Source organism: Ruegeria sp. EL01 (genome assembly GCF_900313035.1).
GTDB lineage: Bacteria > Pseudomonadota > Alphaproteobacteria > Rhodobacterales > Rhodobacteraceae > Ruegeria.
Map to the genome: position 1 here is coordinate 1 of NZ_OMPS01000014.1, position 57,671 is coordinate 57,671.

At 55.2% G+C, this 57,671-nt stretch carries 44 protein-coding genes (1 of these 44 running past the window's edge); 18 read left to right on the plus strand and 26 right to left on the minus strand.

Going from position 1 to position 57,671, the window contains the following annotated elements; genetic code table 11:
* The 4 genes from D9K61_RS07625 to D9K61_RS07640 form a co-directional block, all read right to left on the minus strand.
* Positions 1–494, minus strand: a 494-nt coding sequence (locus tag D9K61_RS07625) for a phage integrase N-terminal SAM-like domain-containing protein (RefSeq protein ID WP_162946798.1), incomplete at its 3' end; no start/stop codon positions are given.
* A gap of 547 nt (positions 495–1,041) precedes the next feature.
* Positions 1,042–2,121: a tricarballylate utilization 4Fe-4S protein TcuB gene (gene tcuB, locus D9K61_RS07630; RefSeq protein ID WP_120632661.1), complete on the minus strand. Its 1,080-nt coding sequence runs from the start codon at positions 2,119–2,121 to the stop codon at positions 1,042–1,044.
* Entirely contained in the window at positions 2,111–3,505 is a 1,395-nt protein-coding gene (gene tcuA, locus D9K61_RS07635; protein WP_174235084.1) for an FAD-dependent tricarballylate dehydrogenase TcuA, read from the minus strand. The genes tcuB and tcuA overlap by 11 nt, the downstream gene beginning before the upstream one ends.
* A gap of 11 nt (positions 3,506–3,516) precedes the next feature.
* Positions 3,517–4,197, minus strand: coding sequence for a GntR family transcriptional regulator (locus D9K61_RS07640; protein ID WP_120632774.1), 681 nt, complete (start codon positions 4,195–4,197; stop codon positions 3,517–3,519).
* A 123-nt stretch (positions 4,198–4,320) separates the two neighbouring features.
* On the opposite strand from D9K61_RS07640, the gene D9K61_RS07645 reads away from it, so the two are divergent.
* Positions 4,321–5,340, plus strand: coding sequence for an AbrB family transcriptional regulator (locus D9K61_RS07645; RefSeq protein ID WP_254055716.1), 1,020 nt, complete (start codon positions 4,321–4,323; stop codon positions 5,338–5,340).
* On the opposite strand, the gene D9K61_RS07650 is transcribed toward D9K61_RS07645, so the two are convergent.
* From D9K61_RS07650 to D9K61_RS07670, 5 genes are all read right to left on the minus strand, one after another.
* The gene (locus tag D9K61_RS07650; protein ID WP_120632663.1) at positions 5,309–6,289 is read right to left on the minus strand and encodes a D-2-hydroxyacid dehydrogenase family protein; all 981 of its coding nucleotides are present in this window, start codon (positions 6,287–6,289) and stop codon (positions 5,309–5,311) included. The two genes, D9K61_RS07645 and D9K61_RS07650, sit on opposite strands and share 32 nt — an antisense overlap.
* Positions 6,286–6,522, minus strand: coding sequence for a hypothetical protein (locus D9K61_RS07655; RefSeq protein WP_120632664.1), 237 nt, complete (start codon positions 6,520–6,522; stop codon positions 6,286–6,288). The genes D9K61_RS07650 and D9K61_RS07655 overlap by 4 nt, the downstream gene beginning before the upstream one ends.
* Positions 6,523–6,575: 53 nt before the next feature.
* On the minus strand, positions 6,576–7,664 hold the full coding sequence (locus tag D9K61_RS07660; protein ID WP_120632775.1) for a 4-oxalomesaconate tautomerase: 1,089 nt from the start codon (positions 7,662–7,664) through the stop codon (positions 6,576–6,578).
* Positions 7,665–7,708: 44 nt separating this feature from the next.
* Positions 7,709–9,739 (minus strand): tripartite tricarboxylate transporter permease, encoded by a 2,031-nt coding sequence (locus D9K61_RS07665; protein ID WP_120632665.1) that lies wholly within the window; start codon positions 9,737–9,739, stop codon positions 7,709–7,711.
* Between the two features lie 81 nt (positions 9,740–9,820).
* Positions 9,821–10,909, minus strand: coding sequence for a tricarboxylate transporter (locus D9K61_RS07670; RefSeq protein WP_120632666.1), 1,089 nt, complete (start codon positions 10,907–10,909; stop codon positions 9,821–9,823).
* A gap of 139 nt (positions 10,910–11,048) precedes the next feature.
* Here D9K61_RS07670 and D9K61_RS07675 point away from each other — a divergent pair, with 139 nt between their 5' ends.
* Positions 11,049–11,717 (plus strand): response regulator transcription factor, encoded by a 669-nt coding sequence (locus D9K61_RS07675; RefSeq protein ID WP_058283521.1) that lies wholly within the window; start codon positions 11,049–11,051, stop codon positions 11,715–11,717.
* Positions 11,714–13,081: a sensor histidine kinase gene (locus D9K61_RS07680; RefSeq protein ID WP_254055717.1), complete on the plus strand. Its 1,368-nt coding sequence runs from the start codon at positions 11,714–11,716 to the stop codon at positions 13,079–13,081. The genes D9K61_RS07675 and D9K61_RS07680 overlap by 4 nt, the downstream gene beginning before the upstream one ends.
* A 184-nt stretch (positions 13,082–13,265) precedes the next feature.
* Here D9K61_RS07680 and D9K61_RS07685 read toward each other — a convergent pair whose 3' ends face one another.
* Entirely contained in the window at positions 13,266–13,493 is a 228-nt protein-coding gene (locus tag D9K61_RS07685) for a hypothetical protein (RefSeq protein ID WP_120632667.1), read from the minus strand.
* A 262-nt stretch (positions 13,494–13,755) separates the two neighbouring features.
* Positions 13,756–14,655: a LysR family transcriptional regulator gene (locus D9K61_RS07690; RefSeq protein ID WP_120632668.1), complete on the minus strand. Its 900-nt coding sequence runs from the start codon at positions 14,653–14,655 to the stop codon at positions 13,756–13,758.
* Positions 14,656–14,754: 99 nt separating this feature from the next.
* On the opposite strand from D9K61_RS07690, the gene nhaC reads away from it, so the two are divergent.
* Together nhaC and D9K61_RS07700 are read left to right on the plus strand one after the other, a co-directional pair.
* The gene (gene nhaC / locus D9K61_RS07695; RefSeq protein ID WP_120632669.1) at positions 14,755–16,185 is read left to right on the plus strand and encodes a Na+/H+ antiporter NhaC; all 1,431 of its coding nucleotides are present in this window, start codon (positions 14,755–14,757) and stop codon (positions 16,183–16,185) included.
* 64 nt (positions 16,186–16,249) lie between these two features.
* Complete coding sequence (locus D9K61_RS07700; RefSeq protein ID WP_120632670.1) at positions 16,250–17,068, plus strand: hypothetical protein; 819 nt, start codon at positions 16,250–16,252, stop codon at positions 17,066–17,068.
* Positions 17,069–17,842: 774 nt separating this feature from the next.
* Here D9K61_RS07700 and D9K61_RS07705 read toward each other — a convergent pair.
* Entirely contained in the window at positions 17,843–18,814 is a 972-nt protein-coding gene (locus tag D9K61_RS07705) for an arginase family protein (RefSeq protein WP_120632777.1), read from the minus strand.
* 626 nt (positions 18,815–19,440) lie between these two features.
* Between D9K61_RS07705 and D9K61_RS07710 the strand changes: the two genes are divergently transcribed.
* From D9K61_RS07710 to D9K61_RS07725, 4 genes are all read left to right on the plus strand, one after another.
* Positions 19,441–20,241 (plus strand): hypothetical protein, encoded by an 801-nt coding sequence (locus D9K61_RS07710; protein ID WP_162946799.1) that lies wholly within the window; start codon positions 19,441–19,443, stop codon positions 20,239–20,241.
* Between the two features lie 973 nt (positions 20,242–21,214).
* Positions 21,215–22,174, plus strand: coding sequence for a Fe-Mn family superoxide dismutase (locus D9K61_RS07715; RefSeq protein ID WP_162946800.1), 960 nt, complete (start codon positions 21,215–21,217; stop codon positions 22,172–22,174).
* 108 nt (positions 22,175–22,282) lie between these two features.
* Positions 22,283–23,206 (plus strand): glutathione S-transferase C-terminal domain-containing protein, encoded by a 924-nt coding sequence (locus D9K61_RS07720; RefSeq protein ID WP_120632673.1) that lies wholly within the window; start codon positions 22,283–22,285, stop codon positions 23,204–23,206.
* A 608-nt stretch (positions 23,207–23,814) separates the two neighbouring features.
* Complete coding sequence (locus tag D9K61_RS07725) at positions 23,815–24,699, plus strand: sterol desaturase family protein (protein ID WP_120632674.1); 885 nt, start codon at positions 23,815–23,817, stop codon at positions 24,697–24,699.
* Between the two features lie 474 nt (positions 24,700–25,173).
* Here the strand turns inward: D9K61_RS07725 and D9K61_RS07730 are convergent, their stop codons facing one another.
* The 13 genes from D9K61_RS07730 to D9K61_RS07805 form a co-directional block, all read right to left on the minus strand.
* Positions 25,174–28,059 (minus strand): M10 family metallopeptidase C-terminal domain-containing protein, encoded by a 2,886-nt coding sequence (locus tag D9K61_RS07730; RefSeq protein WP_120632675.1) that lies wholly within the window; start codon positions 28,057–28,059, stop codon positions 25,174–25,176.
* Positions 28,060–28,734: 675 nt separating this feature from the next.
* The gene (locus D9K61_RS07735; RefSeq protein WP_162946801.1) at positions 28,735–29,352 is read right to left on the minus strand and encodes a hypothetical protein; all 618 of its coding nucleotides are present in this window, start codon (positions 29,350–29,352) and stop codon (positions 28,735–28,737) included.
* A 19-nt stretch (positions 29,353–29,371) separates the two neighbouring features.
* Positions 29,372–35,227 carry an RHS repeat-associated core domain-containing protein gene (locus D9K61_RS07740; protein ID WP_120632677.1) on the minus strand — a complete coding sequence of 1,952 codons (5,856 nt, stop codon included), beginning with the start codon at positions 35,225–35,227 and terminating at the stop codon, positions 29,372–29,374.
* Positions 35,224–36,513: a hypothetical protein gene (locus D9K61_RS07745; protein WP_120632678.1), complete on the minus strand. Its 1,290-nt coding sequence runs from the start codon at positions 36,511–36,513 to the stop codon at positions 35,224–35,226. The genes D9K61_RS07740 and D9K61_RS07745 overlap by 4 nt, the downstream gene beginning before the upstream one ends.
* 5 nt (positions 36,514–36,518) lie before the next feature.
* Positions 36,519–37,730, minus strand: a complete 1,212-nt coding sequence (locus tag D9K61_RS27750; RefSeq protein ID WP_162946797.1) for a hypothetical protein — start codon at positions 37,728–37,730, stop codon at positions 36,519–36,521.
* Positions 37,731–37,785: 55 nt separating this feature from the next.
* Entirely contained in the window at positions 37,786–39,447 is a 1,662-nt protein-coding gene (locus D9K61_RS07765) for a D-arabinono-1,4-lactone oxidase (protein WP_120632682.1), read from the minus strand.
* A gap of 33 nt (positions 39,448–39,480) precedes the next feature.
* Positions 39,481–39,759, minus strand: a complete 279-nt coding sequence (locus tag D9K61_RS07770) for a hypothetical protein (RefSeq protein WP_120632683.1) — start codon at positions 39,757–39,759, stop codon at positions 39,481–39,483.
* Positions 39,760–40,203: 444 nt separating this feature from the next.
* The gene (locus D9K61_RS07780; protein ID WP_120632685.1) at positions 40,204–40,860 is read right to left on the minus strand and encodes an XRE family transcriptional regulator; all 657 of its coding nucleotides are present in this window, start codon (positions 40,858–40,860) and stop codon (positions 40,204–40,206) included.
* A gap of 475 nt (positions 40,861–41,335) precedes the next feature.
* Positions 41,336–41,710, minus strand: coding sequence for a nuclear transport factor 2 family protein (locus tag D9K61_RS07785; protein ID WP_120632686.1), 375 nt, complete (start codon positions 41,708–41,710; stop codon positions 41,336–41,338).
* Entirely contained in the window at positions 41,707–42,603 is an 897-nt protein-coding gene (locus tag D9K61_RS07790; RefSeq protein ID WP_120632687.1) for an alpha/beta hydrolase, read from the minus strand. The genes D9K61_RS07785 and D9K61_RS07790 overlap by 4 nt, the downstream gene beginning before the upstream one ends.
* A gap of 11 nt (positions 42,604–42,614) precedes the next feature.
* Positions 42,615–43,082, minus strand: a complete 468-nt coding sequence (locus D9K61_RS07795; RefSeq protein ID WP_120632688.1) for a flavin reductase family protein — start codon at positions 43,080–43,082, stop codon at positions 42,615–42,617.
* Positions 43,082–43,759, minus strand: coding sequence for a glutathione S-transferase family protein (locus D9K61_RS07800; RefSeq protein WP_120632689.1), 678 nt, complete (start codon positions 43,757–43,759; stop codon positions 43,082–43,084). Before D9K61_RS07800 ends, D9K61_RS07795 begins: the two co-directional genes overlap by 1 nt.
* On the minus strand, positions 43,752–44,942 hold the full coding sequence (locus D9K61_RS07805; RefSeq protein WP_120632690.1) for an LLM class flavin-dependent oxidoreductase: 1,191 nt from the start codon (positions 44,940–44,942) through the stop codon (positions 43,752–43,754). Before D9K61_RS07805 ends, D9K61_RS07800 begins: the two co-directional genes overlap by 8 nt.
* Positions 44,943–45,043: 101 nt before the next feature.
* Between D9K61_RS07805 and D9K61_RS07810 the strand changes: the two genes are divergently transcribed.
* The 9 genes from D9K61_RS07810 (at position 45,044) to D9K61_RS27285 (ending at position 57,407) form a co-directional block, all read left to right on the plus strand.
* Positions 45,044–45,661 (plus strand): helix-turn-helix domain-containing protein, encoded by a 618-nt coding sequence (locus D9K61_RS07810; protein WP_120632691.1) that lies wholly within the window; start codon positions 45,044–45,046, stop codon positions 45,659–45,661.
* Positions 45,662–46,002: 341 nt separating this feature from the next.
* A complete protein-coding gene (locus D9K61_RS07815; RefSeq protein WP_120632692.1) occupies positions 46,003–47,583 on the plus strand; it encodes an ABC transporter substrate-binding protein in 1,581 nt (526 codons plus the stop codon).
* Between the two features lie 115 nt (positions 47,584–47,698).
* Positions 47,699–48,679, plus strand: a complete 981-nt coding sequence (locus D9K61_RS07820) for an ABC transporter permease (protein ID WP_120632693.1) — start codon at positions 47,699–47,701, stop codon at positions 48,677–48,679.
* Positions 48,679–49,593, plus strand: a complete 915-nt coding sequence (locus D9K61_RS07825; RefSeq protein WP_120632694.1) for an ABC transporter permease — start codon at positions 48,679–48,681, stop codon at positions 49,591–49,593. The genes D9K61_RS07820 and D9K61_RS07825 overlap by 1 nt, the downstream gene beginning before the upstream one ends.
* The gene (locus D9K61_RS07830; protein WP_120632695.1) at positions 49,593–50,573 is read left to right on the plus strand and encodes an ABC transporter ATP-binding protein; all 981 of its coding nucleotides are present in this window, start codon (positions 49,593–49,595) and stop codon (positions 50,571–50,573) included. Before D9K61_RS07825 ends, D9K61_RS07830 begins: the two co-directional genes overlap by 1 nt.
* Positions 50,570–51,535, plus strand: a complete 966-nt coding sequence (locus tag D9K61_RS07835; RefSeq protein ID WP_120632696.1) for an ABC transporter ATP-binding protein — start codon at positions 50,570–50,572, stop codon at positions 51,533–51,535. Before D9K61_RS07830 ends, D9K61_RS07835 begins: the two co-directional genes overlap by 4 nt.
* 592 nt (positions 51,536–52,127) lie before the next feature.
* A complete protein-coding gene (locus D9K61_RS07840) occupies positions 52,128–53,699 on the plus strand; it encodes a phosphate ABC transporter substrate-binding/OmpA family protein (RefSeq protein WP_120632697.1) in 1,572 nt (523 codons plus the stop codon).
* Between the two features lie 76 nt (positions 53,700–53,775).
* Positions 53,776–54,816 (plus strand): hypothetical protein, encoded by a 1,041-nt coding sequence (locus D9K61_RS07845; protein WP_162946802.1) that lies wholly within the window; start codon positions 53,776–53,778, stop codon positions 54,814–54,816.
* Between the two features lie 305 nt (positions 54,817–55,121).
* Positions 55,122–57,407, plus strand: coding sequence for a serine/threonine-protein kinase (locus D9K61_RS27285; protein WP_216825769.1), 2,286 nt, complete (start codon positions 55,122–55,124; stop codon positions 57,405–57,407).
* Positions 57,408–57,517: 110 nt separating this feature from the next.
* Here D9K61_RS27285 and D9K61_RS07855 read toward each other — a convergent pair whose 3' ends face one another.
* Positions 57,518–57,671, minus strand: the 3' portion of a protein-coding gene (locus D9K61_RS07855) for an NAD(P)-dependent oxidoreductase (protein ID WP_120632699.1). Its footprint extends 797 nt past the window's final position; the window shows 154 of its 951 coding nt (coding positions 798–951); the start codon falls outside the window, past its right edge; it ends in the stop codon at positions 57,518–57,520.

Consider the following 57,671-nt stretch of genomic DNA (forward strand, 5'->3'; position numbering starts at 1 on the left):
CCCTTACCCTGGTCGACCCGGATCAGCATCCGGTCGCTGTCGATATCGCCGACCTTGAGGTGCGTGACTTCACTCGCCCTCAACCCGCCGCCATAGGCCACGCTGAAGGCAGCTCGGTACCGCAAACCCGGCCCGGGTGCCGTTTCGAGGATACGCGCAACCTCCTCGGCGCTCAGCACAACGGGGATCTTCTTGGCCGCCCGCTGGTAGCGCATATGCCGCTTCATCTCCGGGCGCGGGCATGTCGTCGCAAAGAAGAAGCTCAGCACCGTCAGCCGGTTGTTGAACGTGGGCGCTCCCACACTCCGCTCCTTCATGTCAAGTTGGAACGCCCTGAGCTCTTCCGGTGTCGCTGTGTCCGGCGAGTGCCCGAGAAACCGCGTGAAGTCGCGCATCGCCCGCAGGTACATCGTCTGCGTCTTGGGCTGCAGCCCCTTGATCCGCATGTCTTCGAGAAAACGCTGGCGCAGCGCAGGCACATACTGGTCCGTCATCGGAACCTCCTGTCATCAGATTGAGAAGGTCCCAATCGTCAGACAGGCGCGCCCATCTACAAAATCGTAGCGTCCATTTAGTGTGCATCACTCGCCACAAGCGCCAATACCGCGAGAGCGGTTTCGTCCAAGTCCCGCATAGCAGTCGTCGTCGCTCCTAATTGTAACCTGTACTTCCTGGTTTGTTTTATTACGCTCCAAAACAACTCGTGCCACCAAACCAGATATGACCACGACAATGACCACGCCATTCACATGGACCCGAAGAAAATAGTAGATCGCCACAAGTGCCAGGTAACCGATAAGTTTGTACACCACTGGAGACGCCTCCTTACTGTTGAGCTACAAATGTCAGCTTTGAGCCCAGAGTGCCAAATGCTGCGGTTGGTCCAAATACGTGCGAAGCGTGCGTCGCTGCCGTCGGTCGTGCAAGGGACGGCCCATTCCGGACGTTGACCGCCACTCGAAATGCTGTAACGCAGAGTTCTTCAAAATCATAATTGATCCTATTGCATGTTCTTTCTGCTCACACAGGCGCGACGGGCTGCTAACGGACCAGGAACACATCTCTTTTCCGTTGCGCTTCCCTTACAAGAGCAGCAAGCCGATAGAAGCCGTGTGCCATCTTTGTGTAGGGCATCAGCAGGAAGAATGTCAGTACCGAACCAAGATGGATGGCAAGCAGTGCAGGCATCAATGCTGTTGAACTGAGGGCGTATAGAACAAGTCCACTCAGCCCCACAAACCCGAGCAACAGGATAAATCCGATATCCGCGCCCCATGCCGACGGATCGCCAAGTTCACGGTCTGACTTTAGCTTGAGCAGCGCCATCGCACCGCACCCTACTGTCAGCAAAATACCTCCGGAGATTCCGAACACTTTCGGCAACGACCAGAACCCGTACGGCGCGTGCATTCCGAATACATAGTGCATGACGGTCGCCACCGAGGTCGACGCAAAGCACAACAGAAAGCCATACATGATGGCGTGGTGGATTTGGCGTCGGCCCTGACTGAAACGGTCTTCGTCCTCGAAGTTACAGCCCTCGCCATGGCCTGCGGCCAGATCCTGCATCTTGCCCGCGTGTTTGAACGCAGCCATCAGATCAGACATCTGGATCGGTTCGCCGTCAACCTTGGCCCAATAGTGCCGAAGGCTGATGGCTATACTGAACAGAGGCAGCAGGAACGCGGGCGCGAAGATCACAACCATCGCGTTGTGCGACAGGACGGCGTAGAACCCCTCGCCTCCACTGGAACCGATGGCGCGGATGGCCCCGAGCAACAGGGCAAATCCGATCACAAGCGCCAGGGCTATGGCCCCGCCATGCGTGTGGAACCGGCGCGCCAGCGGCTGCGGCCATGCGAAGCTTTCCCAGTTATCGCGCCGCACCTCGGCCAGTGCCTTGGGCAGGTTCAGGTCAAACTCGTGCGGGGCGGTGTACTGACAGGCGTAATAACAGCCTCGGCAGTTGTGGCAGAGGTTGGCCAGTTGCGTGATGTCTCCATCCGAGAACGCGCGCTCTGCATGAAGCGATGGGAAGACCGAGCAATAGCCTTCGCAATAGCGGCAGGCGTTGCAGATTTCGGCCTGACGGCGGGCTTCCCGGATCAATTCAGTTTGCATAGGCGGCGGCCTCACGTCCTGCGATGCGTCCAAAAACGGTTCCGATGGTCATGCCGAAGCCCGCCAGATAGCCCTGCCCAAGGATCGATCCGGCCATGGTTTCTCCGGCAGCCCAAAGATTCTTGATCTTACCGTCACGGGTCGAACATTGGGCCGCGTCGTCGACTTTCAAGCCCAGATAAGTAAACGTCACACCAGTGCGTAGCGAGTACCCGTAGAAAGGCGGTTCCGTAATCGGGCGGGCCCAGTTGGTCTTGGGCGGGGTCAGACCAGAAGTCGTTACTCCATCCAATTCGGTCGGGTGAAACCCGCTGGTATCACCGCACGTAGCATTGAAGTCTGCGACGGTCGTCGTCAGCTTGTCGGCTGGTAGATCCATCATCCAGGCCAGTTCCTCCAACGTGTCCGCCTTGAGCGGTGGAAACACTGACGGCATGAACAGATTCAGCGATTTTGCGTCGATGATCACATATCCCACCTGATCCGGTTGCGCAGCCACAAGTCGACCCCAGATCGCATAGCGCTTAGGCCAGACGTCTTCGCCTTCATCATAGAACCGTTCTGCGTTCTTGTTCACGACGATTGAAAACGGAACGCAGTCCAGACGAGTGACAATCCCGCCATCGAATTTCGGCGCACGCCCGTCGATGGCAACTGCGTGGCATTGGGTTGGATCACCGACACGCTCAATGCCTTGATCCAGAAGGTTGGCCAACACCACACCTCGGTTGTAAGGCGTACCTCGGATCAGGAAGTTCTTTGCAGGTTCGCCCCACGCGCGGGTGAGCCAATCAGTGTCGGCCTGAAACCCGCCCGAGGCGACAATCACGGCTTTGGGAGTAATGCGATGTTCTTGACCTTCATAAGTGAAATCCACCCATTCGATCTGATCACCATTCAGCTCCAGATGCGTGACTGCGGCTTCGTACCGGGCGTCGATCCCCAAACCGGCGGCTGTCCGGTAATAGGCATTCACCAGAGATTTGCCGCCCCCCATGAAAAATGCATTGGTCCGGGCAAGGGACAAGGTTCCGGAAAGAGACGGTTGGAAGCGGACCCCGTGCTCTTCCATCCAAGGCAAGCACTCTTCCGAGGTTCGGATCGCCAAACGCGCCAGATGTTCGTCAGTCTTGCCGCCAGTGACTTTCAACAGGTCGGACAGGTATTCATCCTCGCTGTATTCCTCGACCAACGGGCCCAGAGGGCCGGTGTGCATACAGCGAAAGTTGCGTGTGTGGCGTGAGTTTCCACCGCGATACGGTTTTGGCGCGGTTTCCAGGATCAGGACCCTCGCACCCGCTTCGGCAGCTGTCATTGCCGCACATAGGGCCGCATTACCCCCTCCGATCACCGCGATATCATAAGCTTCCATCTGGGTGGTCATGTGCCGTGTTCCTACTGGCATTGATCGCTTATGCGGTCACGTTCCTGAAGCGCGCGGATGCGCATGCGTTGCGCTGCTTGGATATGCGCGCGCATTTCGGTTTCTGCGGCGGCACCGTCGCGCGATTTCAGGGCAGCCATGATGTGCCGGTGCTCGGCCACTGCAGTTTCTGCCCGACCACTATCCAACAGCTGTGACGGTCCAAGGATCAGCAGCGCCTTTTGCAGGGAAAGCATGGACTTTGCCAGAAACCGGTTCTTGGCTGCATCCAGCAAAGTGGCGTGAAAAATCCGGTTGATCCGGGCTGCGTCCGGACCTGTGCCCGCCTCGGCCAGCCGATCATTCAGAACCTCCAACTCATCAAGTTCAACATCCGAGGCTGCCCGTGCTGCCAATCTGGCGGCAGTGCCTTCAAGCACGGCGCGCATCTCATAAAGCTCCATCACTTCGGCATAGTCGAGGCTGCGGACGGTTGCGCCCAGCCTTGGCACATGAGTAACGAGCCCGTCCGCTTCGAGCTGTCGGATCGCTTCACGGATAGGTGTGCGGCTCACACCCAAGCGTTCAGACAGCTCAATCTCGCGCAAGCGATCGCCGGGCAAAAGCGTGCCGTCGCGAATCTCTTCCAGCAAGCGCTGATACGCGGAATTGCCTTGTGGGCCGGGCTGTATTGGGTCGTCCTGGATGGTCATCGCGTGCTCACTTGCCTTGGTGCGTCCAATTGTATACATTTGGATACACATCTAGTCAATAACCCCGGAATCCAAGTTTTGCCCAGCTCGGAAAACCAACCAGCTATGCTGATGAAAAGGTCAATGACACTTGGCCTTGCGACGCTTGGCACGTTGATCTTCTGGGCGTTGAATCTGCCACTGCCGTTTTTATTCGGCCCCATGACAGCATGCCTGATTGCTGCTCTGGCTCATGCACCAATGTCAGGGTTCGGACAGATTTCGGTCGCGGCCAGAACCATTCTGGGCGTCGCAGTTGGCGCATCGATCACACCCAGCCTGTTTGCCGAACTGCCAAAAATGGCAGCGTCGATCATGCTGATCCCGTTTTTCATCATCCTAATCGCGTTGGTCGGCGTGCCGTTCTTTCGTAAAGTCTGGGGGTTTGACGACAAGACAGCGTTTTACGCTGCGATGCCGGGTGGCCTGCAAGACATGATCATATTTGGCACCGAGGCCGGGGCTGATCCGAGAACACTGTCGCTGATCCACGGAACACGCGTGTTGATTATCGTGACGCTGGCACCGCTGTTTCTAACGGTTTTCTACGATGCCGAACTCACCAACCCCATTGGACAGCCCGTTAGCGATTTGCCGGTTAACGAGCTTCTACTCATGGTTCTAGCAGCCTTTGTCGGATGGAAAGGCGGCGAAAGAATTGGACTGTTCGGTGCGTCCATCCTTGGGCCGATGATCTTGACGGCTGCTTTGTCTCTGGGGGATTTCATCCATACCCGGCCGCCTCGCGAAACAATTCTGGCTGCGCAGTTCTTCATTGGGTGCGGGATCGGTGTGCAATTTATTGGCGTGACATGGGCTGAACTACGTCGGGTCGTTGCTGCTGGCGTCGCCTACGTTGTTATTCTCGCCATTCTGGCTGCCGGGTTCACGGCAGTTGTGACCACACTTGGCTTGGGTCAACCGCTCGAAGCGTTTCTAGCGTTTGCGCCCGGAGGTCAGGCCGAGATGACCGTTCTTGCCATCGTTTCGGGCGCTGATTTGGGGTTTGTGATCACCCACCACCTGACGCGGATCGTGCTGGTGATCATCGGCGCACCTATTGCGGCGGGTCTTATTTTGCGTTGGTCCAAACCTCGGGATTGATCATATGGATCGGAGCGCCATCGGCATAGGCGTTTACCTGATCGAAGATGTCCGCGAATTGCAGGTCGAACTCGTCCTCTGTTACAAAGCCAATATGCGGCGTCGCGATCAGATTGGGATGCGACAGGAGCGGGTCACTTGGGTCGGTCAGAGGTTCGGTATCGAAAACATCAATGGCCGCCTTTCCTGGTCGACTTTGGTTGAGCCCTTCAAGCAGAGCGCCGGCTGCAATAAGCCCCGCCCGCGACGTGTTCACAAACAATGACCCCGGCTGCATCGCCTCAAAGTCTGCCGCCTCAATAACTCCGCGTGTGCCCGGTTTCAGGCGGATATGAACCGACACCACATCACTGTCGGCAAAGAACGCTTCCCGACTGGACGCGACATCAACACCGTCCGCCATCGCCCGCGCACGACCTTCTTCGGACGACCACCAGATGACGTTCATACCAAAGGCCTCGGCATAGCCTGCGACAGCCTGGGCGATACGCCCGTAGCCATACAAGCCAAGTCGACGCCCGCGCAGCGTCTTACCCACCCCGGCTTGCCAGCGACCGGCCTTGACTGATGCCATCTGTGCCGGAAGATCGCGCATTCCGGCCATGATCAAGGCCCAGGTCAATTCGGCTGCGGCATAAGACGGAGTTCCGCTATGCATGTTCGAACATAAAAGCACGTTGTGATCGGAGCATGCCTGCAGATCGACGTGGGGATAGACACTGCGCTGACTGATCAGCCGCAGGTTCGGCAGCTGCTCAAGCAACGCTCGGGAGATCTTGGTGCGTTCCCGGAACAGAACCACGGCATCGGCATCTTGTAACCGTGATGCCAGAACACCGATATCTTCAAGGTGATCCGTCCAAACCGTCACGTCATGATCCGCAAGCTTTGCGAAGCAAGGCAGGCCGCGCAGCGTGTCAAACCAATCATCCAGAATGTGTACTTTCATCGGCTTTCAATGCCTTCGCCGGTTTCCAGTTTTCTTGGTGTCGGAACAAAATGCGAGGCCTCAAGCGCCGCGAGCGCATTGCGGACACGTTGGCTCTGATCCAGCAAATGATTGAATTGCTCATCGCAACCAGCGATTGGCGTCGGATAATCCGCCATATCCTGCCGCAATGCAGCTTGCGCCAGTTTGAGTTCCTGCCGGGCAATATCGAGGCATTCAGAGTAGTCGTTCATCGTGACACCTCCCTTCAATGTATACCACAGTATACCAAATGATTAATGCCCGTTCAACTCCCATCCCACACAGATTGCGGCACATAGATTTTGCCATCCGCCAGCTTGCGCGCTGTTCGTACCAAACCCGCCGATTTGAGAGTGAAACCATCTTCGCTGGAAAAATCCACCAGAACGTCGATTTTGCCCGAAGCGTGCTCAAGCACGACTTCAGCAGGCCCGGATGCGGCTCGTTCCAATAACCCATCCGCAACAGTTCCCGGCGTCAATGCGCAGGAGGCCATGCATTGTGCCCCTGTTACCGCCATTGTCGGATGTGTATTCCACGGCATGAAATACCTGACCGCAAGTGTGCCCCCGTCCCGAGCAGGTGCAAGTATGCCGAATTTCGGGGTTACGGATTGGGATACATCGCCCATTCCCATCAACAATCCCGCTTCTATCCGAACGGCCTCCATCCGGTCAAAGAACGAGCGGTTACTGTCCAGTTCCTCTGCGCTTTCGTATCCGGTAAGGCCAAAATCAGAAGCGCGGGCAATGGCCATCGGCATCGCGACGTCCATGCAGGTTAGCTCGATACCTTGCACAATGTCGCGCAAGTGACCAGTGGGCAGGAACGCGCCGGTTGATGACCCCACAACACCCATAAAGCTTAGCTGTATCGACGCGGCACGCCCCGGCACGCCCGCAATTTCCACATCTCCCTGATAGGTCAGTTCACCGCCAGGTGTAGGCACCTTCGCCACCACCTGCGCTCCGGTGTTGACGGCGCGGATACGGATTTCGGTTTCATCGCCCCGCGGCTCGATCAAACCCATTTCGATTGCCGCAGACCCGACACCGGACAGGATGTTTCCGCAGGTGGGTTTGAAATCGACCAACTTTTCCTCAACCGAAACCTGGGCGAAGAAGTAATCGATATCTGCCCAGTTCTCGTTACTGGCCGACAGCATCGCGACCTTGGTCGTGACGGCCGCGCTGCCGCCTATCCCGTCGATATTCAGCGGGTGTCCAGCGCCAATCGAAGCGATCAGAACGTCTGCCAGAGTCTCCAGATCCTCTGGCAAGTCAGAGCGTCGGAAGTAGGGGCCGCGAGACGTGCCGCCCCGCATGAATATGAACGGTATTCCGGTTTGGGTCATGTCGCGCCCTTTCGGGTTTTGCGCGTGTCCGCGAAGGCCCCGGCTCATTTCAGCGGCCATGGCAGATCAACCATGTCCTGCAGCAAACCCGGCGGGAAATCGCGGTTCAACGCACCTGCCATGACGCACATGAAACCGATGCCACAGGCCGTCAGGACCAGTGTCATCTGCCAGCTGGACCCAGCCCGGACGCGCAGGAACGCAATCAGGAACCCGATCAGCGCAAGGATAAAGCCTACAACCCAGGTCGCCGCGATCAGGCTGGCGAACCATGCGAGCGTGGACCACAATCCATGAGGCGCGCTGGCGTCCTCACCGGCAACTTCCTTGTCGGCAAAGATCGCATCGCCCTCGGGTCGGCGCATCATCTGGATCAGCAGAACGACACAGCAGAACAACGACACATACCCAATCACCAGAGGGATGATCTTGTCGGTCATATTGTAGTCCGGGATAATGTTGGCGTTGATCAAAGCAACAACCAGATAGGCCATGATCGCCAGCAGGAAGACCAGCGGCGCGCGTTTACTGCCGGACTGAACATCGCCCTCGGCCATGATCATCTTGGCCTGACGGATACCCAGAATGATTGAGACGATCGTGACCACGATCAGAATGATCACAATAGGGCTGAAAACATATTCCATGCCCTCGCCAAAGCTTTTGCGGAAGCGGAACGATGCGATCTGAAATGCCTGGTTGGTGAACTTTTCAACCGGGTTCGACAGCACAAAGCCAATCAGGAACGCAGGGCGCGACCAGTCGAAGCGGCGCAGAAAAATACCGATCAGGCCGATCACGAACAGGGCCAACAGGTCTTCGAAATTCTGACCCGATTGGAACGCCGCAAAGCTGATTAGCATAAACAGGAATGGTGCCAGATAGGTAAACCGGATCGTGGTCAGCTTGGCGATGCCGCCTGAAGCCGCGATACACAGGATGGCGCCCACGACATTGGCCAGAGCCAGCAACCAGACGATCGAATACGTGATATCCAGATTGTCCTGCAACATGCTGGGACCAACCTCGATATCACCTGATCCCAGCAAAGCCACGGCTCCGATGAAAATCGCCATCGAACCCGATCCGGGGATGCCGAACAGCAGGGTCGGCACCAGACCGCCGCCCTCTTTTGCATTGTTCGAGCTTTCCGGTCCGATCACGCCACGCACTTCGCCTTTGCCGAAGTTGCTCTTGTCCTTGGTTGTTTGCACGGAATGGCCGTAGGCGATCCAGTCGACAACCGAGCCCCCAAGTCCGGGGATAACGCCTACGATCACACCGATGATTGAGCAGCGAACAGACAGCCAAATATTGGCGAACCAGTCCTTGACCCCATCCAGCCATCCGGCCCCCAAAGAAGCCCCCTTGGCAATCGACCGATCCTGACGCAGCAGGGAAACGATTTCAGGGACGGCAAAAATACCCAAACCGACAATGACCAGCTTCAGGCCATCGGTCAGATAGGGAATGTCATAGGTGGCCATACGCAGCGAGCCACCAGCATCCGCCTCGCCGATGGTGCCGACCATCAGGCCCAGCCCGGCGGCGGCAACACCTTTCAATGGGATGCGCCCGGCCAGAATAGCAACCATCGAAAGACCGAGAATGGTGATCATCAGCATCTCGGGAAGGCCGAAGGCCAAGACGATTGGCCGCGCGATCAGAATGAACATGGTCAGGAATGTCGCGCCGACCAAACCCCCGAACAGGGATGAGGCAAAGGCGGCGGACAAGGCTCGCGCGGCTTCGCCCTTTTTTGCCATCGGGAAGCCGTCAAGAACGGTCGCCTGCGAAGCCGAACTGCCTGGTATCCCCATCAAAACCGAGGCAAATGTGTCAGAAGTCGGAACGACGGCGACCATTCCGATCATCAGCGCCAGACCCAGGATAGGGTCCATGCCGAACATGAAAGGCAGCAATAGGGACAGGCCAGCAATGCCGCCGAGTCCGGGAAAGACGCCCACGGCTAGCCCCATGACAACGCCGAGCACAAGATAGCCCAAGACAATAGGTTGCAGGATCAGAGCCCACGCATCACCAAGCGCAGGAAGAGCGGTGGCGAAAACCTCCATAGCGGCCGCCTTTCATTCGATTTTTCAGAATTCAGATGGCACGGCCCTCGTGTGGGAGGGCACGCGCTGTGAAAGGCAGGCTTAGTTCAGCTCAACGCCGTAGGAATCTTTAAGCCAGTTCAGGACATACTGCTTGGCGTTGTCATCCACACTCGTTGCAGTTTGCAGGGCGGCTTTGGAGCCGTCTCCGACAAACACCGGGTACTTGCCAACTCGCTTGGAGGAGATATCGGCAAAATCCGCACGCTCAGTGACTGCCTGGAAGGCTGCCGTGTACGTGTCGACGACATCCTGCGGGGTATCACCCGGCAAGAAGGCCAGTTTCTGAACCGGGAAACCCGCAACAAAGAAGGCTTTCCACGCATCCCACGCCTCACCGCTGGTTTCACAGCCATCGGTGGCTTCGCAAACCTCTTTGAAGGTCGGGATATCCGGGAACGTCGGGTCGCGCACGATGTTGCCATCCGCGTCCAGCGCACCCCAGGTCATCATCGGAACAGCCTGACCGGCCTCGACCAATGGGGCAGAACCGCCCAGAAAACCCGATGAGGTCTGATAATCGATGTTGGCCTCACCACGTTCGAACATAAGACGGCCATCACCGCGACCCTTAATGCCGAAGACCGGTTCAACATCCATGCCCAGCATCTGCCACGCCAGTAGCGGTACTAGGTCCAGCCGGGTTGCGCCTTGCGACCCATAGATAAAGCTGGTGTCCTTCAGCGCATTTGCCGATCCGTCGAATTTCGCACCATCTTCCGCGTTCAGGTAGGCCACGCCCCCGGTGCCCGACGCCATGACAGGAATCCAGTCGTTGTATTCATAACGCACGCGCGGATCGCTCAGAAGATACGGAAACTGGGTTGAACCGGAAGTTCCGAACAAAAGCGTGCCATCGTCGTGCTCTTGTTCTTGAAACCAGTTTGCTCCTTTGGTTGAGCCTGCGCCCGGCATGAACTTCACCACAACGGTTGGCTGGCCGGGCAGCGCCTCGGACAGAAGCGGCGCAAAGAAGTTGGCCCATTTGGCCGAACCGCCCGTTTCCGAGAACGGGATGACCCACTCAATGGTCTTGCCCGAGAAATCGACTTCAGCAGCGGCAGGCGCGGCCAACCCAGCGGCAGCGATCAGCCCCACGACGGCGCGACGGGTAAAGTTGGAAATGGTCATTGGTTCCTCCCTATTGACCAGACAACCACGAAGGCACGCTTGGCACCACCGTGATCGCAAATAGAACTGTGGGGTTGATTCCCCCTTCCATCTGGCAATCATGAAGGGCCAACCTTGCGCGAAACTTGCAGGAGCCCTGATGCGGATTGTCATCGTCGAGGATAACGAGCCACTTGCCAACGCCATTGCGTATCGCCTGCGTGATCGTGGTCATGCGGCTGACGTGCTGACCGATGGCGACGAGGCTGACACTTATCTGGAACAGGAAGGCGCAGACCTGATCGTTCTGGATATCAACTTGCCAGGCCGGTCCGGGCTTGAAATCCTGCAATCCTTGCGCAGTCGCGGAGATGGTGCGCCGGTGATCCTGCTGACCGCCAGGTCAGAGACAAGCGACCGTGTGCTGGGTCTGGATATGGGCGCTGACGATTATCTAGTCAAACCCTTCGAGATGGATGAGTTGGAAGCCCGCATTCGTGCGCTTTCGCGCCGAAAGGACCTCGACTACGGCGCGCGCGAAACCATCGGCGGATTGGAATTCGATCGCTCGGCACGGCAGGTCACCGTTCACGGAGAGGTAATGGACGTGCCACGCCGGGAATTGGCCGTGCTTGAATGCCTGCTTGAACGCCGAGGTAGGATTGTCCCCAAAAGCCAATTGACCGACTATGTCTATGGTATCGGCGCGGACATCGAGGATTCCGCCGTGGAACCCCATGTGTCGCGGTTACGAAAACGGCTTCAGGATCTGGGCATCAGAATCAAAACGGCGCGCGGGCTTGGCTACCTGCTTGAGGTGCAGAAGTGATACCGCAGCGGTCGCTCAGGTTAAGGTTATTCCTGCTGATCCTCACGCCTTTGGTTTTGCTTGCGTTTCTGCTTGGGTTTTGGCGTTTCAACGTTGCTCAGAAAACCGCGCAGGAGCTCTTTGATGAGAGCTTACTATCAGCGGGACTCGCTATTTCACGCGATGTGGCAATCTCGGGCGGCGACGCGTTGTTGCCCTCGACGCGCAGTATGATCCGCGAAGCATCCGGTGGAGAGATATTCTATCACGTGACCGGTCCGGGCGGCAGCTATGTCACTGGCTACGCGTACCCGCCAACATCTGCTGCATCATCGCAACAAGACCCATACAGTCCACATTTTTTTGAATCTGTGCACCGGGAGGTGCCCGTCCGGGTTCTCAGAATGACCGAGCGCGTCACTTTGGAAAACCTGGTGGGGGACGCGACTGTAACTGTGTGGCAGCTCATGGCCGACCGAAATGCATTTGCCAACCAGTTGTCTCTCCGCGCTGCAATTCTGATGGGCATTTTGTTGACGACGCTTGCCATTGTCGTGTGGTTCGGCGTGGCCCGCGGCCTCCGGCCGTTGCTGGATTTACAGGAAGCAATCGCGCTGAGATCGCCAGACGACCTCAGCGAAATCAAACGGTCGGTCCCGATCGAAGTACGAGGCATTGTCAAAACCCTGAATCGGCTGTTTGGGCAGGTTGAACACAGCATCAACGCTCATCAAGTGTTTATTTCAGAAGCCGCGCATCAGCTACGAAACCCAGCAGCCGCGGTCCAGTCCATGGCCGAAGCACTGAGAGATGCGAAAACGGATGAGGACAGGGACAAACGCATTGTTGAGCTTGTGGCCGCAGCAAAAAACTCGGCCACGGTGGCGCAACAGTTATTGTCGCTGGAACGACTGCGGCAACCTACGCATCAGGATCAGATGGATGAGATTGATTTCCGCGTAGTCGTGGAAGAGGCTTGTGCAGAGATGGGCGTTCATATCCTCGCAAAAGGGATCGACTTTGAGGTCGCGATGCCGGACACCCCGATCGTGATCTCAGGGGATCGCGTGTTTTTGACTGAGGCCATCAAAAATCTGCTGGACAACGCTGTTAAGCACGGTGGTACAAAATTGAGCCGAATTTCAGTCTTGCTGCACTGTGAGGGCGGGAACGTCAAGCTGACTGTGGCCGATGACGGAACAGGTCTTTCGCCTAACCAAAGCGAAGCCGCGTTCAGTCGGTTTTCGCAGCTCGAGTACTCCGAAGGCAGCGGTTTGGGGTTGTCAATTGTCTCAGCGGTGGCGGAGCGCCATGGAGGAGTGGTCGCGATCAACCAAGTCGAAAAAGGAGCAAGCGTTACGCTTGAGCTTCCCATAGCCGTCTAGTTCATTTCTATTTCTACTCGGAACCCGAAACCTGTCACAATCAAAGCGAATTTTTGCGATTGCAGCGAATGACCGATTTCCACCCCAGGTGCCAGGCACGGCGATCTTGATGCACCTTCACCGGACTTTGAAGCCTTGTGCAGCGAAATGGCGCTTGGTCCGCAAAGCAGACATTAGAGATCCTTTATCCGCCCACGTAGATACCGCTTTTGGGCCGATAGAAAATCTTCTGATCGTGAAGCCGTCCCAGAAGATCGTGAATGCGGTGTCGGTATTCTTCCCTTTCAGCTTTTCCAACATGATCTTCGTTGGGCGGCTCTTGAGTCAGGGACATCAAGGCGCGGCGCAGAGAGTCTTCGACAAGATCCATATCCGCGACGGAGAGCTCGAACATATCGTTGTACTGGGGCATACTGGGGCCTCTCATTTGGGTGCAGGTCTTTAGAGTGCCTGACCTGCCGTCAGTTTTCCACCTCTCCTTAATGTTGATCTTCGAATGTCCGCTGCGCGCCCCATTTCGCTAAACGCTGCGTTAAGCACCAATGGCAGCATTCGTCCGCCAAAGAACCGTGAACAGATCCAGCTCTTTTCTGTTCGACGCGGAGGTAGAGCCTCCAAATATTGGTTTCTCGAAGTTCAGTGAAACAACGCATGTCGATAGAAAGGTGTCGTGATCAGGTTGATCTCAAGAAGCTGGACAACCAGTTTGAGAAAATTCTTGCGCCTTTGTTGATTGGGCCACCTAAATTCTCCTGGAGGATGTAGTTCGCTGGCGCAGGAATTTTGATATCACCAAGTTCTAAAAGTGAACCGCTTGCCAGCGCGTCCTGAACGAGCACTGTTCGCCCCATTGCAATTCCTTGGCCAAGCTCGGCCAGCAGAAGGCTCATGTTGGATTGAGGGTATCTGCAGAGATTTTCTGGTTTCAGTGTTATCCCGCTGCCTCTGAGCCATTCGCCCCAAGAGTCGTCAATGTTTGAGAAAGTTTCTCCCAGCAGCGGAAGCGACACAATTTTTTGGACCAAGTCTTCCGGTGGCAGGTCTGCTAAGTCATGTTTTGCAATAAATTTGGGAGAGGCTACCGGAAACAGATAGTCTCGCGTCAGCCATTGGTCCGAGTTCTGCTTGGTGTAGAGGATCGTCAGGTCCGCGCCATTGGCAGATGGGGTTCCGTCGCCGGGCAATGTCAGAACCTTCAGGCTAACTTCGGGGTGAGTGGTCATGAAAAGTTCCAACCGCGGCAACAGCCAGCGCACGGAGAAACCGGGGAACACCTGAACCGACACTTCCAAGCTGTTCAGTTTTTGGCATTCTTTACGTACCGCTTCACGAATCTCTTCAAAGGCTTGCGCCTGAGCGACGAGAAGGTTGTGACCCGACGTGGTCAACGAGACCTGCCTGCCATGACGCTGAAACAGGTCGATGCCGAGTGTCTCTTCAAGCAATTTGATCTGCTGACTGATCGCGCTTTGGGACACACCCAGTACATCCGCGGCTACCGTAAAGCTCTGATGTGTTGCGCAGACTTCAAAGACCCGAAACACTTTTTCAGATGGCAATAATCCTATACTCATAAGTTATACCTTATATATTTATAATTAAGTTTATATTTTTCTAAACATATATCATTGCTACATCTGTGTTTCCATAGCTACAGAAGAGGAAGGAGCAACGTGGAACACAGTAGTTCTCAACCAACATTCGCGCAGTCCGCGCTGACTTTTGGGTTGGTCGTTGCCACCATTGGCATCGGGTTATTCATCTTGGGGATAAGCCTGCACAGCTTGATGCTTGTTTGTCTGACGATTGCGGCGTTTAGCGCCTGGCGACTGACCGGTGGAGACTTTGCAGCAATCCGCGACGCCATGAACAGCGGGATTAGCCGTGCGTTCAGCGCCATCTATATATTCATTCTGATCGGCGTTCTGGTGGCCGCCTATATTCAATCAGGTACGGTAGGGGCCTTGATCTACTACGGTCTCGAGTTCATCTCGCCAACCGTCTTCTTGCCTGCTGGTTTGCTACTATGCGCATTCATGTCGATCGCGACAGGCACAAGTTGGGGTACTGTTGGCACAGCCGGAGTGGTTCTCATAGGTATCGGCGAGGCGATGGGGATTCCGCTGCCTATTGTAGCCGGTGTCATTGTTTCTGGGGCTTGCTTCGGTGACAAGATGTCACCGGTGTCGGACACCACCAACCTGGCGGCGATGTCGTCCGAGGTGGATCTTTATGCCCATATCCGCTCAATGCTTTACACAACGGGACCGACCTTTGTAATCGTCCTGGCGATCTATGCGATGGTCAGCCTGAATTTTGCCGAAAATGCGATGTCCGCCGAACGGATTGAGGCAATGACGGCTTCACTTGAAAGCATATATGCGATCAATCTGTGGTGCTTGCTGCCCTTTGTTGTGATGATCGTTTTGACGACCATGAAGGTTGCAGCTGAACCGGCCATGATTGCGTCAGCCGCAACTGCCGTGATCATGGCGATCGGGTTGCAAGGGGCTGATCCGGTGGCGGTAATGAATGCACTGTACAGCGGGGGAGGTAGCGGAAGTACAGGTATCGAATCCCTGGACAGCTTGCTGGGCAGGGGCGGGATTTCGTCAATGATGTGGACTTTGTCACTGGCGTTAATGGCTTTGGCGCTTGGTGGCATCCTGCACGGCTTTGGGTTTCTACAGGTTCTGATTTCATCTCTCCTGACCCGCGTGAAATCCGCATTTGGCCTTGTCACCTCGACCATTCTGACCTGCCTGGCTGGAAACATGACGATGGGCGAAGCCTATATGTCGATCATCCTAGGAGGGCAGCTGTTCGGTCCCGCCTATGATGAGAAAGGGATTGATAGGTCGGTAATGTCGCGATCGCTCGAAGAAGGCGCGACCCTGACCACAGTGCTTATCCCGTGGACAACCGGTGGCGCGTTCTTTGCGGCAACCTTGGGGGTCAGCGTGCTCGAATATGCACCCTGGGCACTGCTGAACTGGATGAACCCGATATTGTCGATGTTGTTCGCCTTGTTTGGGATCTTCATCTTCAAAACACGGGGCGAAGATCGGCCTGTCGGCGCCACTGCAAAAGTCTCCGCCAACTAACAATCCAGGTGCGCTCGGGATCGAGCGCACCCTTGACTTCCAAATTTATTAGGAGAAACAACGGATGACGAAACAGTTCTCTGCATTTCAAGTTGATGCTCTGCATCTTACCAGAACCCTGCCGTCGGATCTGATTGCAGCGATTCCAGTGTTGATGGTTAATCGCCTTGGTACAACCGAATCCGCGTACATGCGGACTGAGAACTTTATTGGTCACTGTGAACCGGACACAGTCTATCGGGTGACGCTTGAAGAAGGATTCACCCCGACGACAGGGACGCCCATCTCTCTGGCCACTCCCAAGCAACCTCCTCATCTGGTCCTTGATGGAGAATGGGATACAAAAGTTAACTACCTGAATGAGGACTCAAACATTCTCGGCGGCAATGGCCGGTATCAGGTGCCTCATGGCAAAGACCACATTACAATTCCAGTGGCCGAAACGACCCCAGAACACTTGGCCTACTATGGCAGCTATCTTGTCAAGGCCGGTGACCTGGTGAAGTTCGAAACGACCGGAAACCTCCCGGTGACAGTTACGTCGGTTGGAGAAGAGTATCCTGAGCATTATCTGCTGAGCGAAGAGCTCGGCGGTGGTGCCTACTTGGAGGTTCATGATCGGCCGCATTTCCATATGCCGCTTGATGAAAGTTGCGGTGGTTACCTGATTGTCGGCAAATGCGGCGATGATGGGGTCAAGCGAGTATCGGCTTTTTGCATTCCCTATGGTCATGCAATTCACATGGGACCTTGGACGATCCACAGTGATGCCTTTATCACGGGGCGTCACCTGGTCATCTATTCTGCCACACCGGAGTTCTCGACTGTTATCTTACGGGACGCAAACAATGCTTTGGCCTCCATCCAATTCTCAAGCCCGTGACATTCGCAGCAAAGGACGCCCGGTACTGATGCTGGGCTAGTCCATTAGCGCCAGGCCGGCGGCATCTGAGCGCGCATCAAGACTTGCATCGCCGCTGAGGTGGGCGGCTGCCCCCTCCGCGGTTCTTCTTTCACTGTTGGGTAGAATCCGGACCGCGACAGTAGAAGCATCCGGACATGCAGTGACAGGCGTACTGCTTAGATCTATTTGACTAGCAGTCACGTGCACATAAATTTTTTCATCTCCAAAATCCCGGCCCGCTATTTTCAAATGAACAACATATCCATCAATTCAGAAGCTTTGCCTCTCCAGCGAAGGTAAAGTTCCTCTACGTGTTTGGATAGATTGATCGACAGACTGTGGAACACGTGTATTACACTGAAGTGTGAACTCTACACTTTGCTCCCTCCAAAAACCAACAGGTCCGGAGTCCCAGCTGGCGAAGGATGGCTAGGCAGTACTCCTGTCCAGACGTCTCAGGCAATCAACTATGCCAGAAAATGCGAGGGAACCGGGCAATCATAGTGCGGCGTCTGTTCACCAATAGTAATGGTGGGGTTTGCGCCCATCGGGCCAGCAGGTGTCGTCAGGATCAGCACCTTTGATATTCACCGAAGCAAGCGCTTCGTTACGAATAGCGCATTCAGTCCGCAGTTGTTTTGAAACACTTTATCGCGAATACTCGAGCGGTGATCATTCAAAGCCAGCTATGCGGGACAGAACGGGCATTGGCTGCCAATGCCTGAATGTCGGCAATAGCCCGTCGTCACTTACTTAAGGTCCGGCGACGCATTGCCCTGCCTTTTGACGAGCGATTACGCCCATTGTGGCCGTCACCAGCCTTGAAACATTCAGACCGCCAATGCCATCAACATCCACCTCGGGCATGATCTCCACAAAATCCACGGCGGCTATTCGGCCTCGGTTTGTTGCGGTGATTAGCTCCAGCACTTGATAATAGCTCAGGCCACCGGGGCTACGTCCGATTGTATTGGGGGTGACCGACGGGTCCAATGCATCAATGTCGATGCACAGGATGACGTTCGCGCCCGGGTCGATCTGATCGATTGCGGGCTGTAATCCGTGCTTGTGAACGTCCGGGCCGGTGAAGAATTTCACCCCCCACGATTTGGCGTCCTCAAAATCTGACGAATGCCCCGACCCTATTCCCCGCGCACCCACTTGGATGATTTTGTCGATATGAGCCATTTCGGAGGCGCGTCGCATTGTCGAAGAAAGACCCATCGTTTCGCCCATATGGATGTCCCGCCAATCGATATGCGCGTCAATCTGAAGAATGGTGAAGGTTTCACCACTGTTGCCCATCGCGTCGATCATCGGAATCGGTACGGAATCATCACCACCTATCAGAATGGGGACGACCCCGCGTGCAACGATTTTGGACACCGCATGACGGATAGCCTCCCGATTGGAGGCAAAATCAGTCGCGCTCCACGGCAGATCGCCACAATCTACCGCCCGTTTTGTTCCGTCAGGAAAGGTCGGGCCACCAAGGTCAAAATTGTGTCGATCAACATTCGCAGAAAGTGACCCAATGGCTTGGCGCAACGACTCTGGTCCGTTCTGAGCATAGGCCCCCACCGAACCATAAGACGTTGCACACGGTGCGCCGATAAAGGCCGAAGACGCATCTATCGCTTCAAAATCCTTGCAGGCCTCAAGGCCCAAAAAAGTCTCAACTGAAGTGGCGCCGAACAACGCTGCGAGATCAGGCTTTGCGCTCATTTCGTTTTTCCTTTCAGCTTGATTCATTGGTCAGCATGGCATCCAGCCAAAGTAATGGCTACGTCGTTCTCCGTAGAAATAATGATCAAACATCGTCAGCGGGTACTGTTTGTTGGCGGCGACCGCCTATGCGCCTCACGGAAAGTTCACAGGCGCCACCTGAATCCGAAGCAGCGAGGTTTACCCTGCGAAACGGTTGAAGCTTGGAATCTGTTTCGGCGGCGCATCGGGTTCTCTCGTGTTCGACACAATTCAAGAACAAATGAGTGCGCTAGTTGCGAAACACAGCGGAACGCTTGCTTAAAGCCGTCGGGATACCGCCATAATAGTGGATTCCAACACCGCTATAGGAGCACCAGCCAACGAAAATACAAAAGCCAATTCAAAGGCGGTTCGCAGATCCAAAGCAATACCGCTGCCCGAGGCCTTCCCATCCACCATCTCACTGGTGGCTACGTCTCGGGTGAGCCTCGTTACCCGTGTTAAGTGGTCAAGTCATGAACAGAATGTGGTCAATCTTCACACGCTTCATAAAGAATACCCACGGTGTGTATTTGTTGGTTGACGAGGCCCGGTTCCTAACTAGTGTGCCCACGCCAGTCTGACTTTGGTTGAGGAATAACGCTGTGGATGTTCAAGTCGCGAGTTTTTGGTTTGGATCGCCATTGTCCTGCGTCGAGAGAGTGTGCATTCAGTCATTTCTGGACCATGGCATTCCCTTTCATCTGTACGTCCTTAATCTGAACATGGATGTGCCCGATGGCGTTATCTTGCATGATGCGCGCGACATCTATGCCGACGATCAGATGGAATTGCTTTCCGGGTCCCGGAAACGCGCGGCTGTTTTCTCAGATGTTTTTCGCATGTATATGCTGCAGAAAACCGACTTTGTGTGGGTCGATTTGGACATCTACTGTGTTAATCCTTTGGATTTCGAAAGCGATTACCTGTTTGGTGTGGTGTGGCGAAAAAAAGCAATGAATAATTGTGTGTTGCGTCTTCCCAGGAATTCGCTCGCGCTGAAACTGATCGTCAACTTTCTAGAGTCTGAGGTACCATTGCCCTTTTGGTTATCTGATGACCACATCAAAAAACTGGTCAACCGGTATGAAGCCGGTGAACAAATTACTTTGTATGATTTGCCCTGGACAACAACAGGTCCGAGCGTGACACGTTGGGCATTGACTTTAACTGGGGAAATTGACCGTGGCCAACACTGGCACTTGTATTGGCCCCGGCGGGGATTTGTAGATCCAAGTCAGGATATTGACTATTACGAACCCGATTGGGTGCGTTTCCATCACTTTCAAGGTGAAACACGTTCGCAAATCCACGATCTGTATGAGGGTATTCCGCCCAAGGGCAGCTATATCGATTTTATCTGCAACCGACATGGGATTAACCCAGAAAATTACCCGGTTGTGTAGCGCCGCCTAAACCCGCCCTCTCGGCCGCGTTTCGATTTCGACAGGCTTTGAATAATCTCCATTCACGTTTTGGCTCCGGTGTTGACGTCTCAGGCCTTAAACCGGCGCCTTCATTGAGCATTAACGCGCCGGCGGAAGCTGACGCCCGCTGGTGTCTTTTGGACGCGGTGCCGCAACCCTAAAACAACTAAAATGAAGCGAAAAACTATCGAAACTTGGCGCGCGCTTCATGGCGAATCCACCGCACAGTCACTCCAACAGGATAAACCGAATCCTCCCATAGTTTGGACCGCCATCTGCCCCAAAATCCCCGACGACGGACAAATGTCTGACGTCAGCGCTTATGGGCCAGGTAGGGGAGTTTGATAAGAAAGTGTTTTCGGCTCATCTTAACCACCGTGGAGTTGACGATGAGAAAGACAACAAAGAGTCCAGGCAATAGGATCGTCAAGGACATCGAACAAGCAACCGCGCCAGCAATACTCGTCTGACGAGACGATCAGGTTCGTACTGGATGGCCTCCGGGTGAAGACAGCACTGCGGAACAGTGCCCTCGTGCAGAGATCTCACAGGGGGCCACAACAAATGGTCCGAGGGCTTCATGGAGACGGGTAACAAGCGGTGGCGGCCCAGAAATAGATAGGATAGCCGGCCAGGACGGAAGCTCTGGTGACTGTTTCGGGCATAACAGAACTACCAGACTGCAAGTCTCGGGTTGCTTTCAGAAAATAGTGCCAACGTTTGTCCGAATGTGCAGCCCGGTGAACCAACTGCCACCATCGCTTGCAGGAAAAGACACAATTTCGCCAGCGTCCTGCGGCGCACCCAGCCATCCAATTGGCGACCACGGTTGACTGTATCTTGACCATACCTCTCTCATATTCCAAGTTAGCGTTATGGGGCCGCGAACGCCCCGTGAGGCTGAGGCCCAAGTTTCGCATCCATGACACCCGCAACAGCAGGGAGGATGCGCATGAATACGCACCAGAAATTCAAAACCTATACACCCGGCCAGCATGTCGTTCGGGGCATCCCGTTCAAAGCTCATAAGATCGACGGCTTTACGCCCGAAATGCTCGAACAGCATTTTGAGCAGGTTTATGGCGGTACGGTTCGTCGCTTGAACGAGATAGAAAAGCAGATTGCGAGGAACGATCACAACAGTGCTTTGTGGGAAAAGCACCTAGCGGCTGCCAATGCGGTCATTCTGCACGAACTTCATTTCTTTTCCCTCGGTGAAGAAGGTGGTGAAGAGCTATCGGATGCGACGCTAAAACAGGCCATTGATGCGGCTTTTGGCAGCTTCGCGGCTTGGCAGGTCGAATTTTCGTCCATGGCGACATCGGCAGAAGGCGGCTGGGCAATTCTGGCGTGGTCGGATCGATTTGATCGATTGATGAACGTCAGGACGGTCGATGACGCACACGCCTTGTCTGATACAGCCCCTTTGCTCGCGCTCGACATGGGAGCATACGCATTCTCCAGTGATTTCGGGTCGGACCGGCAAAGCTATGTCTCTGCGTTTCTACAAAGTGTTCATTGGGTACGCGTGGCAGAACGCTTCCATCGATCACTGGGTAGGACGGTACGAGATGAGGACTCCGACCCCAACCAGATTTCAATCAGCGAACTGAAAGCCGGTCTTGACCAAGGCGACGACGTTCTGGTTCTCGATGTACGGCACGATGACGACTGCGAACGATACAGAAATCGAATAACGGGAAGCGCTTGGCGTGACTCTTTTGATGTCGCTGCATGGGCCAACGACTTGCCTAAGGATAAGCCAGTCGTGGTCTATTGCATGTACGGTTTCTGGGTCAGTCAAAAGGCAGCGGAGGAGCTGCGCGCATACGGCATCGACGCACGTAGCCTTTCAGGCGGTGTTACGGCGTGGCGCGCGATGGGTTACTCATCGTCAAGCTACATCGACTAGGTGTTCCATATGGCGCGGCTTGTGGTCAATCCAAGAACAATTTCTGTTTCCCGGAAATAGAGTTAGATAAAAGCAACGATATCTAAAGCGCGAGGCGGATTCTAAAACATGGGTATGCTAATCGACGGCCGATGGGACCAAAACGCGGACAGATCAATGCTATCCGGCACCTACCGCCGAGAACCCAGCGTTCTGGCTACGAGCATTGATGCGGATGTGTTGTATGCTTTGCGGCACGATCCAGATCGATTTGTGCTGATCGCTTCAGCAAGTTGCCCGTGGTCACATGCAACGGTGATTGCGCTGCTTCTAAGCGAGCTTTCTGACTACCTACCGATACAATGGGCAGGCGGGCCACGCATCGAAGGCTATGGCCTGTTGCCAGAAGGGCCGATTACGCAATTGGGCAATATCGAACATGCCCATCAGCTCTATTCCCTGACTGATCCCACATATACCGGTCGCGCAACAGTGCCAATGTTATGGGACAGCAAACATCAGATAGTGTTGTCCAATTCCTCCACCGACATAATCTTGGCGTTTGATCAAGCTGGTAGTGGCCCCAAGCTGCGGCCGGGTAACTTGCGCAGTGAGATTGATAAGCTAACCGCCGAGATTTTCGATGGCCTTTCAAACGCGGTCTACCGCGCGGGCAAGGCTGAGCGACAAGTCGAATACGATGATGCGGTCAACACAGTATTCGACACCATGGATCGTCTTGAAGATCGATTGATGGATCAGCATTTTCTCTTTGGCAACAATCTGACAACCGCTGACATTCGCCTTTTCGCTACCTTGGTTCGGTTTGATACCGCATATGCAACGCACTTTCGCTGCACTCGAAAAAGGCTGGTGGATTATCCAGCCCTTTGGCGCTTCACACGCCGCATTTACCAGGTTCCAGGCATAAAAGAGACTGTTGATTTTGAAGAAATTCGCTTTGGCTACTATGTAAATGATGGAAGCCACAATCCGTTCGGTATCATCGGACAGCAGCCGCAGATCAACTGGGAAAGCTGCGACGGGCTTTAGCTGTTACTTTCACCACACTCCTTTACGGGCGGCGGATCCGGGACTTAGACGAACACGGTATCTACGCGTTCAGTGTTTCAATGGACGCGTCTTTGGCAGAGTGTATCTTCGGTGTCTGAAACGACATACTCTCGCAGGGCTTAACGAATTCGTCGTCTCAGGTCGACGAGGAGATCAGCAGACCCAATCCGTCTTGGCAGTCTGACACGGCATGATCTGTATCGGGCTTATGCAATATCTGTTGTCTGGCGTCGTGACATTAGCGAAGGCGCAGATTTCGATTTCGGTGGTGGTGAAATTCTTAGCGATTCCCGGACACGGCATCGTCTCCGCTGCGGTTTTAGTATCACGTCGGTGTTGCTGTCTAAGTCTTTGCAAACATCGCTCGGGCTCGCCTGCGCATGATTTGCGATGTCGCGCACGTTCGGCAACACTGAGGGCAGCCGACAGCACGATATGCTCACGCCGCTGGTCGTCGGCAATTCGCGTTTTGTCAGTGGTCTATCATCTTTTTCATACATGCCTCTTGTGCGCATTGTCGGGTCAACTTACGTAAATGAACGATCGTTCGTTCTCAACAGCAATGATCGAACTCGAAAGGAAGGCGAATGGACTCAACTGAAGCTCAATTCCTGGAATATGCCGTTGTGTTTGAAGCCCTAGATGTTTTAGCGCTGGCATTTCTATTTGCGGTCGTCTCTGAATCCGTCTGGGACGTCGTAACAGGCCAACGCAAGAAACTGGGAGAGACCTTTGCCAACGGGGCAATAGCCATTATCTTGGCGCTGCTGGAAAGAACGGCGTACGGGTTGATCTTCATAGTCGCGCTGCTTTTGGTGACGCCGTTTGCAGTGTTCGAGATACCGCAGGGGTGGTGGACCCTACCATTGGCGGTGCTTGCTGCGGATTTCACATATTATTGGATGCATCGCTGCGAACACGAGGTTCGATTGTTCTGGGCCAATCACAGCGTGCATCACTCGTCACCCGAGTTTAATTTCACAACCGCGCTGCGCATCAGCTGGATGGACGCTATAATTGAATGGGTATTCTTCGTTCCTATGATTTTGCTTGGGTTCGGTCTCGTTCCTACGGTGGCGGGGCTGGTCGTCGTTGTGGCTTACCAAAGCTGGGTACACACCGAGAAAGTTGGCAGATTGGGTTGGCTTGACCAATTGATGAATACGCCCTCGATCCACCGTGTCCATCATGGATCCAACGCGCAATATATCGACAAAAACTACGGTGGCATCCTGATCATTTGGGACCGCATTTTCGGAACCTATGCCCCCGAAAACGAGACGGTCAAATACGGCATAACAACCCCCATCGGATCGCAGAATCCATTCACCATCAACTTCAGGGAGTATACCACGCTGCTTCACGATGTCCGCCGTGCAGAAAGTTGGAAAAGCGCCTTGGGCTACATGTTCCGCCCTCCCGGTTGGCAACCAGAAAATTCAGGAAAATCCAAAGAAAATCCGCAGCCATGAAGCTGCTGGCAATTTTTCTGGCCCTTGGTGTCCTCGCAGGATGCGCGGCGGCAAGCCTCGTTTCTCCGCGCCGTCAATATCCACGATATTCGACCCTACCAGATTGAGAAAGTCCAGCTTCCATGGCGTGGCGACGTCGTATTCACAAGAGGGTTTTATCTGACAGCAATCTAGTTGTCCCGGCCTGGACCAAGCGAACGTGGCGAAACAAATCTCGGTCATTGCCCGGCTTCGGTTTTGTCCAATCACCTGAAAAAGCCAATTATGCCGTGCTGCGACGTGAAGATCGTGGCCTCGGCCAAAGAAGCTCCAACTACCGTCAGGTAGTTGATGGTCGCTTGCTGCGCTGTTTGCTCGCCGAAACCCAGGATGCGTTTAACAACATCGCAGAAGTATGTGCAGTCCCAGGTATCGGCGCCATGTTCAAGAGCTTTGCTTGTCCTACCTCAATAGCGATGGTGCGCCAGGCCACTATCAGAACAAAAAGACATCTTCCTCCATCGAGCTTGAAATCATCAAAGCGGTTTCCTCATCTGCTTCGTGTCCGAGATTGCTGTCCAATGAAGTGTCAATCATCTTAGTCGAAGCGTCAGCTGCGGCAAGTTCGAGTTCAATCATGACAACTGCGTTTTCAGCACCGGCATCGGCGAGCAGATTGGACGGAAACTCAAAAACATCATCAGTTTCTTCCAAAACCCCTACTGCAGGCGCTGTTTTTTGCAGCGAAGGTGAAAACTGGCTCAGCTTCGGTGGAGCGACCCCAATCGTCCCGTCATTGTTCAGATCAACGCCATAGAAAGCCTCGACATCGATGACATTGGCCACGGTCGCACCGCTGACAAAATTGCCTGACCCGTCGAGCGTCCATTCCGCGTAGGTTCCGTCGGCGTTTTTCCACAGCAGCTTGAACTCGCCGGCAATCGCTTCGGCCTGAATGGCTTGCCAGCCGGACAGGCTGTTCGGACCCATATTGGTTCCGCTCAGCGTGACCTGATTGCCATCAACCAAATAGCCGGTCTGAGTTGAGACGGCCAGAGTTGTAGAGCCGCTGGTTTCGACGTTGAAGGTTCCATGTCCGGTCAAACCATCACCGTTGATGTCTGCTCCATAGAAAACCTCGACGTCACTAACGTTAGCCACAGTTGTACCGCTGACAAATTGACCAGCCCAGTTGAGTGTCCATTCCGCGTAGGTTCCGTCGGCGTTTTTCCACAGCACCTTGAACCCACCGGTAATCGCCTCGGCCTGAATAGCTTGCCAGCCGGACAGGCTGTTCGGTCCGGTTTTTGTACCATTCAGTGTCAACTCGATACTGCCGTCGATTAGATAGGCGCCTCGGGTTGGTGATGAGGCCAGCGTGGTGGCGCCGTTGGATTCGATGCTATTAGTGATATGTCCAATCGTCCCGTCATTATTCAGATCAACGCCATAGAAAACCTCGACGTCACTGACGTTGGCCACGGTTACGCCGCTGACAAAATTGCCTGACCCGTCGAGCGTCCATTCTGCGTAGGTTCCGTCGGCGTTTTTCCACAGCACCTTGAACCCGCCGGTAATCGCCTCGGCCTGAATAGCTTGCCAGCCGGACAGGCTGTTCGGACCCGTATTGGCTCCGCTCAGCGTGACCTGGTTGCCATCAACCAAATAGCCGGTCTGAGTTGAGACGGCCAGAGTTGTAGAGCCGCTGGTTTCGACGTTGAAGGTTCCATGTCCGGTCAAACCATCACCGTTGATGTCTGCTCCATAGAAAACCTCGACGTCACTAACGTTAGCCACAGTTGTACCGCTGACAAATTGACCAGCCCCGTTGAGTGTCCATTCCGCGTAGGTTCCGTCGGCGTTTTTCCACAGCACCTTGAACCCGCCGGAAATCGCTTCGGCCTGAATGGCTTGCCAGCCGGCAAGCGAGTATTGCCCCATAACCTGACCATTCAAACTCAGAGCAATGTTGGAGCTGCCAGCATCCAGAACATAGATTCCCTGGTTTCCCTGCTGCAGTGTTGTGCCGGTTGTATCGACATCTGAAAGCTGCATTGCAAAACCGATGTTCGACCAAGAGTATTGCTGTGCTCCGTTCAGGAACTGAATCAGCTCTACATCGTTCGAGATCGTGAAGGTTATGCGGGTAACGACATTCAGGAATTGGTATGTGGCACCATTCGTCAAGAATAAGTAGTTACTGATCGCAGTGACGAACCTGACCGTATCGGTACCCGTTCCTCCGGAAAACGAACCGGCATTCGCTGCCACAACGGCCAGATCATTGCCTTGATCACCAAAAACCTGGTCAGCGCCAGATCCATACGCAAGGTATATGGTGTCGTTACCGCTCCCGCCATATATCGTATTATTATTGCTCCCGTTAGAAACCGATGTAATTGTGTCGTGTCCGCCGTTACCACGCAAAACATTCTGGGTCGTGTTTCCGACGATAATATCACTGCCTGATCCGCCAGTGGCATTCTCGATTACGACACCATGGGCAATGGTGAATCCGCCCTGAACGCCAGCCACATACGAAACAACACCACCCCCGGTCGCAGTGTAATCAAGAGTGGCAGGTCGCAAATCGATCACAGCGGTCACACTGCCGTCATAACGGATCGTATCAGTTCCGCCGGTATCCCAAATCGCCTGATATCCGGTTCCGGCGGTATTGGAGCCCGCAAGACTATATGTTGTGCTGCCCGACTGATACGAAGTATTCGCCCCATACATCGCTTGCAACGCAGCGATATCGAGTGCACCCAGACCCGTCGAACCACCATATGAATTGGACACGGGCAGATTGCCGTTCGCCTGCGTCCAGCCGTCATTATACGACATTATGGTATAGACACCCTGATTCAGATTGTTGACACCGAATACATTGAAGGGTGAGGTCACACCGGCCATGACAGCAGTGCCAAAGCCTGTATCATGTGGATGGCCAAGTCCCAGAGCATGGCCAAGTTCGTGAAGGATTGTCGTAAAGAAATATCCGCCCGGATCGCCGTTTACGCCGGGTTTCCAATAATCGGTGCTGAATGCTCCAGTTGACGGCGCATTACTTGGCCCATAATGAAATCCCAGTGTTGTTGGGCGACCGATGACCGAACTTGGCGCGATGTATTCAACAAGATCAGCGGAAGCAGCGTTTGAGGTTTCGATAAATTTGATATTTGCAACGGCCTCGATGGCTGCAAGCGCCTTTCTGAAGTCATTTTTATAGCCCGCGGTCCAAGCCTCACTATTGATCGCGCGCGCGAAATTATAGGTAATCGTGGTTACGGTTCCCGGATTGCCATTGCCATATGCCCAATTTCCCTGGAGTGCGTTGACTGGAGATGATGCGGATGGTCCGGGTATGTATGAAATCATGTCTTGGCCTCAAATACAGCGGCATTGCTTGTGTATTCTGTCTACACAGAATTTGTCATTTTAGGGGCGATGGCAGAAAACACACCCATTTCGGTGTTTAGCCCAGTCATCTGGAAAAATGAAGAGCTCTGTCGCAAACTCCTCTGAGGTATTCGTGCGCCCTGGAAATTTCTGTGTTTAGTCGGCTGAAACTGCAAATTGCTTGGATGGGCAGGTTCCAACTTCGAACTAACCTTTGCGGATAATCTGCACAACCTCGATTCCGTCCGCCTCAGATGCAGGACCCAACGATTTGAAGCGAGCATCGTGCGGCTCCGACGTTTGATGAATCGATGGTCGTGTTCAACAAGGTTGTTAAGGAAACCGTAGGTCTTTCCTCTCTTTTGCCATGCGTCTTTGGGTAACTTGATCGGGCATACGTCTTGACGCGCACGGAGGCTTAAACGAGCACTCGGCGTTACGAAGGTAACGTGCGCCATCTATCAACCGGACAACCTGCTGTGATTGCGGAAGAAAGTACCAAAATCGCTACCGATCTTCTTGGCTCTCAGCCAATACAGATCTCTGGTATTACTGCCTGAGCCTTGACGGATGAAACACACCAGACGTTCGAATTCGATGGCTTCCAAACCTAAACCCCCAGTGGAAAGTCCCGCCTGACAACGCCAAATGCATCTATAGAAATAGAAGGGCGAGAAATCCAAGAAGCGAAAACGCGGCAGTATCGGCAGAGGCGGCGGCGGTGGTTGTCACCGCAGCCGTAACCACGGCATCAACAACCACTTCGCTGCTGGCCGCCGCTGTGGCAGCGATCGAGCCTTCTGCGGCAGCTCCGGCGGCCGCGCCTGCGGTATCGGCAATACCAGCCGTCGCCGCCGCATCTGCGGCTGTGCTTGTGGCCGCAGCAAACCCTGCACCATCAGCGCTGCTCGCGCTGGCCGCAGTTCCGGCAGAGGCGGCGCCTTCTGTCGTCGCGGTACTGCCCAGCGATAACGATGCGCTACTGTCGATGGCAGCGTCGGCACTTAACTCGGCAGAACCAGCCTCGGAATCCACGCTTGCGGCTTCTGCAAGGCTGCTGGCGTCGGTGCTGGCAAACTGTGTCGTGCTCTCGGCTTCTGCCGTAGCCGCTGTGTCAAGCGATGCGTCAGCGGTGCCTAGATTCTCAGGCGTCACTTCGCTGAGCTCCAGCTCTTGTTCGGGCACAGTACACTCCTGCGCCCAAACCATGCTGGCAGAAAAAAGCGTTACCCCAAGCGCCGTCAGGCAAGTTTTCAAAGTTCTTTGCGTCATCACACCCTCCTCGGATGGGTTATTGGCACACATGATCAATCAACCTGGTGGTTTCATCTTGCATGTTGTCAGCGCGGAGTTCAGCGTCATCCATTCTGTTATCCATTTGGTCAAACCGGCGTTCAAGCCGACCAATCCTGCGCAATTGCCCTTGAAGTTGAACATTCCGGACACATGCGATGGCTGCACCCGCGATTGATGCAAGACCGGCCGCAGCCGCGCCGCCACCAACAGCCGCAGCTTGCACAGTGTTGCCACTGGACACACCAAGATAGATGTTCGCGCCTCCGGCTCCCAAACCGCCAATCCCACCTATGGTCCCAACCGTAACGGGCAACGCGCAGCTTGCACCGGCATGGCCGCTTGGATCGAACCCAAACTGCGGGTTATTCAACAGGAAGGCATAGCGATTGGCAGCATCGGGGCGGTCCGGCGATGCACCGTATTGCGTATCGGCCCGGGTGAAACGTCCCAACCTCGGATCGTAATACCGCGCGCCGTAAACGTTGAGCCCGGTATCCGCATCAAGTCGCTGACCTAGGAAACCGAAGGTCGGAGTGCCCGTGCTGCCATTGGCATCGACGGCGCCATATGCGTCATAGAGATAGAACGCACCCGCCGTGCCCTTGGCATCAGTATCAAAGACCACGCTGCGGCGTTCGTCGGAATGCAACCATGTCTCGGACTGAACAGCGCCGCCCGTAAAAGTTCCCATCCAGGCCGGTCCCATCGGACCATGTACTGTGACCTGCGCCTGCGACCCGGTGGTACCGTCTTTTGCCACATAGCCCGGCGTGACATAAATGTACTCGGTACCGTCGGCACCTTGTCGCCAAACGCGCTGACCGGTGTGATCATAGGCATAGCGAGACGTGCCAGCGGTCACGGTCGTCTCGATCAGCCGATCGCGCCCGTCATATTGTCCCGAAAAGCTCAGGGCTTGCGAACCCAAATCCGTCAGGTTGCCAGAGAGATCATATGTTGCGGCCAAGGGTGCACCGTCATAGGTGCTGTTCGCGCCCAGTTGAAAGCCTTCCGGGGTGGTTTTGAGCGGGCCCAAATCAAACAGGTTTCCGGCATCATCGTATGCCAGCGATTGCGCCTGTGTGATCCGGCTGTCGCTGGCCGTGACCAACCGTTGCGACTCGTAGCTCATGGTGCGGCTATAACTCGACCATTTCGCGGATGCGCCAGTTACCGACAAGACGAACCCAAATGGATCGCGCGCATACTTTTCGGCGAAGATCGTGGTGGGTCCCAATCCTGTTTTGATGCTTTGCATATGGAAGGCAGCACCATAGGTTTGCTGCGTTTCGACACCATTGCCAAAGCTCATGGTCTGCGGCTGTCCAAAGGCGGTGAAATCCGCCGCGCCGATCTTTTGTGTGCCGTTCACCTTTTGCGAAATCAAATTGCCATAGGCAAAACCCCATTCGAAAATCGTATTGTCCGGCAAAGTCTGATGCACCGGTCGGCCCACAGGATCAAAGCGCGTGACGACATCCAGCGCGGCTTGGCCACCGACGGCCAGCGTGGCGCGCTTGGCATTACCATAGGCATCATAACCAAAGCTTCGCGTCACATCTTGCGCTTGCCCACTGACCTTGGCAGAGGTCAGGCGCCCACGCCCGTTCTCGCCTGCTTGCGGATTGTCATACGTCAAAGCTACGTTCGGCCCACCGGGGTAAGTTACGTTCAACTGCCGCCCCAGCGCGTCATAGCCATAACTTGTGGGTCCTGTGTTTGTCTTTTTGCTCGACAGAAACCCATCCGTGCCAAAAGCATACTGGATCGTTCCCAGCGCTGGCAGGCGTTTTGCGCAGACACGATTCAGGCTGTCATAAGCGTAATAGGCCCGGATATCAGTGTTGGGGCCTGCGCCGTCTGGCGCACTGGCGCAAGTTGGAACAATGGCTTGTGATCCCGTCGCACCTGGCGGATTCAGGACTGTAATACGTCCGGTAAGGTCACGGTTCAGCTGCGTATGTAGCGCTGTACCCCCCTGCCCGACATCCTGGACGGTGACTGTGACGGATCGCGCATCATTGTTGAAGTAGCTCTGATCCTGCGTAACGAGAACCTCGTAGGGGGTGCCGGCGGCTTCGGTTCTTGCGCTCTGTTCGCCGGTATCCGTAACGGTGTGGACGATCTTGGCCAGCACGGTTTTGGTCGCGCCACCAGAGGTCCAAGGTGCCGTGTTGCCGATACTACGGTCAAGCGGATCAAAGCTCTGCGAGATGCTGGCTGGGGCGCTGTCTGTTGTAAAATGCGGCAATAGGCTTTCGACCACATCATGCATCGCATTGAAGGTTTCATCTTTGACAACTCGGGTCAGACTGCCATCCTCGGCCTGTGTCACCCGGCGGTAGTCGCGGTCCATACCATCGTAATAGGTTACGTTGAGCAGCGTTTGCGGGTTCCCGTCGGCAAGGGCCCAATCCTGCAGGGTTGTCCGCCGCACAGTGGCGATGCCGTTTTCCCAAGCATGCGCAAAAGTCACAAGATTGACCAGCTTTTGTGACGGCACAGCTGACGGCTGCACCACAAAGCTGCCGACACAAGACGCTGCGGTTAGGGCTTGATCAGCGTCGGCAGGCAGCGGTCCCTGAAGCGTTGCACGGCGCCCGAAATCATCATAGCAGACCGTGTCGACATTGCCGTTTGAATCCACCCGAATGCTGCGCTTACCAAACCGCGCATCAAAACCATAAAGCTCCGTAAGACGTTCCCCGTCTGCATTGGCGGGCATGGTCTGACCGATCTCATATGTGTTCCACGTGTCTTCGACTGTGAAATTCGTAACGGCCCCATTGGACGCCGTATGGCTCAATCGGTTCCCAAAGGCATCAAAGCTGTACCCGTCGCCAACAAAGACGCCGTTTTGTTGATCCCAAACGTTGGCGCCTATCAGGTTCATCTCGGGGCCATAGCTATACTGCTTAAGCGACACGTCAGTCCCCGCAACAAAAGTCCCGATATCGGTCGTCGCTGAACTTGCCGAGACTTTCCGATACAACGGATAGCTCAGAAACCAGTTGGCCTCATCATCGCTGAACGATGCGCTCTTGTAGACATTGTCACTTGGGTCAATGTCTTTGCCTTTGCGATCCACAAGGTTGAGGTTGGCAGTCTGTGTCTGGTTGCCGTATTTGTCATGGACAAAGCTCTGTCCCAGCGAATGCTTGTAGTCGTTTCCCTGAAAACGGTCACTACGGATCGCCTTGACCTGCACCATCCTGGCCTTAAATCCGGTGGTGGTTGATGTTTCGGTCACTGGTTCTTCGTAGTCAAAGAAATCCTCGTGATAAATTTCTCCCGGCGTACAAACAGTGGCGTCTGTCATGCAGCTCAGCGATTTTTCAGAAGGTCGTCCAATTAGTGGAAACTGCTGATTGTAGGTTAGCGCCGTCGTCCGGCTCATCGAGACATTGGTGTGGGTCGAACTGCCAAATCCCAGCCAGCCGCGACCCAGATTGCTGGTCGCGCCGTCCTTGTAGAAGTGCTTGACCGGATAAGAGAAATCGCGCCCGGTAATTGCAGCGTTGTTGGTGCTGGTGTTGTCGGCAACGACATAGAAATGGCCCGTCAGCCGCGCAGCAGATCTGTAGACAGGAAGCGTGCTGTTCTGATTGATCGGACGATAGCGCTGAAACTTCGCCAAGGCGCCTTCACCTGGTGTTTCACTATAAACCGAAGGGTTCGAGATCGGTTTATAGTTGACTGTGACTTGCCCGCGAGTGCTGCGCGTCAGCGACGTCATCAAGTCTGGGTATGCACCTGCAACAAGGCCCACCACCACGCCGCTTGCAGTAAAACCCACAAGATCGGTAAGCCCGTCCGCATTCACATCAACGGGTAGGCGCGCCACATCCGCCGCCGAACCACCTGACCCGATGCCCAAACGATCCAACGAGGATTGATTCCAGTTGCTCTTTGCAAAGGCGGCCCCGTTGGACAGCGCAATCTGCACGCTACTGTCACCGATGCCGACAATGTCAGCCAACCCATCCGCGTTCACATCCATCAGCATCCGCGGGGTGGAGCTGTCCCAGTTGGGCGCGCCAAATTCGTTTGACCAGGTTTCGGGGGGCTCAAAACCTGCCCCATTCGAAAGCCCTACCAGCACCGTTGTAGAGAACCCTACGATATCGGTCAGGCCATCGCCATTCACGTCGCTGAACATACGCGGATTGTCTGGACCCCAATCACCATCATTGGCGAAATTCTGGTAGTTTTGTGCCCAGTCTGTTGTATCGAAGGCGCTGCCGTTCGACAGTGCGACGCTGATGGTTTGCGAGCGCTGATCCATGGCCACCACATCGCTTTTGCCATCACCGTTCATGTCTGCCAGCAAAAGATTCTCGGCTGCAAAGCCCTGCCGCACGCCAAAATTGGCGTTCCACGTCTTTGGCGCATTAAAGCCACCCGTTTCATTGGCCAGCGCAACGGTCGCGCCATCGTCCATCCCAACGATATCGACTGCTCCGTCGCCATTCACATCCGCCAAGTATCGCGGTGCACCTTGTGTCCAGCCGGTATTAGCTGAGAAGTGTGGGAAGACCCCCTGCTGGCGAAGAAATTTCTGTGATTTGGCATCTGCCAGTGCCGTCACCACGCCGTCATTGGAAAAACCCACGATGTCAGCCAACCCATCGCCATTAATATCTGACAGATATCGCGGCTGATCAGGTGTCCAGTTGAAACCAGGGCTAAAATCCGAAATCCATACGGTGGGGCTGGCATAGCTGCCTTGCGTGGCCAATGAGACCTGGGTTCCGTCCTTGAAGCCAACGATATCACTGAGCCCGTCGCCGTTGACATCTGCCATCGTAACCGGATTTTGGGCCCGATCCCAACCACTGCCCGAGGTAAAGGCAGTGGCGATCCAGATGTTGCCGCCGTCAAATGCGTTGTTCCCGTCAGAATACGCGATAGCCGTGGGCGCAAGACCCTCTGCATTTGCTGCGTCCGAGGCAAAACGTTGCACCGTGGTCAAACGACTCCGTCCAGTGGCCGCTGAAATTTCGTAGCTCAAACGATATTGCGCCACCAGATCCGGACCCAGAAAAGTCGAGACTTTGGTCAACCGCAGATCTGTTGTGACCTCGGTTCCAGCCAGAAAATGGCGATAGGGATCGGGTCGGGTTTCGTATTCAAACTTCACGAAACGGTCCGGAGTAGCGGGCCCATCGACATTTGTCCCATATGCGATCTCGACTGGGTAGCTTTGCGACGCTTCCGTACCCTGACCGTTTGGGGACTGACTATACCGGATGCTAAGCGTGTTGCCGTTGCGATCCGTGACTTGTGACAAAAGCCATTCACGCGCCGTGGCCCCATCCGCCGTCGTTGGGCGCGCGTCGGCAGCGCCGCCAAAGATCATATGTGTTCCGTCGGGCCGGATCACTTTGAAACGCTCTGGTCCTGTGCCCGCGCTGCCCGCTGTGGTGATCTTGCGCCAGGTGTCGATCTCGGTCCGGTAAGTGCTGTTCTCGTCTCCGTTTTCACCCGTCATGACCAGCAACCGCTGCCCGCTCAACGCAAAACGATCACTGTTGGTGAACTCAATTGAACCAGCCAAGCCATCTATCGCGATGATTTTCTTTGCACGCGATACTTTGGGAAAGCCCGACATTGACCAACCGACCCCAAGCAACCCGTTGGGGGCGCTGCTGGAATAGGAGAAATTTAGCTTCGGCTGCTGATCCTGAATACCGGGCGGCACTGGGATCGGGATCTGAAAGCTCGCCTCGCCAGCAGCGCTGACGGTGAACCGGCCTTTGTTGGAACCAACATGAGTTGTCTCTTGCGCCTGACTTGGCAGGCATTGAATGCCGAGGGCAAACACGAGCGAAAAACCAAAAAGTCGGATCATGTCTTAGCTCCTTGAAAGGCTTCGATTACAAAAACGTTTGGACCAGGGCGCGTGCGTCCGGGGCGGCCCCGTCGGCCGTTGGCCCCAGAAGCACTGCTAGGACCAGTTGCGCCCGATGCGCCGCCATTGCCTCCGCGACCACCAACACCTGGATTGCCAGGCCGACCATCGAGAGCGGTCACATGCACATCATTGGGTTTGGGGGTTTCAACAAAGATATGGCTGCCCAGCCCGGCGTGACCTGCCGGTCCACCGTCACCACCCCGGCCACCTCGGCCACCTTTGCCGGGCGTCCCGTCGGCCAGAGGTGGCGTCAAAAACAAATGACCACGACCGGGCGTTCCGCCTGTGCCGCCGTCGCCACCGCGGCCGCCATCTCCGCCACATCCGCCATCTCCGGCGCGGGCGTCGATTTCCAGTGATCCCCCCCTGTCCGTCCAGTCACGGACCAGAATTTCTGCAGATTTGCACATGCCACCTGGGCGGCCTCGGGTCCCTGCCCCGCCGGGTCTTCCGTCTCCGCCAGACTGACCATCGCGGTCCTCTGATGCGGGAATGGATCTAGGCACCGGTCCAAGAACACTGGAAGCCACGCACACAGATTGCCCCGCCTTGCCGTCAGCCCCTGCGAGGCCGTCCGCACCGCGCGCGCCGTCAAAACCTCCCATCGGGCCTCGATCAACCGGGGTCAACGTAGGACCAAGAGAAATTCGCCCCCCACCGCATCCAAGGTTTTGGACAACCAGCGAAAGCACATTGCCATTCACTCGGATCTCGGCACCTGCTTCAATTTCTAGCTGTCCGATATTGCACAGCACATAAATCTCTTCCCGATCGCCCAGATCCCAATCCTCGGGACATGAGGTCCGGTCAAATGACTCACCAGCCCGTAGAACCAATTTAGGGATCGAGTAGACCACCATTGCGGCCGGAAAATGCGGCTGCATGCGGGTCAGATCACGCGTTTCAACGGGGCACGCAGCGAAACAATATGCCTCGCCGCGATCATGCACCCCTTGCCAAAGTCGCGATCTGTAAGCCAGCCTTGGCATCATGCGCCGCCTGAGTGCCTGCGTCTCGGGTCCAGCATGGCGCAACAGTGCGGCAAGGCTTTCCACATCTGGCACGTACAGATAGTCGATCTGCGCCCGCCCTTCAGCAAGCGCGCGCAGATTTTGGCCCGCGGTCCACGCAATCCGCTCGAACTCGCCACGTGGTTTGGTCCCTAACGGCACCGTCCAATCACGCGCGTTTCCGGCGGCTGATGTCACATGGTCACGGGCCATTGTGTTCAGTTCGACATCACATTGACCGAGATCGGGCCCGGCTGGCCAGTAAGCTTGCCCGAAGTGCCGTTGTCGCCATTGGCGCCATGAGAACCGGGCGTACCCTGCTTGCCGCCAGAGCGATGCTTGCCACTGCCTGTGCCGCCGGCGCCCGCGGAACCGCCTGTGCCTCCGGCCCCGTAAGCACCGCCAGCACCCGCATTCGCGATCTGTGGGCTCGGGACGATCACGCTCTTGTCGGTGCCCTGACCCAGCAAAACGTTGATGGGCTGTCCGTTGACCGCGTTCCCACCTTGGCCGCCTGAACCGCCGGTGCCCCCGTTGCCCCCGTTGCCACCATTCGCACTGTCTGTACCTTCGCAGCCAGACGAACACCCGTCGCCCCCCTTGCCGCCGTCGCCGCCGCGCCCGCCGACGCCGCCTGCGCCACCGACACCGCCTGCGCCCGATTGCGTAGCGACAACGATGGGGCTGCCGGAGACGGCGTGGAACGTAAAGCTCGCGGGTTGGTTGGTCAGACCATCGCCACCTTGTTGTCCATCACCACCATTTCCCCCGGATTGACCCTGACCACCGACGGTCGGTGTGCGCGCTCCGGTGCAGATGCCCGGGCTGGGGGTGCCGGCGTTGGTGCCCTTCGCTCCATTGGTTCCGGCCGTTCCTGCTCCGCCTGCTGGTCCATTGCCCCCCGCGATACCAAACACACCGATCGTATAGGGCGCGCCGGACCCGCCCGTCGCGTTGTTGACGACCTTTTGGCAGGTCATGGTCACTGCGGTCGCGGTCGCCTTGATCGACCCGCCCGGATTGATCGTAAGGGTCTCGATGTTGTAGACCACCGGCGGACCATGTGTGCCCAGATCCCATTCGGAATCGATGGTCTTATCTTTCGCTGAGGTCAATTGAACCGTAAGTGGAAAAGCCGATTGCAACATCTGAACATCATCGGCCGCTAATTTGTGGGATCCAAAAACTGCTGCCGCCGCGCGGGTGTGCAGGTGATTAATATCTGCCGATGTATCGGCAAGGGCAGCACTGCTGGCCTTTTCGAAACCGGCCATATGCGCCTTGCGCCCTTTATCGGTGCCATGCCCATCCATCAAGGCGCGCAATTCGCCAATTGAATTAACCGTCACTTTCGAGCTGACCTCATCCCCATTCTCGAGAGCTTTCGCATTATGTCCGAAGCTTTTTGCTTTTTTTTGAAATATCGACATATTTTCCTCCAAATGTCATTCTCTTGATAATTAGCATCCCCTAGTTTTCGTGATGTCATGACTGACCGAATATCTTGGCTGTCCAAGGAAACAAAAACGTCTCTGTCGGGTCGAGTTCATCCCGTATTGTTTTGAATTTGCTGAGATTGGAGCCGTAGAGTTCGGGAAGCCGATCATAGACACCCTCAGGTTCCAGAAGTTGCCACTCCTTGGCCCAGTGTGGCCTCCCGCCAAGATCCAACCAGGTTTTCCCCACTTCACGGCAAAACGCCGCCCAGGTTGACATATAATTGTCGTACCATGACTCTCCCGGTGCATCTGGCGTCGGTGCACCCGACACGAATTCGATCCAACAGGTATGCACGTCCGACCCTTCGGGTTGATAAGCCGGGCTCAGAAGCGACTGGCTATTTTTTGTGAAACGCGCGTGCAGGGTCACGTTCACAGGAAAGCGCTGATAGTATTCTTCTTTGGTGCGCGCCCAGTCGACAATGGCGTCGACAGCAGCGTACCATGCTTTCGAAATGGTCTCGTAAAATGGATCTGTTTCGGCATCCATCGGGACTGCCATCGACAGATCCAGCACCGGAAAAGCCGATTTCTGATAGTGAAAGAAACGTGTCGCCGGAGCCACAAAATTCGCTGCAGCAGACTTGTACGCCGCGTGGTTCGACGACCATAACAGCCCTTCAGCCAAGCCATAGTCGATAACGCCGCCGGACAGCTTCTTGGCGACTTCGGTATACGCCCAACTGCCAAATTTCGATGCCAGCGCATCCCATCCTTGCGACGGCACATTCTTCGGTGGCGCGGGCGCGCCATCCACGTTGGGAACGACATTCCCGGTTTTCACCCAAACCCGGGTATCTTCCATATCGGGCACCATGCGCAGATCACTCAAATCCAGCGCATTGGCGGGGTTTTCAAGCTTTGTAGCATTAAATGGAAACCAGAAAAGCTCAACGTAATCATTGTTTTCAACCAGATTTTTCAACGGGTGGTCTGACGGTGACGGCGTGCGGCTGACAACCTGTGGCATAGGCTGTTTGACGTCGTCGATGCCGTGAATGCTATAAAGCGCGACCGCACGAAAGGTTATCCGTGCGATGGCTCCGATCGTGCCGAGATGGACGCGAACGGCAGCCATCTCCTCGGCATATGCCGCCGTAAATTTTCGCAGCGCCGCTTTGCCGTTTTTATCAACCACGACGATTTCGATGGCTTCGACAAGATCCGGAACAGTCGGTTGTTCCCAACCGGTTCCGTGACACCCTGCGGACACGAACCCCCCCAGCTGCAGCTCGGTCGGAATCACCCCGTTCGTGGTCAGTGCCACCAATGGCGGCGGCGCTGGCGCGTCGGGCCAGTTGCCCATGGTCGCGGCTTCGAGGTCACCCATTGTGGCGCCAGGCTCTGCATGAACGAGATACCCTCCGTGGCCGTCTTCCTCTTTGGTGATCGCCTTCATCTGCGACACGTCGATCATCACAAATTCCGAGCCCGGCAGCGAACCACCATCCGGCTCCTTGTCGGACATGACCAGCGGATACCACGAATGGTGACCGCCCGTGACGCGGATCTTTTTCTCGCTATCGACTGCGGCTTGTACAGCTGAAACAAGAGCGTCTGCAGACGCCACTTGCACGAATTGGTCGGGATGAGCGGTCAAGGTCTGGGACGAGTTTTTCCAGACCGGCGGATGCATCTCCGTGGCCATGTGGCTCTCCACTATTTAGATAGATGTTTTTGTTTACTTCGCCCGGCAGGCGTTTATCGACTCGCTAATGCCGTTGAAGATCTGATCATCACTCACGATGAAAGGCTTTTTCTTTATCGTGTAGACGATGGCCTCTGCTTTTGGATCAAGGTCGAAACCAACAACAACATCCCCTACGATAGTCGAGGTTGTGGCAGTGCCAGAATCGCCTTGAGCAGGTTGGTACACAGTACCATGTTCTGACTTGCTCGTCTTTTTAACGCACTCAAAAATTGTATTGGTAACACCATGGAAAGTTTTACTGGCAGACATAAACTGTCCTCCAAGAAATTGAGAGAAACTTTAGTGAAAAAAAATTATAATAATACCTACAACCACAGATGTTTAACATTTTTTCGATTCGCGGCAAGGTAATTTTAAATTAATTCCTCAACCTCTTGATAAAGATTAAAACAATTTCGTATTTGCTATTGAATTTTGACATCCCGGATCGGCTTTGTCGCACAATTCAGGCTGAGAGCTGTATTTCAGCAAGCGCGCGATACAAGATGGGACGCGCGAAAAACGTGTGCCACGCTCTGGTCTATCATCCTGAGCGTCGCGCGCGCGCCCTTGGGCTTCCAGCATTGGAAGCGGCACCACGTGTGGAGCTGATCGAGAACCACCGGGAGTTATCAAAACTGGGGTTAGTGATCGCAGTCACTGGCATCCACGTGGGGTCCGATCAATCCACGGAGCTTGTTTTGTGCAAACCGATCAGTTTGTCTGCGGGTAACTGATCACAGAAATGTAGCGTGCAGGCAAGCTGATCAACCGTTCCGGCCCGTGTGGAGCATCGGCATCAAAGAACAGGGTATCGCCGGGTCTCAGTGGGTAAATCTGGTCCCCATGGCGATAGTCAACTTCGCCTTCCAACATATAGATCGTCTCGATACCGCCATGTTGAAACGTTGGGAAAATATCAGACTCGGCCGTCAATGTTATCAAATATGGCTCGACGATCACACCAGATCCATTAGCACCGATATGGCCCAACAGATTGTATTGGTGATTGGCGCGGGTGCCCTCGCGCTCCAATTCCACACCTTCACCGGCTTTTGTGTGAACGGCTTCGCGGCGTTCTTCGAACTGTCGGAAAAAGCTTGTCAGCGGGACTGACAAGGCGTTGGCCAGCGATTGCAGCGTCGTTAACGAAGGCGATGTATTTCCGTTTTCGATCTTGGATAGCATGCCGATCGACAATCCCGTCAATTGGGCCAGATCTGCAACGGTGATGTTTTGCTGCTTGCGAAAGGCCCGAACCTCGCGGCCGATAGCAACTTCGAGTACTTTCTCACGTTCGCCAGTTCGAACGGAATGCGGGTCCTGCGTCAGATTTGCCACCATTTCTGTGTCGCGTTTTTTCGATTTCATACGTCCAGTGCCTTGCTACACTTGTCCAAACTGGTTCTGCAAGCAAGTGAGCCACAATACCCACACCAGTCTGAGCCACCTTAGCACCAATTCTTTCCTGATAGGAAAATAATCATTCTGTGAGGGAAATAACAGCGCCCGAGTTCCCATCCTTCAGCCGGTTCGAATGGCCTGCTCGACCACAGCGGTCGAACTTCGACCAGCAGCGAATGAGATTGCAGTAGCCGTGTTCACCAAGGCTAGAAGCATGTTCATGACTTGCTACGTCGGCACGGCTGGCCAATGAAAGCAAAACGAATCCATCGCCTTAGCGACGAGGATGATCGCAGTGGTAGACGAGACACCCAGACGCCTTGTGAACACCAAACTTCGGGAGGATTGTATGGGCGTGGCGAGCTGCGATGAAGCATGAGCGGCACTGACAGAACCGGTCGAACGCCGATCACGCATTCGCGAGAATCTAACCCTTTGAGACTTATCCAGTGCGCTGTTTATAGTAAGTGTCTTTGTGAACGATCAGCCCGTCGCGGTAGGTCAGGATATCAACGCTCAAAAACTCTTCCTTGGATCCGTCTTTATGCGTGGCCGTGCGCCGGTATTCGCAATAGGCTTTGTTCCCCGCTATGGCACAATCCAGTGTCTCCCAGTACACGTTCTCGACTTTCTCGAACAGACCGCCGAACACCTCACGGATTGCTTCAGCACCTTCAAAGCGGAGACCATGTGGTTCCGGGCCAACCGCGTGATCGAAGGTCGCGTCATCGGCGAAATGCTTCATCACGGTATCAATGTCGTTTGCATTGAAAGCGTCGCCGACAGAGTCGACGAAGTCTCGGGTCAGAGTAGTCATAGGTTTGGTCCTTTTCCCTGAAGCATGTCACAGGTGTAATTGAAGAACAGGCTGGTCGGATCTACGAGCACGTTCAATTCGTCAAAATGATCGACATCGGGCACAGCATAGAGACCAATGGACCGCTCGCTGGTTCCATAGGCTTCTATATACATGTGCGCCTGACGGTGAAATTCGTCCGTCTCGGCCCCGCCGACCACAACCAACTGCGGTGCGTTGGTGGCGGGTGGGTGGTTGACCATCGGGCTTTCAGCCTCGGCCTCGGTCGGGTCCATCCGAATGCCCGCATTCAAGGCTTCGGTCAGGCGCACGGGTTCAAGGTAACTAAGGGGTGAGACTGGGATGCCTGCCTTGATCAGGTCGCTCGGCAAGTCCGCCCCGAAAGCAGACCATTCGGTTGCCATCATCATCTGGGTGATATGACCCCCTGCAGAATGCCCCATCACGCATATGCGGTCGCGGTTGATCCCCAGATCGCTTGCATTTTGCCAGATATGCACCATCGCTTCTCGCGCCTCTTGCGAGATCCGGGTGATCGAAACTGATGGGCACAGATCATAGCCCACCACCACCACGTTGACGTCGGTGGCGACGAACGGCGTTGCGATGAAGCTGTAGATGGATTTGTCGCCGCGTTGCCAATACCCACCATGAAAATAGACTAGTGTCGGGGCCGATGCGTTGCCACAGTGGAACACATCCAGTTTCTGGTTCGCACCGTCGCCGTAGCCGATGTCCAAGCTGCAGTCGAGTGTGTTGCGCGCGGTTTCGCTATCAGCACTCCACCCTGGAATGACTGTCGCTTCATAATCAGGTCGTCCTGCGCGAAGATTGTATTGCTCATCGAACTCGGCAGGGGTGAAGCGGGTGTGATGGGTCAGATGATCGCTCATCTCAAAACCTCCTAGTGCGAGGCCGCGAAAAAGTTGCCGCGGCAATAGACAAGGGGCGGAACAGGCGCGTGGGTGTAGCTTGTGACGCGGCCCAGAAGGATTTCGTGATCACCGGCATCCACGCGATCATGGGTGACACAATGCAGATGGGCCGATGCACCCGGCAATATCGGGGCTGCATTGCCTTTTATCCAATTGGTGTCGGTAAAGCGGTTCTCCACATCGCTGGCGAAGTGCAGCGCCAGCGCCTGTTGATCCGCAGACAGAATGTTCACCGCAAAGTGGTTGGACCCTGACAGGGTTGGGAAAACCCGACCGGATTTTGCAACACAGACTGAAATCACTGGTGGTTGGAGTGACACAGACGTAAAGGAATTGGCGGTCAGGCCCCAGGGCTGATGATCGGCGTCAAAGGCGGTTACGATGGTGACGCCCGTGGGAAACGACCCAAGGGCGTTCCGGTAGTCGCGGATATTCATCACAGCACTCCTTCACTTGCGCAGGCCGTTTCCAAGGCTGCCCACTCATCCGGATTTGTACCAAAATGGCGCATAACGTGATCCTGATAAGAAGGGCGTTCCGCCAATCGCTGATACCACGCGAAGACGTGCGGCAACGCGGGGCGTTCGACGTCGACATTGAAGTAACGATAAACAACGCAACCAAGAGGAATGTCGCCCATGGTAAACGTGTCCCCACAGACAAACGGTTGGTTGGCCAGATGCCCATCCAGAATTGTCAGGGCGTCATGCGCCTGGTCGCGCAGTTCGGCGATTTTAATCGGGTCTCGCTGATCAGGTGGTGTGCGAACAGTGGCAAAGAACAGGTATATCACGGGCAAGAACGCACGGCTCGCCGACCACTCCATCCATTGATCGGCAATGGCACGGGTCCGGAGGTCGGACGGGCTGAGCGTGCCCGCTCCGTAGCAGTCACACAGATAGCGCACGATCGTCAGGCTTTCCCACAAAGCAAATCCGTCGTCGCGGATCGCCGGGATCATTCGGTTGGGATTGATTTCCGCATAGGCCTCGGTGTCCAACTTGCCAAAGCTGCCACCGGCCAATTGAAGGGTATAGTCCAAACCCAGCTCGTTAGCAGTCCAGATCACCGGAATCACGTTGGACGAATACGGGCGCCCCCAGATTTCAAGCATGTTGCAGCACCCGTTTTTCTGCGATCGACCGCGTGCCGAACTTCGGCACGACATGCTCGAACAGGCGGTTCCAACTGGCGAGGATTTTCTCATAGGGCACGCCAGTGTACTGCTGCATCAGCATCAGATGATCGAGACCAAATGTCTCCTGTTTCTCGGCAAAACGTTCCGCCACATACGCTGTATCGCCAACCACGATGATCCCACGTTTGTTGAGGAAGTCGAACCAATCCATCGCCTCATCCTCGGGCGTCATCTCTTCGCCCACATCAAGATAGCCGTGCTTGGTCCACTCTCCTGCTGGTCGTGAGCCACCGAGGAATTCATAGTAGGCATTTATGGCAGGGCGGATCGTGTTAACGGCTTCCTCCATACTCTCACCCACGTAGAAAGCTGTGCAGACGCCCACACCTTCACCCATTTTCACATCGCGCCCTTCGCGCTTTGACAAGGCTTCGCGGTATGGCTCCCAGCAAGCCAATGTGCGTTTGGGCCCTGAGGACATGGAGATCACACCCCAGCCTCTCTCTCCCGCCAGCTTAAAGGTGGGTGGGGCGTTGGACATCAGCCAAACCGGCGGATGGCCGCTCTGATACGGGCGCGGGTGCACATACATTGCTTTGTATTCGCCATCCTCCGTATGGTAGCGCGGATCAAGCGGTTCGAAAAAGCGGTTGGTTTCTTTCCAGCCGAAAACGGGAAACTGGTAGAACTCACCTGTGTGGGTGAAGACCTCATTCGTCCAGGCTTTCAGAATGACCTCAAGGCTTTCCTGATACAGGCGCATCACCTTGTCGTTGTCACGCCGATCCGCGTCCTTGTTGAACTGCAGGGTCGAGCGTTCGTTTATCCCCTTTGCGACGCCAAAATCCACGCGACCAAGGGTCATGTTATCAAGCATCGCCACATCTTCGGCCACGCGCAGCGGATGCCAATCGGGTAGGACAATCGGCGCCGTTCCAACCCGCAGCCTTTTGCAATGCGCCGCCACATGGGTACACATCTGAATCGGGTTGGGTGGCGCGTTCATATAACCGTTATGGGCAAAGTGATGTTCAGTGAACCAAGCAGTCGTAAACCCGGCCTGCTCGGCCAACGTGCATTGTTCGAGGATCATTTCCAGCGTCCGGGTCCAGGGAATGGTCTCACCAGGACTGAAATTGGCAATCAAATCAAAGCGCATAACGTCCTCCGAAGCTGTCGCGGCTGGTTGAATATATCCCCACTTTTCAACTAAATTGAATTTCTCTCGAAAAATCAACCTCAATCTTCTATATCGGCAATATGGACACAAACCTTTCACAGACAGACTCCAAGCGGCTTGGCAGCGAGATCCGGGAAGTGCGCAAAGCGCGCGCGCTGACATTGAATGATCTCTCATCGGTTGTGTCGTGTTCGACGGCTTACCTCAGTCGAATCGAACTTGGTTCGGCGAAAGTCTCTTCAGATCTCCTGCAAGAAATCAGTACGGCGCTTTCGGTTGACCCTAACTGGTTCTTTCCCAAGCAATCGGGAAACGGTCCATTGGAACGAAAACACGTCGTCCGTGCCGAAAACCGTCGCGCACTTTCAGGGATGTATACACGGACAACCGAAGAACTCGGCTTCGAAGACGAACTGCTTTCAAGCACATTGTCAGGTCAGTGCTACCTGATCCTATCTCGTTTTAGCCCGGGCCCAGGCACGCCACCTGAACCCCTGGAAGGCTACACATTTGAAGGAGAGCAGCACGCGATTGTTTTGGCTGGTGAAGTTGAGTTGCGCCTTGGCGACGAAGTCATCGTCCTGCGCGAAGGCGACAGTTTTTCCTACCCTTCCATGATCGCGCATCGGTTTCGAAACCACACCGACCAAGAGGCGAGAATGGTCTGGGCGATGTCTCCGATCAGGATCAGCTGGTGAACAGCTCAAAATTCTAGTGCGGCTCGAAGCAGGTCTTCTGTTATGTTTCATCTCCGCTTAATAGACCGCGCATGAATTGACCCGATAATTACGAGTATCATGTGAATCTGACCCAATATTTTGCTTTTCCTCTCAATTTTTGAGACAAAATCTTCCGTCAGATCGGAAAGTTTATCTACGCATGCTTCTGCCACTCAGAACTATGCGCAGACATTGTCGACTTGCGTATCGTGGAGGCGTGCAAGTCCTCATCAAAAAGCACCCTAGAAGGCGCACCATGGCAAATCGTTCGATCTGCCAGCGGGATAAATATTGCCCTCGGGGGCGACACGGAGGAAAAAATGAAAATCAAATCACTACTGCTCACAAGCGTTTTTTGCGCCTCGGCTGGAATATCGGCACAGGCAGAAACGCTAAGATGGGCGCGTGCTGGGGATGCCCTGACCCTTGATCCGCACGCCCAGAACGAAGGTCCGACGATCACCCTTGGCCGCCAGATTATGGAGCCTTTGGTCGACCGCGACATGAAGGGCGGGCTGGTCCCGGGGCTGGCCATCGAATGGGCCCCGTCCGAGAGCGACCCCAACGTCTGGAACTTCACACTGCGCGAAGGCGTGACGTTCCACGATGGCGCGGAGTTCGACAGCGACGATGTCGTCTTTTCGGTGAATCGCGCGATGACCGAGAAAAGCAATTACCGAGAGGTTCTGGCCTCGGTCAAGGAAGTGCGCGCCACCGGCCCTCATACGGTTGAGATCGTGACAAAGGGTCCAAACCCAATCATGCCAAACAACCTCACCAACCTGTTGATCATGGATAAAGGCTGGGCCGAGGCCAATGACGCGGTCGACGTGCAGGATTACGAGGGCGGCGAGAGCACCTATGCTGCAAAGAACGCGAACGGGACCGGCCCCTACAAAGTTGTCAGCCGTGAACCGGATGTAAAAACGGTATTGGAACGGTTCGACGGATATTGGGGTGCCGGGACGTTCCCGCTTGAGGTGACCCGGATTGAGGCCCTTCCGATCCAGAACCCGGCGACCCGAGTGGCCGCGCTGTTGTCAGGTGAGGTGGATTTCATTCAAGACGTGCCGGTGCAGGATCTTTCCCGTGTAGATTCAACCGATGGTCTGGATGTCCGCAAGGCACCACAGAACCGGGTGATCTTTTTCGGAATGAACCAGGGTGACGTGGATCTAAAAAACGACAATGTCGATGGTAAGAACCCACTGGCAGATGTCCGTGTGCGCCAGGCCATGAACATGGCGATCAACCGCGACGCCATCCAGAAGATCGTTATGCGTGGTCAATCCCAGCCCGCAGGTGTTGTGTTGCCACCCTTCGTAAATGGCTGGACGGTTGAGTTGGACCAGGTTCCGGCAACTGATGTTGAGGCCGCAAAGGCGCTGATGGAAGAAGCTGGTTATGGCGACGGTTTCTCGATCAAGCTTGACTGCCCCAATGACCGCTACATCAACGACGAAGCGATCTGCCAGGCTTCGGTCGGCATGCTCGCCCAGATCGGAATTGATGTGAATCTAGATGCCAAACCCAAGGCCCAGCACTTCCCGCTGATCAACAATCTGGAATCCGACTTCTACATGCTGGGCTGGGGCGTTCCGACATACGATTCCGAATACATCTTCAACTTTCTGGTGCACACCAAGGGTGAGGCTTACGGCTCGTGGAATAGCACCCGCTTCTCGAATGCCGAGCTGGACGCCGCCATCGAGGCTCTGGCAAGTGAAACAAATCTGGCGGCGCGTGATGAATCAATCGGCGCGATCTGGGATCAGGTGCAGGAAGAGGTTCTGTATCTGCCGATTCACCACCAGGTTCTGAATTGGGGCATGAAATCTCGCGTCGACTCGGTCGTTGACCCCGAAGACAGCCCAAAATTCAAGTACTTCGCCTTCAACTAAATCGTGACGATCTGGTCTCCCCGTATTCGGGGGGGCCAGCGCCGGACCGCATTTGATCTGCGAACGACTGTTTCGCCTCAGAGTGACGTGTCTCTGGCCAGGGAGCTAAAAGCCAATGCTAGCCTACATCATCCGCCGTATCATGCAGTCCATTCTGGTCCTGTTTGTGGTTGGCCTCGTCGCCTTTTCAATGTTCCGCTTTGTCGGGGATCCAATTGAGAACATGCTTGGGCAGGAGCGCACCGCCGAAGACGTTCAGCGCTTGCGCAGCGATCTGGGGCTGGATCAGCCATTCGTCTTACAATACTGGCGCTTTCTGGAAAACGCCGCACATGGCGATTTCGGTCTCAGCTATCGACAGGGGCGACCCGTCGTCGACATTCTGATCGAACGCGCGCCCGCCACTCTTGAACTGGCGCTGGTATCTGGGACTCTGGCCATGCTGTTTGGCATCAGTCTTGGCGTTTTCACAGCCATCAGGCGGGATGGTTGGTTGGCCAACGGTATCATGACCGTGTCGCTGATCGGCGTGTCACTGCCGACATTTCTGATCGGTATATTGCTGATCTACGTGTTCTCGGTCGAGCTTGGATGGCTGCCGTCATTTGGGCGTGGCGAGATGGTCATGATTGGAAGATGGTCAACCGGTTTCCTGACGGAAAGTGGACTAAAGTCCCTGATTTTACCCAGCATCACGCTTGGTCTGTATCAGATGACGCTGATCATGCGCCTTGTCCGCTCGGAAATGCTGGAGGTCTTACGTACCGATTACGTTCGCTTTGCCAGGGCCCGCGGACTGAAGGAACGCTCGGTTTATTTCCGGCATGCGCTCGTCAACACAATGGTTCCGGTCATCACCATTATTGGCCTGCAACTGGGCAGCATCATCGCTTTTGCGATCATCACTGAAACCGTCTTTCAGTGGCCAGGGGTCGGGCTGTTGTTCATCAACGCGGTCCAGTTCGTCGACATTCCGGTGATGGCTGCCTACCTGATGCTGATTTCAGTCCTCTTTGTCACCATCAACCTGATTGTTGACCTTCTTTACTTCCTCATCGATCCGCGCCTGCGGACCAGCAAGGCAGGAGCACACTAATGCAAAAGCTTCGTAGAATCTGGCAATCCGATCTTGCTTGGAACTTCCGCAACACTCCGGTTGCCGTGGTCTCGGCCCTAATCGTATTGGTCTTGGGGCTGGCGGTCATTTTTGCCCCGCTCATTGCGCCGCACGATCCGTTTGATCCAACAACCCTGAACCTGATGAACGGGTTCTCGGAACCGATGCAGCCCAATCCATTCACCGGAGAGGTCTTCCTGCTGGGGACCGATGATCAGGGGCGCGACGTGTTTTCGACCATTCTGTACGGCATGCGGATCTCTCTTATGGTGGGTCTGCTTTCGGTCGCATTTGCGATGGTCCTTGGCATCATCCTAGGACTGATCGCCGGCTATGTCGGTGGCTGGACCGAAACCATCATCATGCGGATTGCAGATGTACAACTCACCTTTCCATCGATCCTTGTCGCCATGCTGATCTTCGGAATTGTCAAAGGAATAACCCCGGTTGAATACCGTGACCAGATGGCGATCTGGGTCCTGATCCTGGCCATTGGCCTGGGAGAATGGGTTCAGTTCGCCCGCGTCGTACGTGGCGCGACCCTGGTCGAGAAGAACCGGGAATATGTGCAGGCGGCGCGGTTGATAGGGCGTTCCAAATGGATCATCATGATCCGCCATCTCCTCCCTAACGTTCTGTCTCCGGTACTGGTCATTGCGACGATCTCGTTGGCGCTGGCCATTATCGCCGAAGCTACACTCAGCTTTCTGGGTGTCGGTGCGCCGCCTACACAACCGTCGCTGGGCACCTTGATCCGAATTGGTCAGAGCTTCCTGTTTTCGGGTGAGTGGTGGATCCTTCTGTTCCCCGCCCTCACACTCCTGACACTTGCGCTGAGCGTAAACATGCTGGGTGACTGGCTGCGCGATGCCCTCAATCCGAAGTTGCGCTAATGACCGAACCTGTCCTTTCTATTCGCAATCTTGTGGTCGAAATCAAAACCCGCCACGCAGTGCTCTGCGCCACGGATAAAGTAAGCTACGATATTGCACCCGGTGAAATCCTTGGCGTTGTTGGCGAAAGCGGCGCAGGCAAGTCCATGGCTGGCAATGCCGTCATTGGCCTGCTGAACCCGCCTGCACGGATCACCGGTGGTGAGATATGGCTGAATGGTCAACGTATCGACAACCTTCCGCCAAATCAGATGCGGCGGCTGCGCGGCAAAGAGATCGGGATGATCTTTCAGGACCCGCTGACCTCTCTCAACCCGCTGCTGCGGATTGGCGATCAGCTTGCCGAAACCATGATGGAACATCTCGGCCTGACCAAGGCCGAGGCTCATACGCGCGCCATCGCGGCTCTGGAAGAGGTCGGGATCCCGGCGGCGGCGGAGCGTATCAATAGCTATCCGCATGAATTTTCCGGCGGGATGCGTCAGCGGGTAGTGATCGCCTTGGCGCTTTGCGCCGAGCCGTCCTTGATCATCGCAGATGAACCCACCACGGCGCTGGACGTGTCTGTGCAGGCACAGATCATTTCGTTGCTGAAGCGGCTCTGCCGTGAACGGGGCACTGCGGTGATGTTAATCACCCATGATATGGGGGTCATTGCCGAAGCTGCGGACCGCGTCGCAGTTATGTATGCGGGCCGGCTGGCGGAAACCGGCAATGTGCGTGACGTTATTACCCGCCCGCGCCATCCATATACAGATGGCCTGATGGGCTCGACCCCATCCGCCTCGGCCGGGCAACGCCGCCTGCGCCAGATCCCAGGCGCCATGCCCAGGCTGCATACGCTGCCCCCAGGCTGCGCCTTTTCACCCCGCTGTGAGCGGGCAACCGATCAATGCCTGAACGGCCCGTCGCCAACGCTCGAGGCGGATAGCGGACAAGCGGCCTGCTGGCACCCAATCAAGTTGGAGGGCGCAGCATGAATGCCATCGTCTCAGTCAATGATCTGACCCGTGTCTTCGATGTTTCAAAACCCTGGCTGAATCGGGTTCTGGAGCGATTGCCAAAATCAAACCTGACCGCCGTGTCCGAGGTGAGTTTCAACATCGAAGAAAACACCGTCTATTCTCTGGTCGGCGAAAGCGGTTCAGGCAAATCGACCATCGGCAAGATGGTCGTCGGTTTGTTGGGCAATTCTGCTGGCGACGTAGAGGTATCCGGTGTCAACCTGGCGCGGGAATCCAACGCCGAAACGATTGCCAAAGCCCGCGATACAATCCAGATGATTTTTCAAGACCCATATGCGTCGATGAATCCGCGTTGGCGGGTCAAGGATATCATCTGCGAACCCGTGGCCGCCAAAGGTGGTGAGACCGTCGGCCTTGCCGAGGGTCTTCTGGAACAAGTGGGGCTGTCCGCCGAGGATGCAAGCAAGTTTCCGCATGAATTTTCCGGAGGCCAGCGACAGCGGATCTGTATCGCCCGCGCCCTCGCGTCTCGGCCCCGGCTGATTGTCTGCGACGAACCCACATCTGCGCTGGATGTGTCGGTACAGGCGCAAGTTCTGAACCTGATGAGCGACCTGAAGGACGATCTGGGCCTCACTTATCTGTTCATCAGCCATGATCTGACTGTGGTTCGTCATATCTCGGATCGGATTGGCGTTCTCTATCTTGGTCGCCTGGTCGAAGAAGCCTCGCCCGACGATCTGTTTGAGGCACCCAAGCATCCCTACACGCAGATGCTGATTGCGGCAGCGCCTAAGATGGATGGTTTCGGCCGCGAAGTAGAACCCCCCAAAGGTGAAATCCCTGATCCGATCAATCCCCCCTCGGGTTGTGCCTTCCACCCACGCTGCCCGGCTGCAACAACGCTCTGCGCACAGTTCCGCCCGCAAATGCGAACCATCAGCGGCAGTCGCGTGGCCTGTCACCACGCCGGGTAACACAGTGGACCGATCAGTTAGGAACGGGCTCGAGGCTGCTGGCCTGGCGCTCGACCAGAAACCAAAATCGGATAATCGACTGGCAAAGCTGACTGGTTCGTTCATGACTTTCCCAGGCTCAGAGAGGCCTCTGCTCAGCCTGGCGCGATCAACTCGCACGCAACGCTCGGTTACTTCAAACCCAAGGTTTGCGATGCAACTCGCCAACAGGTCAAAACCTGGCTTTTCAACCATACGACTGAAAAAAGAATCACCTGGTTCAAAGGCTGAGAATGCTCGGCAGCAGTGGCATGAGGTACGTTCTGGGCGATGTCACACAGGGACTTAAGCCAAAAAGCGAAACACAATCTGGCGTTGAAACCTCTTGACCCCCAACACACGGTAAGAAAGAGCGTCAACTGTGGTCAGAATTGGCCGCAAACATGTCGATAAATGGGCGAAGTAAGGCAATTTTAAGTACCTCCTCTGCGGCCTTGACTGAACTTCCAGTATGCAGATACGTCCTTAAGAAAATATGAAGGCCATTTCAGCTTTTGCGAAATTGCTTTCGGTGAAACGAAGAAGAACAATCTAAAAGTCTGAGGTTAGGAAAATGTTTAATCGGGTCCTGAAAACTGCCTCTGGTGCGCTGATGTTTTCCGTTGCGACCATAGCAAACGCTGAAACTGTTCAATTGAACAGTTTGGATGGCGGAATGACGTTAACCGGAGAGCTTATTGACTTCGATGGTGCCAACTACGAACTCCGAACAGTGGTCGGTACAATTTCAGTTGACGCTTTCAAAGTTGAATGCATTGGCGAAGCTTGCCCCAGCCGGAACGAGGGTCCGGTGGAGTATGGTATTTCTGGCTCCTCGCGCTTGGTGGATGTGCTTTTTGCCGATCTCACGGTGCAATTCGGAGAGGAAATCGGCGGCGCTGCTTTACGCTCGGAGGAAGAAGGCGTCGACAAGCTTCTGCTTCGTAATGAGCTAGGCGAGTTTTTGGCCGAAGTCTCCTTGATGGGTGGTGACTCCGCAGACGGGATCAAGCAACTGGTCGATGGAAGCTCGGCGCTGGCAGTGGCCACACGTCCTGCTCAACCCGACGAGATCGCGCGCGCATCGCAGGCCGGGCTTGGGGATATGACCACAAGTGAAAACCAGAAAATTTTTGCGCTGGATGGCTTGGTAGTCATTACATCGCAAAGTAACCCGCTGCGGGCAGTCGCCGAGCAGGATCTGGCGCGGATCTTTTCCGGAGCCATTTCCAATTGGAGTCAGATTGGTGGGCCCGATGCCCCGATCCAGCTTTACATGCGTGCGCCTGACAGCGGAACCGGGTTGGTTTTCAATGACCTGATCATGCGCCCCGCCGGTGCGGCGTACTCGAACGACCTCAGTCTTTTTGACACAGACACAGAATTGGCGGCGGCGGTTGCGTCTGATCCACTTGGTATCGGAATTACCAGCCTCGCAAGTGCCGATGAAGCCAAGGTTCTTGCAATTCGCGGTGTGTGCGGAATTCAGGTTCCGGCGACTCCATTCACTATTAAAACAGAAGAATATCCGCTGAGCCGACGCTTGTATGCCTATACCGGCAACACTGTGCCGGCACAGCTAAGCCGTTTCATGCAATTCCTCGAAAGCGAAAAAGCGCAAGAGACAATTGATGCTTCGGGCTTTGTATCACTTGGTGAATCCTTGCAAGGCCCCAATGAGCAAGGACTACGCTATCTTGGTGCAGTTATGCCAACCGATGCAGAGGTTACTCTGAAGCAGTTGCAGGAAATGTCGGCTGAACTGTCCGGCGCCGATCGTAGTTCAATCACCTTTCGGTTTGCGTTCGGGTCCTCTCGTCTGGATTCACGGGCACAGGATGATATTACGCGCCTTGCTTCTTTGCTTGCCAAGGAAGAAACCACAAACAAAGAGCTTCTTCTGATCGGGTATACAGACTCTGTCGGTGCTGGCAGATCCAATCGGTCGCTCAGTCAGCAGCGTGCCAAGCAGGTAAGCAATGCACTGTTACAAGCTGCGCCTGCCAACAGCCTGGATGGGTTAACGATCCGCACGCTGGGCTATGGTGAAATCTCGCCGCTAAGCTGCAATGACACTGAGAATGGCCGCCGTATCAATCGCCGTGTGGAAGTTTGGCTGCGGGACGTCGTCACAACATCCCAGTAGTGAAGCGTCAACGCTGCTTCGAAACGGGAATACAACGGTCAGTGACCAAGACGATAATTCAATGGAGTGACGTAGTATGAGAATGCTCGCAATTTTGGCCAATGTTTTCCTACTGCATGTGTCAGGGGCGGCTGTCGCACAGGAAGGGCCATATGATACCGCTGTAGACAATTGGCTCAATGGCAGCGAGGCCGAAGGCCTGCAAGGTTTGTCGGAAGCGGCCAGTCAGGGAAACAGTTCGGCGCAGATGATCCTTGGTCAGATTGATCGCGACACCGTACCTGGTGGTTTTTCCGACTATTTGATCGACCATCAGGCACGCGACCAACTTCTGCGCGCGCCGGACCCCGACAAGGGGACCGTAAACTGGTTACTCGCTCTGAGCGACCCCGCCCTAAAAGCAAATGGTGAGGCCATCTTTGGGTATCGGGTTGGTCGTCAGCCGATAAGCAATGCGATAGCGTTGCAATCTCATGGTGAGGTTGAAGGTGCCGAGTATGTGTTGTGGAATACACTGAACAACGGCCGTTTTGATCTGATCAATTCCATGCCTGCAGAAAACTACGGCCTGTCCGAAGCTGGTTTTCTCAAATGGATCGAAGCCTATATGGCGCGGGAAAACAGGGCCATCACCATGCGGGCCTTTGTGGAAGAGTCCAATCCCAAGCGGGTTTCGGGATTGCTCGGCCTGAAACGACTGGCCAGGCTGTTGAACCTCAATCAGCATTTTTCTGATGAAGCGAACCAGTTCACGACAGTGATGCTGGGCCGTGGTTCGGATTTACCGGAAAATGTCAATTTGGTTCGCTTGAACGAAAGCATTGCCCGCATCAGTGAAACCGATAGCTACCTGAACATCGTGAAGCGCTACTGCGAATCCTGCGAAGGAGACACAATCGACTACGATTGCGTGGTGCAGGCTTTGGAAATTGCCGGGGGCTACAAGACATTGATGTCGATCCGCACCCCGGTTGAAGGATCGATTGATCAGGCCAAATTCATGAACTCTAAGCGTCCGGTCGAAATCTTCTCGCAGCTGGTGAACAACATGCGCCGCTACTACTCTCGTGACATTCGGTCGTCCTGCATCGCCGCTAATCTAAAGGCCAAGCTGTAGCATGTTGTTGAAAAGATAAGTCATGTTCGGGATCATCATATGCTTACAGACACCGGGAGCCTTTGCGAAATCAACCCAACCGTGCAATGGTTCGGGGTCCGGTAAAGCAGGAGCTAAACGTTTGTATGTCCTGACGTCCCTGCGCTGACCAACTTGGATCGAACAGAGCGTCTTCTGGAAATCATGATTTGAACAGATACGCTTAGAGATTGTGTTTAACGGTGAAACTTTTTTGTGATCGGAATTCAAGTAATTCCTGATGCGATGAAGGATGAAAACGGACGGGACGAGGCATGGGCAACGTAATGAAACTAGTAACGACTGGTCATCAAGATACGGGGCAAACGACCGGAGCCTCTTCTGCTGACGACCTCCCTGCAGGCACCCAGCTGTTGCATGGTCAGTACAAGATTGATCGCTATCTGAACAGTGGCGGCTTCGGTATCACCTATCTGGCTTCTGACAGCCTCAACCGCAAGGTTGTGATCAAAGAGTGTTTTCCAGCCATGTTCGCGCGCCGAGAGAACGTCTTGGTGCAGGCCCGTGTCCAAAAGCACAAAGATGATCTTCGCCAGATTGTGCGCCACTTCATCCAGGAAGCGCAGCGCCTGGCAAGTATGGATCACCCCAATATCGTTGGCGTACATCAGGTCTTTGAGGACAACGACACTGCCTATATGGCACTAGATTTCATCGAAGGCCCGGATCTTTTAGACGCAATCGAGGACACCGAAGCGCAACTGGACGAGGCCGATGTCATGTCCATCCTCCGGCAAATTCTGGATGCGGTGGCGTATATGCACAAGCAGGGGATGCTGCATCGGGATATATCGCCTGACAACATCCTGATCGGGCCAGACAAGATACCTGTCTTGATTGATTTCGGTGCCGCACGTGAGCAGAGCAGAAAAACACACCGCGTTCTGTCCGCCTTGCGCGCGGTCAAGGACGGCTATTCACCACAGGAATTCTACGTCACTGACGGCGTGCAGGGACCATTTAGCGATCTCTATGCCTTGGCGGCATCATTCTATCATGTGATCACCGGCGAGCGTGCACCAGATAGCCAGACTCGGGTCTCTGCTATTGCCGAGCGGAGGCCGGATCCCTGCAAACTCCTTCAGGGGCGCTTTGACAAATATGATGACGTCTTTCTCGAGGCGCTCGACAAGGCCATGTCGGCCATGCCAAAGGACCGCTTTCAAACAGCTGATGAGTGGCTTGAGGCGATAGACCACTTGGCTGAACCGCCGGCGGTAGAGCAGGATGTTAAAGTCGCGGTTTCTTCTTCCGGGGGGAGCAAACGTGTTGCAATAGTCGGCGGGCTGCTTGCTCTTGGAGTTGTCGGTGCAATAGCCGGGGTTCTGGCCAGCGGAGTGTTTTCGTCATCCCCCGAACCACGGGTAACGCAAGAGGACGTTTTGGCTGCCGAAGCCGAAGCCCGTGCCCAAGCAGAGGTCGAAGCAGCGGCGGCGGCAGAAGCAATAGCAGATGCCACCGCGCGTGCCGCAGAAGCCGAAGCGCGTCTGGCCCAAGCCGAAGCCCGCGCGCAGGCAGAGACCACGGCGCGCGCAGAGGCCGAAGCTGCTGCCCAGGCGGCGACCCAAGCCGAAGCAGAAGCCCGCGCCAAAGCGGCAAGCGAGGCGGAAGCCCGTGCCCAGGCCGAAGCTGAAGCAGCCACTCAGGCGGTGGCCCAGGCCGAGGCTGAAGCCCGGGCCAATGCGGCAGTCGAGGCAGAAGCCCGGGCCCAGGCCGAAGTAGAAGCGGCCGCCAAAGCGGCGGTCGAGGCACAAGCCCGCGCACAGGCCGAAGTGGAGGCCGCGTCTAAAGCAGCTGCAGAGGCGCAAGCCCGTGCTCAGGCTGAGGTCGAAGCGGTCGCAAAGGCGGCGGCAGAGGCAGAAGCCCGCGTACAAGCCGAGGCTGAAACGGCCGCCAAAGTGGAAGCAGAAAACATAGCTCAGGCGAATGTCGAGACTGAAGTTGATACTGCCACTCAATCCACTGTGGATTTAGAACCAACCTCGGTAGAATCGGAATGGAAGGTTCTTCTGCCTTTCGTGGCGTCAGCGGATAATCCCGATACCGTGGAGTATGTAACCACCGAGGCCCCGGCATGGGTTCACGCGGGGCTACGTATTGACTCGGTCAACGGGATCGAAATCAATGACCTAAATGCCATTAGTACAGTTCTGCTGCAATCAGGGGCTACCCCTTCGCAGGAAGGCACCTTGGGTGTAACCTTGGGGCTTTCTAACTCACGAGACGGTGTCGACGTGCGGGAAGTTACCCTGGGTGTTGTACAAGACACGATCTTGTCGAATGGTGTTATCTTTCAAGCCCAATATGCCGAAAACGGCAAATGGGTTACGAGCGTGGTTCATATCCCAGATGATGTGGGCCCGGGTACGACTCTGAAACCAAATGACCAGCTGACAGCCTATTTTCCGACAGATGAAAGCATCGATGGACAAGACACGATTGCCGCCCTTCTGCGAGCAGGATCGAGTGACGGTCAGACGGACTTCAAGTTCACTGTCAGAAGAGGTGCTTCTTTGTGGCTGGCGGATCTGCACTACGAAGGTACTAACTAGGTAGTGAAGACGCACCAGCCAGTAGGATTTCCACATCCGTTTCGCATCCGCTGCAGCGGATGCATTCAAAGCCTCTGACCCGCGCGCTCTGCGCGGCGAACACCTGCCTCTTAGCTCAGACCGGTCGGGATGACCTCATAGCCTGGCTCCTCAGGTTCATCGTCCGTCATTTCTGCGGGGAACCCTGGTGCTCGGATATCCAGACCGGTTGCGTCTTCCAGGCGCTTGATGATGTTTGGTGACAATTCACGATCACCATACCGA

What these genes read in the sequence shown, in the direction of transcription:
- tcuB (WP_120632661.1), bottom strand. Translation starts at nt 2,121, where the DNA reads ATGCAAACTGAATTGATCCGGGAAGCCCGCCGTCAGGCCGAAATCTGC.
- tcuA (WP_174235084.1), bottom strand. Translation starts at nt 3,505, where the DNA reads ATGACCACCCAGATGGAAGCTTATGATATCGCGGTGATCGGAGGGGGT.
- D9K61_RS07640 (WP_120632774.1), bottom strand. Translation starts at nt 4,197, where the DNA reads ATGACCATCCAGGACGACCCAATACAGCCCGGCCCACAAGGCAATTCC.
- D9K61_RS07645 (WP_254055716.1), top strand. Translation starts at nt 4,321, where the DNA reads ATGACACTTGGCCTTGCGACGCTTGGCACGTTGATCTTCTGGGCGTTG.
- D9K61_RS07650 (WP_120632663.1), bottom strand. Translation starts at nt 6,289, where the DNA reads ATGAAAGTACACATTCTGGATGATTGGTTTGACACGCTGCGCGGCCTG.
- D9K61_RS07655 (WP_120632664.1), bottom strand. Translation starts at nt 6,522, where the DNA reads ATGAACGACTACTCTGAATGCCTCGATATTGCCCGGCAGGAACTCAAA.
- D9K61_RS07660 (WP_120632775.1), bottom strand. Translation starts at nt 7,664, where the DNA reads ATGACCCAAACCGGAATACCGTTCATATTCATGCGGGGCGGCACGTCT.
- D9K61_RS07665 (WP_120632665.1), bottom strand. Translation starts at nt 9,739, where the DNA reads ATGGAGGTTTTCGCCACCGCTCTTCCTGCGCTTGGTGATGCGTGGGCT.
- D9K61_RS07670 (WP_120632666.1), bottom strand. Translation starts at nt 10,909, where the DNA reads ATGACCATTTCCAACTTTACCCGTCGCGCCGTCGTGGGGCTGATCGCT.
- D9K61_RS07675 (WP_058283521.1), top strand. Translation starts at nt 11,049, where the DNA reads ATGCGGATTGTCATCGTCGAGGATAACGAGCCACTTGCCAACGCCATT.
- D9K61_RS07685 (WP_120632667.1), bottom strand. Translation starts at nt 13,493, where the DNA reads ATGCCCCAGTACAACGATATGTTCGAGCTCTCCGTCGCGGATATGGAT.
- D9K61_RS07690 (WP_120632668.1), bottom strand. Translation starts at nt 14,655, where the DNA reads ATGAGTATAGGATTATTGCCATCTGAAAAAGTGTTTCGGGTCTTTGAA.
- D9K61_RS07700 (WP_120632670.1), top strand. Translation starts at nt 16,250, where the DNA reads ATGACGAAACAGTTCTCTGCATTTCAAGTTGATGCTCTGCATCTTACC.
- D9K61_RS07705 (WP_120632777.1), bottom strand. Translation starts at nt 18,814, where the DNA reads ATGAGCGCAAAGCCTGATCTCGCAGCGTTGTTCGGCGCCACTTCAGTT.
- D9K61_RS07715 (WP_162946800.1), top strand. Translation starts at nt 21,215, where the DNA reads ATGAATACGCACCAGAAATTCAAAACCTATACACCCGGCCAGCATGTC.
- D9K61_RS07720 (WP_120632673.1), top strand. Translation starts at nt 22,283, where the DNA reads ATGGGTATGCTAATCGACGGCCGATGGGACCAAAACGCGGACAGATCA.
- D9K61_RS07725 (WP_120632674.1), top strand. Translation starts at nt 23,815, where the DNA reads ATGGACTCAACTGAAGCTCAATTCCTGGAATATGCCGTTGTGTTTGAA.
- D9K61_RS07730 (WP_120632675.1), bottom strand. Translation starts at nt 28,059, where the DNA reads ATGATTTCATACATACCCGGACCATCCGCATCATCTCCAGTCAACGCA.
- D9K61_RS07735 (WP_162946801.1), bottom strand. Translation starts at nt 29,352, where the DNA reads ATGACGCAAAGAACTTTGAAAACTTGCCTGACGGCGCTTGGGGTAACG.
- D9K61_RS07740 (WP_120632677.1), bottom strand. Translation starts at nt 35,227, where the DNA reads ATGATCCGACTTTTTGGTTTTTCGCTCGTGTTTGCCCTCGGCATTCAA.
- D9K61_RS07745 (WP_120632678.1), bottom strand. Translation starts at nt 36,513, where the DNA reads ATGGCCCGTGACCATGTGACATCAGCCGCCGGAAACGCGCGTGATTGG.
- D9K61_RS27750 (WP_162946797.1), bottom strand. Translation starts at nt 37,730, where the DNA reads ATGTCGATATTTCAAAAAAAAGCAAAAAGCTTCGGACATAATGCGAAA.
- D9K61_RS07765 (WP_120632682.1), bottom strand. Translation starts at nt 39,447, where the DNA reads ATGGCCACGGAGATGCATCCGCCGGTCTGGAAAAACTCGTCCCAGACC.
- D9K61_RS07770 (WP_120632683.1), bottom strand. Translation starts at nt 39,759, where the DNA reads ATGTCTGCCAGTAAAACTTTCCATGGTGTTACCAATACAATTTTTGAG.
- D9K61_RS07780 (WP_120632685.1), bottom strand. Translation starts at nt 40,860, where the DNA reads ATGAAATCGAAAAAACGCGACACAGAAATGGTGGCAAATCTGACGCAG.
- D9K61_RS07785 (WP_120632686.1), bottom strand. Translation starts at nt 41,710, where the DNA reads ATGACTACTCTGACCCGAGACTTCGTCGACTCTGTCGGCGACGCTTTC.
- D9K61_RS07790 (WP_120632687.1), bottom strand. Translation starts at nt 42,603, where the DNA reads ATGAGCGATCATCTGACCCATCACACCCGCTTCACCCCTGCCGAGTTC.
- D9K61_RS07795 (WP_120632688.1), bottom strand. Translation starts at nt 43,082, where the DNA reads ATGAATATCCGCGACTACCGGAACGCCCTTGGGTCGTTTCCCACGGGC.
- D9K61_RS07800 (WP_120632689.1), bottom strand. Translation starts at nt 43,759, where the DNA reads ATGCTTGAAATCTGGGGGCGCCCGTATTCGTCCAACGTGATTCCGGTG.
- D9K61_RS07805 (WP_120632690.1), bottom strand. Translation starts at nt 44,942, where the DNA reads ATGCGCTTTGATTTGATTGCCAATTTCAGTCCTGGTGAGACCATTCCC.
- D9K61_RS07810 (WP_120632691.1), top strand. Translation starts at nt 45,044, where the DNA reads ATGGACACAAACCTTTCACAGACAGACTCCAAGCGGCTTGGCAGCGAG.
- D9K61_RS07815 (WP_120632692.1), top strand. Translation starts at nt 46,003, where the DNA reads ATGAAAATCAAATCACTACTGCTCACAAGCGTTTTTTGCGCCTCGGCT.
- D9K61_RS07820 (WP_120632693.1), top strand. Translation starts at nt 47,699, where the DNA reads ATGCTAGCCTACATCATCCGCCGTATCATGCAGTCCATTCTGGTCCTG.
- D9K61_RS07825 (WP_120632694.1), top strand. Translation starts at nt 48,679, where the DNA reads ATGCAAAAGCTTCGTAGAATCTGGCAATCCGATCTTGCTTGGAACTTC.
- D9K61_RS07830 (WP_120632695.1), top strand. Translation starts at nt 49,593, where the DNA reads ATGACCGAACCTGTCCTTTCTATTCGCAATCTTGTGGTCGAAATCAAA.
- D9K61_RS07835 (WP_120632696.1), top strand. Translation starts at nt 50,570, where the DNA reads ATGAATGCCATCGTCTCAGTCAATGATCTGACCCGTGTCTTCGATGTT.
- D9K61_RS07840 (WP_120632697.1), top strand. Translation starts at nt 52,128, where the DNA reads ATGTTTAATCGGGTCCTGAAAACTGCCTCTGGTGCGCTGATGTTTTCC.
- D9K61_RS07845 (WP_162946802.1), top strand. Translation starts at nt 53,776, where the DNA reads ATGAGAATGCTCGCAATTTTGGCCAATGTTTTCCTACTGCATGTGTCA.
- D9K61_RS27285 (WP_216825769.1), top strand. Translation starts at nt 55,122, where the DNA reads ATGAAACTAGTAACGACTGGTCATCAAGATACGGGGCAAACGACCGGA.